We start from the raw sequence: 43,874 nt of genomic DNA on the forward strand, positions 1-43,874 counted from the left end.
GCAGGGCCGAGTGGGCCTGGCTGGGCTGGCTGCCGCATCTGCGCCCGGCGCACGGCCAGGACTGCCGGCTGCTGCTGGCGTACGACCGGGACCAGACGCCCAACGCGCCGACCTGCGCTGCGGGTTCGCCCCCGGCCCGCTCGACCCGCGCGTCCTGGTCCGCCCGCCGGCGCCCACGCACCAGGTGGCGAGGACCGGCACCGGGCACAGCGCCGGTGCGCCCTTGACGCTCGTCGCGCATCCGGTGGCGCGGGGCAGACGCCGACGAGACGGCCGGCGACCTCTGCCCGCTCTCGTCCAGGGGCCACGGCGACCCTGTTTCGGGGCCGGTGCTCCGGCGTGCACACTGTCCCTTCAACTCGGCATCGGCGCCGGCAGGCACCCCGTCGCCGATGAGGGGGCTGCCCTCGGCCGGGAAGCGCGTCACCTGACGTGCATGCCCAGGCAGTACGCCCGACGGCCTGCAGCCATCCACTTGGAGGCGCTCCACGTGCCTTCTTCGGCAGCAGTCCCTAGAGTCGAATTGGGGGCAGGAAACGCTGCTCGGCTTCGCGAGGGCTCTCCTCAGGGGCCGCATCGATCGCGCCCCAAGGAGAGACTGTGGCAGATGCAATCCGTATCCCAGTCGCTGACATTATTTCGCCTCAGGGCATGATCGTCCCTGTCGAAAGGTCCTCGCCCTGGCCGCTCCTCTATATTCATTCGGGAATCCTCGATTTCAACTACCCAGACGGCGCATTTCAAGGGGGCGACCAGTACCGCTCAGCTCTAGTCACCTCGTTCATCCCCTACGCCGACGGCACGTTGCAGACATGGTTCGCGGAGGTCGACCCGGAGAGAGTGGCGGTAGCGGCGTGCTCGGTCGCGGGGTTCAGGGTTTGCAAGGCCGATGGCAGCTACGAATTCGGCGGGGTGCGCGTCGACAGCGCCAGGGTGGTCTTCGAGAGGCAGACACACCTGCTCAATGACCCGGTCGTAGCCTTGTTGAAAGTCGGCATCTCTGTGCGAGGAGGGAACTTCTCCCGCGTTGCGTACCACGTGACGATTAAGAGCCCAACCCCTGACATGAACCCTTTCGACCCTGGTGGCGCCCAGCCAGTGGGGTAGCCGTCTACCCGGCAGCCGGGGCTCGTTCGTCGCCGACCCCCTCCCCGACCGCCCCTCGTGCGACCACGCCCGCACCGGCCCCGCCGTCCCGGTGCCCTTCATGCTCACCCGGGAGCACGCCGAGCTGTCCCGCCGCATCGAGGACCTCGCCGACCGCCAGGACATGCTGCTGCAGGCACTGCGGCAGGCTGGAGCCCTCGCCGCGCCCCTCCGCGTGCCAGGGAGCCGACGGCAGGGGCTGAACTCCGCGAACGCGGCTGCGGAACCGGCCGCGGGCAGGCGAGCGTGCCCGGCAACGCGGGCGTCAGACACGCTCAGTTCGCCGCCGACGCGGCGCTGACCTGGTGTCACCTCATGCTCGACATGCTGGGCCGTATCCTGCTGTGAGGCGCGGCGGCGAATCCGCTGGAAGAGAGGCCTTGGCCCGGGAAGAATGTCCTCGTGCATCCTTTGCTGACCGATATGACCGCTGTTCGGCTCGACGCGCTGATCAAGCATCCCTTCCACCGGGAGAACGTCGAGCGGCTGGTCGGTCTCATCCAGGACCTGCGCCAGTGCCACGAATCCGAGGACTTCGTGGCCTTCCAGCGCGACCTCCTGCACGCCGTGCTCGCGGCCAACCAGGCGCGGGCGAGCGCTCCCGGGTGATCAAGCGGCTCCGGAAGGGACACAGACTCCCTGTCGACGCCCCCGAGCCGGTCGCCGGCGACCCCCACGGCGTGGACCACTGGCGGCTGGAGTACGACGTCCTGGAGCGTGTGGGCCGGCAGCTGCGCTCGGTCGGGGACGCCTTGGCCAGGCGCGCCTTCCGGTACGACCGCCGCTACATACTGACCCTGCGCCGCAACGAGTCGCCGGGACCGATGACGCTCAGCAAGGAGGGCACGGTCCACGAGATCCGGTTCGCGCAGGAGCAGTGGAGCGAGCACCGGCGCTTCGCGCTGCTGCACGACCTCACCGACTGCCTGCGCATCGCTGACGTGACCGTGTTCCACGACTGGCACGCGGACCGCGAACGGGACCTCCGGTTCCACGAGCTGAAGTCCAACCCCCGGCGGCGTGAGGGTGTCCGGCTCGCGCGAACCCGGACGGCGGCCGAGGCCCTGTATGCGGGAGGCCCGCTGCCCGGGCCGGACAGGGCCCGCCTCGTCGAGACCGGCGTGCCGTACGCCACCCACCTGTCCGCCCTCGGCGACGCGTTCGCCCGAGCCCATCGCGCGGGACTGAAGACGATGCGCGTGCCCGGGCAGCGCGGCCTGCTCGCCCTCGACATCGCAGCGGCGGGCGACAGGTGGGGACTGCCGGAGGCCGTCCGCCAGTTCCGCTCGGCGTACGCGGCGCTGCTGCGCCGCACCCGGCTGAGCGGGGAGCGCGTCTGCTTCGGCAGCGGAGACAGCGCGGCGCGCAACACTCTCGCCCCGCCGTGGGGCATCTACCCGCTCCAGCCCGCGCAGTGCGCGGGCCTCATCGCCGACGTGCTGGTCTTCAGCGTGACGCTCTCCTCCGACAACTTCGTCGAAGAGCTCCGCAAGACCGGCCTGGACGCGCCTGGGTCCTGCCGGACGGATCCGACCTGAAGCCGGCTCAGCCCGTCGTCGCGATCCAGGGCCACGGCCGGCGCGTCCTGATGGCCACGGCGGAGCTCGAACGGATCCTGCTGGAGCTGACCGACCTGCAGGCCTGGGCGAGCGGCATGGACCAGCTGCTGCGCAAGGGCACGGCTGGCTGGCAGCCGTGGCCGTACTTCACGGACGAGCACAGGGTCTGGGCCTGACCGGCATGCGAGCCGGCGCGCGTGGGCGGCGCAGCCGACACCGCCGACGGGCGAACGGCAGCGTCTCCTCGCGGCCTCGGACTGCGCCGACACCAGCCCGCTCACCGCGGGCCGCCGCCGTCCCCTGGACAGCCTGGTAACATCTGTTACCATGTGAGGTATGGCTAAGACACAGCTGGGTGCCCGCGTGGACCAGGACGTCGCGGAACTCGCGCGGAAGCGGGCCGCGGACCTCGGACTGAGCATCGGGGACTACCTCGCCCGCCTCGTCCAGGACGACGCCAGCGGCCTGCGCGCCCGCTCCGTGGACGCGGCAGCCCGCTTCCTGGCCGAGCACCAGGCGGTCTTCGACGAGGCAGAGGACGTCCAGCCCGCCCCCCGGGGAGCGCGCGCCGCCTGATGGAACTGCACATCGACGTCCCCTGGATCCTGCAGGTCGCCGAGGCGGCCGGCGCGAACGATCCCGCCCCGGACGACTACGGCGTCCCCGTCTCGGCGGTGGCCCGCCACCGGGCCGAACTCTTCGAGCAGCCCGTCTACGACGGCCCCTACGCCAAAGCCGCAGCCCTCGTGCACACCCTGGGCCGCTGCCGCTGGCTGGAGCGCTCCAACCTCGCCGTCGCCGCCGCCACCGGCGTCATGTACCTCGAAGCCGCCGGCATCCCCGTCAAGCCCGCCCGCGACGACGCCATCGCCCTCAAGGACCTGCTCCTCGACCCCGCCTGCACCGCCGGGAAGATCGCCGCCCTGCTGCGGACCTGGCCCACCGCCACCTGACGCCCGCCGACACGGTCCGCTTCCAGAACGGCGGCCGTGCAGGGCCGTTGAGCGCTCGCCCGTACCGCCCGTGCCCGGTCGCATGCCGAGGCGAACCCCGGAGGAACCGTGCAGTTCACCGTCCTGCCCCCGCGCACACGGCCCGCCGCGCCGCGCCCGGGGGAAGCGTTCCTCGTCAGGGACGACTGGGACGACTATCACTTCAAGACGACCTTCGCCCTGCTCTGCGTCGATGAAAGCGGCCGGCTGCACGAGGTCGGCCTGGTGAAGATCGGCCGGTTCGGCATGACCGCACCAGCCCGAACCTCGGTGCCAGAGGACTTCGAGACCCTGGACGAGGCCTTCTTCTCGCTCGGACAGGACGACACCTATTACGAGAGCCTCCGCGATCTCGGTGACGACGTGCGAAGCGGGGTGCTGCGCGCACTGAACGACGTCGCCTTCAACCAGGACCTGTTCGGTCGCGCCATTGACGAGGCGGTGATGGAGACCTCGTTGCTTCGTACGGTCGCCGCCGACACCGTCTGGCGCCAGTTCAACCGGATCGCCCACGGCGGCGAGAGACTCAGGCCCTTCCACTTCTCCTATCTGGCGCCCCGGACGTCACGAGCCAGGGGAGAGCGCCTGGAACTCGCATTCGAAGTCGACCCCGCCTCGTCCCCGTCGACGAACATCCACGCACTGATCGGCAGCAATGCCGTGGGCAAGACCCGCCTGCTCAGGCTCCTCGCACGGGCCGTAGCAGAGGACTCCGCCCCCGCAGAGGACGTCGGTGAAGTAGTCGACTACACCGGTGAGGTCGGCCCGCCCTTCACCAACATGGTGTCCATTGCTTCCAGCGCCTTCGATCCCTCCTATCTCATCCGCCGGCCCAAGGGCATCACCCACGCGCACGTCACCCTGACTCAATGGGGCCCGCATGGCCATACACCAGAGGAGCGGTTCGAGACAGTGGTCGCCACTCTCAGCGGGGCGCGCCTGGAACGCTGGGAGGACGCGATTGCCACTCTGGCGGTGGCAGACCCCCTTTTCAGCGCGCTCGGCGTCTTGGATGCCGGTCCCTACCTGATGCCCGCCACCGACGACACACCAGGCGTGTCCGAGGGCCACGCCGGCGAAATCTTCAGCCGACGCAGCTCCGGCCACAAGATCGTTCTGCTGGCCATCACCCACCTTGCGGACCTGGTCACCGAGCGGACTCTGGTCCTCATCGACGAACCCGAGACCCACCTTCACCCGCCGCTCCTGGCCGCCTTCATGCGCGTGTTGTCCGACCTGCTCAGCGACCGCAACGGGGTGGCCATCGTCGCCACCCATTCGCCCGTGGTCCTGCAGGAGACACCGGCCCGGTGTGTCTACAAGCTCCGTCGCTCCGGAAATGCGGTCAGGGCCGATCGGCCCGCGATCGAGACGTTCGGCGAGAATGTCGGCATTCTCACCCACGAGGTGTTCGGACTCGAGGTCACACGATCAGGTTTCCATCGCGACGTCCAGACAGCCGTGGACAAGGGGATGACATACCAAGAAGTCCTGCGGCAGTTCGGAGGGCAGCTCGGCGGTGAAGCCAAGAGCCTCGCACGAGCCCTAATCGCCGTCCGCGACAGCCGTAATGACAGCTGATGCGCCCACTTCCCCTGCCCACGCCCACAGCCCGCGACGCCTACCGCAGCTGCATCAGCCGCATCCGCTCAGCCGAACTGAAGCAACGCCTCGAACGTCTGGCGGACGACGTCACCGCTGCGGCCGATGCCTTCAACCAGGCTGCCGGCACCGCGCAGCTCCACACCCTCGTTCCCGCGGCCTTCGCACCCCAGACTGCTCAAGACCATGAGGAGCTGCCCAACGTCTACAAGGAGCGCATGGCCCGCATTGGCGCGCCCGGTCGGCAGATCTACGACGAACTCAAGCTGGCAGCACAGCGTTGTCCCCTGTGTGATCACCGTGACGTCACGACTCTCGACCACCATCTGCCCAAGAGCATCTTCTCGTTGCTGTCCGTCGCTCCGACGAACCTGATCCCTGCCTGCAGCGAGTGCAACAAGATCAAGGCAGATACGACACCACGGCACGCCGAGGCGCAGACCCTGCACCCCTATTTCGACCACATCGTCAGTGAGCGGTGGCTGGGCGCCGAGGTCGTCGAAGGCACTCCACCCGCGCTCAGATTCTCCGTAGTGCCCTTCACGAGCTGGCCGTCCACCCTGACAGGGCGCCTCTGCCACCACTTCGACCTGTTTGGTCTGGCAGCGCTGTACGGGGCTCAGGGCGCCACTCTGTTGTCGGGCATCACACATCGTCTGAGGGGACTGTTCGCGGCGGAGGGCGAGGAGGGTATACGCACGTATCTGCAGGAAGAAGGCATCAGCCGGGAGATGGGACTCGGCCCCAATCACTGGCAGACAGCCGCCTACCGGGCTCTGGCTGCCAGCCCATGGTTCTGCTCGGCCGGATGGCTTACCGAACAGCCTTGAATCCGCACCCTGCACCTTTTATGTCCACACGCCTGCGGACTATGTCCACCGCATGCCGATGTTGGAGAGTTGTTCTGTCCGGTGGCTCACGCTGCCCGCGCTGGACCGCCTCGTCTCCTACGACAGCCCCCGCCCCTGCACCGCCCTGTGCACGCCGCCCCCGATCGCCTGGCGGCACCGCCCACTGCCCGCGCCTCTCACCGCGCACACCGCGCAGCGAGTCGCCCACCGGCTGCACGCGGCGACCGCGCATCCCGGCCTGGCCGCGGCCGTCGTCGCCGCGCTGTTCACCGGTGCCTCCCTCCATCAACTCGCCACCGCCCGCCCCCGCGACTACGACGACGCCGCGGCCACGCTCGCCCTGCACGACCGCGCCCGCTACACCGACGGCTGCGCCGCCTACCCCGTGCCGCCCTGGGCGGGCGTCTTTTTGCGGGCCGCGGCCTGCTTCACCTGGCTCGTACCTGGCGAGGACCAGGAGCTGCTCGTCGCGCCAGGCGACCGCGGATACCTGCTGCGTGTGGCGGAGACGGCCAGGCTGCGCCCGCCCCAGCCGCCCGCGGCCCGCCGCAAAGGCCCGGTCGGCCGTGTGGAGTGGGACTGGCGCGAGCGGCAGGAAGCCGAGCGGTACGAAGCGACGCCGGCCAGCCGCACGGGTCCTCACGGCGCTGAACCCCCTGACGCATCTTGCTCGAAGGGGCAGGATCAGCCGATCGCGAAGTCGGCGAACTCAACGTCGCTGAAGGCAATGTGTAGACCGTGCGCGCGGCGGCCCCATTCGCGAAAGTAGGCGTGTCCCAGCGCGCGGGCCAAGATCACCGTCTGCTGCTGCTCGCCCGCGCCGGCATCCCGAGCGGCGAACAGCTCCCGGGCTACCTCTCCCGGCAGGTCCTGGGTGATCCACCGCACGCGCGGATCGTCCGAGGAGCCTGCAGGAGCCGCGAACCCGAATCGCGCACGGGTATGGAAGACGACCCCCTCCGCCTCAGCCTGGGCACGCCGACGGGCCCGTATCCGGGGCTGCCACCGAGCCAGGACCGCTTCCTCGATCGCCCGGACCTGCATCGGACCCGGCGGGACGACGTGCTCCTGGCCTCTTCGTCACCCACCGCTGCGCGGTGCGCTGCGAAACCCCCCATCATGGTGGCCAGCCTCCGCGTGGAACCTTGGTGCGCCGCCAGCAGAAAACGCAGGCGGGCCCCGGTGCTTGATGGGACGGGCCGGGTGCGCAACGCGCGCTCCAAACCCTGCTCGATCTGTCCCATGTCCACCTCCCCGAGCAGCCCGCCGGCAGGGTCCAGCACCTGCAGTCCGTCGCGTCAGTTCTCCCACACCGCCCGCCCCTGCCTGCCAGTTCCTGCATTCTCGGGACAGAGGTGGCTGACGCAAGCTACGAGCCCTTGGGCAAGCACCGGCGACAAGTTGGGGGCGCAGGTCACGACGGACGTCACCGGCATCCCGGTGTTGTTCTTTTGGTATCGAGCCCCTCAAGGGCGAGGCGGGAGAGCCCCGCCAGATGGAGACCTGAAGTGCCCTTCGACTGCGCCTTGTCCGCGTCGCCGTCCGGCACGCCATGAGCCGAACGACCCGTACGCGGACAACGCCACCGCCTTCGCTGACGAAGGGAAGAGCCGACGGCCCAGCCGGTATCCTGCCCACAGGGCTGACGCCCTGGGCTTCGCCGACGCCCACACCACACCCGGACACCCACACTGCCCGGAACACCGGTGGAAGGTCTTCCGGGATCAACGGACCGCTTGACGAACACCTTGACGATCCATCGAGCCGGGTTGCCGTGTGGGGGCGAGGACCCGGCGCCGAGAGGACCCGTCCATGACCAAACGCACTACCGAGCAGCAGCGCGCCCGCGAACTCCAGCGCACCGCACTCGAGCAGGGCACACGCTTCAGCTACCACGAAGCCCTCAACTGGGTACGCGCCACCGCCGAGGCGCAGGCTGAGAACCCAGATGAGATCGTCGTCTTCGCACCGCACGCGGCCTGCATCATGATCTTCGACGCGGACGAGGACCCCGAGCACATCCGCGACTCGACTACACCGATTCCCGCAGCCGAAGTCGAGCTCGCCAACGAGCTGCTCCAGCGGAGAAACGCTCTGATGCGCGACCGCTCCAAGGCGCAGCTCGTGGCCATGATCCGCAGCAGGTGGGGTGTTCCGATCGCGGATCTCGTGCGCTCCACCAAGCAGGAGCTCGCCAATGATCTTGTGGACGGCGAGGACAGCCGCGAGCGCTACGAGGCTTACGGGCGGGTGGCGCTGATCAACGGCAGGCCGGCGCGCGACTCACGACCTCTTTGCGGGGGCGTCGGCTGCTTCGGCCACGACAGCGCGACGCCCTGGCCGGAAACCCGCGCGCGCTTCCGTGCCCAAGGGCCCTGCATCGTCGCCCAGTAGCTTCCACTGGTCGCCCGAGCTCGCTGCGCTCCGTACCTCCGCAGCCTGGTGCGGCGCTGGGTGGGGGAGCACGGCTTGGGGACGGCCGATCAGCTGCCGTGTGGCCGTCGCCGGCCTGCCGCGTGAGTCCTACTGGCCGCTCTGCGGGACTCCGTTCTTGTCCGCCCAGCCGGTGATGGCCGTCTGCAGGGGGCCGTTCCATGCTGCGCGGCGGATCTCGCCGGCGGGAGTGACGGGGGAGGCCTCGGCGATCCCGAAGGCGTGGAAGAGCTGGTCGGCGAGGAGCGAGCAGGCCTCGACCAGGCCGTGGCCGGCGTCCGCGAGGTCGTCGAGGAGCGCGGTGGCCTCTGCCTGGGCGTGGCGGCAGGCGAACTCGCCGGGCGGGCAGGGCCCGTGCTGCAGCAGCGCCAGCGGGTAGAGGCGTTCCGGCCGGGGCTGCCCGGGTCTCGCAACGGGCTCCGGCGGGGCGTAGGGATGGGAGTGCATGCGGTCGACCAGGTCGACCTCGACACGCACGGTGCCGGTCGTGCCGCACCGGTCCCTCGCGTGGCTGCCGAGGAACGCCAGCGCGGACAGCAGCCGGTGGACGAGCAGATCCGCGGCGAGGAGACGGACACGCTCGTCCGGGTCGTCGTCCTCGTCGAACGCGGCCGGCACAGGCTGCGCCCAGATGCCCGAGCCGTCGGTGCACAGGGGGGGCCGCCGCGCCAAGATGGGGGCACACCCCGGACATGGTGGTCGGTGGCATGAGACGGCGGTCAGTTTCGGGGAGGGTCGCCGTCATTGTGGGCGCGCCGCGACCGGTTCGGCCGCCGCATGTACCCACCTCCCGGGCGCGAGGCAAAGGCTCACCGACGACCGCAGCCTTGGCGGGGGGCGCGGTTAGGGGAGCCGGTACGGCGGGCAGTTGGACTCGCGGACTTGCCTCGGCGGCGTTCGAGGGGCCCCCGGCTCGTCCGGGCGGGGGGTGCGTCAGTGTCTCCTGCGGCCATGCTTCCTCCCGGAGGCGTCTTCCAGTCGCCCTGCCGCCTGGTCAAGGCGTGCAGCCTGCGAGCCGGCAGGGCGATTCGTATGGGCAGGGTGGTGCTTCGACTGCGGTTGTTCCTGCCAGCGGCCTCGTCGCCTTGCACGGGACCGGCTCTGTGGTGCCGCGGCGCGCACCTCAGCCAGGCTCGCCGCACTCGTGCAGCGTCAGCGCACCGAGGCTGGCCTCGGTGCGGTTCCCGCGCATGTCCTTCGCCCTCGCCGACAGCTGCAGCTGCACGGTCTCCAAATACTTCGGACCCGTCCGATACGCGGGGACGTCGAACCGGACGCTGCTGCCGTCCGGGATTCCGTCGGTCGAGAAGTAGGTCCCGTCGCTGGGGTGCTCGATTGTCAGCGACACGTACGCGACCCCGGACGGGTCCGACACGGCCACCCAGACGCTGTAGGTCGCAGGCGTCCCCGGCGGGCCGCAGGTCTGCATCAGCGAGCCGTGCTGGTCCACGACCTGCTGCCCGACTGCGGCAGTGCTGATCTGAGCGAGGCCGACGCTGGGTCCCGTGCGGTCCTCTTCAGGCGGCGTGTCTGTGTCGGTCTCGTCCGTGGTGGTGAGGTCCTCGTCGGACGGCGTGTCCGTGTCGCTCGTGTCCGTGTCGCTGTTGTCGGCGTCGTCCTTGCCGGTGCGGTCCTCGTCGGGCGGCGTCTCCCTGTCGCGGTCGTCGGTGTCGTCCTTGCCGGTGCGGTCTTCTTCAGGCGGCGTGTCCGTGTCGCTGTTGCCTGTGCCGCGGTCGTCCTTGCCGCTGCCGCCCTCTTGCGGTTTCGGATCGTTGCCCGGCAGGCTCTGCCCGCTCTCGCGCGGGCCGGCGGGGGCTCCCACTCCCGGCACAAGTCCCTGCCACGGCAGCCCGATGCCCGCCTCGCTCTCGTCGACGACCACACCGATGAGGAGGCCGGCGACGATTCCCGCGCCGATCGTCCTGGCCACACGCCGCGGCAAGCCACGCGAGGTCCTCCCCGAGCGCACCGGCGGGGAAGCCGCCTCGAGCACGTTCCCGGCGGGCGCCCCGGGACCGCTCAGGGGCGCGGCGGGCGTCCGCACCGTCAGGGGCGTCCGCGTCGTCGGCTCCCCGGTATCTGCCCTTCCTCCCCGCACTGGTTCTCCTGCCGCACCTCATCGCAGATGCTGCGCATCCGGTCGCGCAGCTCCCTAGACGGCAGAAGCACCCCGAGCGCGGGCAGCCTCCGGTTCTTGCGCAGTTCTTCATAGTGCTCTTTGCACGCGTCCTCACAGATCCGGAGATGCAGCAGAACCTCCTCCACCACATCCGGCGTGATCGACAACGCTGCGGTCTCCGGAACTCGGGCGCGCTTGTCACCGGCGGCACTGGCAGACGTCTTGGGATGGAAGGCGGCCTGCAGGCCCTGGCACGTCCTGCGCTCCGGCTGCGACATGTGCAGCACCAGCAGTGCGTTCTGCGCCCTGTGCCGCGCCCTCTGCTGCTTCTTGCGGTACGTGCCCGTGCTGACTCCCAGCGCCTGGGCCTGCTCCTCGGTGGACGTTCCCGTCCGCACCCCGGTCAGCGTCTGCCACATCACGTCCTGGTCCGCCGGCTTGAGTGCTTTCATGAGGTCGTCCCAGATGTTCACGGCGGCCAGATGCTCTTCGGCCTCTCGCGCGGACGCCAGTTGCCGGGGCCCTGGAATCAGGGCGATCAGCTCTGGCTTCGACCCTGTCTCCAGCAGGTTCCGGTGTTCCGTGGCTAACCGGCGGTATGCCGACACGGCCTTGTTCGCGACGACCTTCTCCAGCCAGGGCTCCAGGCGGTCGATTGGCTTGTCGTACCGCGCCAGCACGAAGAAGGCTTCGAAGACGATGCCTTCAGCCAAATCTGGCCACAGGCGGAGCTTGTGCCGGGCGTGGGACAGCAGCCGGGGAGCGTACTGGTCCAGCAGGCTCTGAGCGGCCTCCCAGTCACCCCTTTGAAAACGCTCGATGACTTCCTGCTCGTTCTCCGCCACAGCTTCCCGCCTCTCCCGTCGCCGACGGATCCGTGCACGCCGCTCCTTGAGGCGTGCTCTCGGCTACTACGTCGCGCGAGCCGCCCAAGTTGGGACACCCTCGCCGGTGATTTTTTGCGGGCGTCTCAGCGCCCGGTCGCTGCCCCCCGTCCCATCCTGTCGCTGCGGCGTCTCGGCGACCTTCAATCCGCGGCGCAGACGAACCTCGCTCAACGAGAAGTCGGGTCACGGAGTAGACGGAATGCGTCAGGGGCAGTCATCCCGGCCTGGGTTTCCAGGCCAGTCACCGCACATGAGGCGTGAGATCCATTGCCTGATCGAGGGTGCGCAGCCGTTCCGTCCAGCGCACGGCACTTGGACGACCTGCTGGCCGTGCGCGCGCCGACTCGTGCCCTCGCCGCCCACCGCTCGTGACCTTTGACGGCGCGCGCGGCGGTCAGGGGAGGGCGCGTTGTGGCTCCGGGCCTGCGTTGTGCCTCTCTTCCGTCGGGCGGTCGGTTGTGTCGTCGGCGATGAGGTGTGCGAGCAGGATGCTGGTCGCGCGGCTGCTGAGGGTGTGGGCGGCTGTGATGAGGCGTCGGTGCTGGTGTGCGGGCAGGGACAGGGCGATGCTGGAGGCTCGGCCGGGCAGGCCGAGGGAGTAGGCGACGCAGATCTCCGTTCGGGAGTACTCGAGGAGGTCGAATTGTGCGGCGTGGGGTCCGTGGCCGTCGAGTGCTTCGAGGAGGGCCCGTGGGTTGGTGATGGTGCGCTCGGTGAGCTGGATGGAGGGGTAGCGGGCCAGGTGGTCCATACGGGAGTTGAAGTCGAGCTGGGCCAGGAGGCTCTTGCCGACGGCGCTGGCGTGGCAGGTGTCGGTGAAGGGCGCCCACTCCTCGACCGGGGGAGCGGTGCGGCTGTGGGCGGCTTCGTGGATGCGGATCTCTCCGCTGGTGTAGCTGCTGAGGTAGACCGCGGCGTCGAGGTCGTCGCGCAGGTCGGCGAGGGCCTTCTTGAGCAGGCCGAGGTCCGCGTGCGTGGCCAGTCTCATCACCGGCCCGGGGTGATGGGCGCCGCCGACGGTGTCGATGAGACGCTGGTCGCGCAGCCAGTCCAGCAGCCTGATGGTGTCGTTCATCGACATCTGCCCTCGCTGCGCGAGAGTGCGGGTGTCGATGCCGTCCGTGCTGTTGACGAGGTGGAGCAGGTCCCTTGCCCGCTTGGCGACTTGCCACTCGTGCGGTGCGGGGGCGGGGGTCGGGTGGTTGCGCGCCATGTCGTTGAGGATCGCCGGCCGCAGTGCGTTCGCCGACCACCACGGCTCTCCGGCCGACGGCTTCTGGGCACGGTCTGACGCGAGCGCCGGGGGCGCGGAATCGGAGCGGACGTGGGGGAGCCGGATTGCCAGGGCGTGGCTCTGGGCGGCTGGGACGGCGGAGGGACGCAGCAGCTCGCCCGCCTGGACGGGCTCGTGTGAGGGCCCGGGACGGTACTCGGTCGGCACCGCGGGCGCGGGGACGAGGAACAGCTGCGGCGGACCGGCCTCGACGTCGTCCGCGCCGCCGGCTGGCGCCCCTGCGCGCGTCTTCGGCGCCGAGGACTCGTCCGGCGAGTCGTCCGGCGACAGCCTCTTCTCGGGGACGCCGAGGAGCTCGCGGACCTCTTCGAAGTACTCGGCGTCCTCGACCCGGGGCACGCCGGCACCCGGGGCGGGCCGGCGGTGTCCGAGAGCGTTCAGAAGCCGGGACGCGTCGCCGTGCCCGAGACGTGCGGCCTCGGCGACCAGGAACCTCGCCTCCTTGCCCCAGTCCTCGCCGGCTCGCAGCGCCACCACGACCAGGCGGAACAGCGCGCCTGGGTGCCCGCAGGACGCTGCCTCTCCCAGCCAGTCGGCTGCGTCGTGCAGTTCGTTCCGGCCGAGCGCCTGCGATCCCAGCCGGTACAGCGAGTTCGCCCTCTCCCTGCTCGCACGGTCCGGCTCCACGGTCTCGGCGAGCTTCCCGAAGTCGCCGCCCGGGCGGTCCCAGACGTCCGGCGGCCCGGCCAGCGCGCCCATGAGCTCCACGAGTCCGGCGGGCAGCACCGGCGTCTGGCGGTTGCCACCGTCCTTGTCGAAGCGGCTCACACCCGTCACCCGTCCTTCTTCAAGCGTCGTGTCTTGTTCCGGTGCCGGTTCCTGACGAACTTGACCAGTGCATGCCGCAGCTCGACCACTGCCTTGTGACGCTCCCGGTGGACCCGGTCCGCGCTTATGCCGAGCGACGCCGCGATCTCGACGTCCGTGAGCCCGAGGCTCTGCAGACGCACCACCTGCTGACGCTGGCTTCCCGGCATCGCCTCGATCGCCGGCCACACGAGTTCCTCCATGGGGTCGACGGCGTCGGCCTGCACCGCGTCGTCGGGCCCTCGTGCCGGCACGACGTCCTCGGCCAGCTCCAGGCGCCGCTCGGCGCGCAGCCGGTCCCGGGCGAGGTTCCACACGGCAGTCGTCAGATACGCCTGGACATTGACGTCCTCGTCCAGCCCGCCGCTCTGGAGCCGGCGCGCCACCTTGAGGAACGCCTCCTGGGCGACGTCCTGGCAGGCGTGGAGCGAGAGCCTGCCGTCCGTCCTCCTGCGCAGAGAAGCAGGCGCTGTCGCCATGAAGTCCTCATAGCAGTCCAATAGCCGTTCGCCCACGCTGCCGGCCACGTCGGCACGCTCCGTGCGAGCCTCGCCTCTCACCACGGGGCCTGCTCCTCAGCGGAGGAGCAGGCGATGCACGAGGCAGACCCGGTCAGCACACGAACGGTCACCGAGACGTCCCCGCCGCCGGCGACGTCCACCCGAACGACCGGGGCCGTGCGCTCCTTCGAGCCTGCCGCGGCCAGAGAACTCTGCCGGTCTCTCACAAGGGCGTGCTTCCTCCGCCCGCGGGGCCCCCGCCGTTCCAGACGGGCAGGAACCAGGGCGGCAAGCAAGGGAGCCACTGAGCTCACCAGGACCGAGGCGAGCCCGGCCCACTCGAAGGACGCCGTCATCTGAGTCGATCTCCATCTGTTCCGATGGGACGCGCAACGCGCCCTCTCCATCCAGACGACCTAGCAGCACCCCTTCTCCCTCAGAGATCACAAACGAATTGAAGTGACCGCTTCGAGTCTGAAAGCGACTGGTGTCGACGGCGCCGCTGGCGGGGCGCGAGCCTCGGTCGGCGATCGACCTGATGGCGCTGGTGTCGGGGTACGCCTGATCTGCCCGGTCAGGTGCATTCGAACGTGCCCAGCTCCAAGTAGTCCGACGGCGTTGCCCCGTGCGGGCCTGAAGGCTCCCAAGGCCGACGGGAATTGGGAATTATCAGGGATACTGCTCACCTACTGAGGTTGAACTCGTGATGTCGTGGGGGCTGGCCGAACCGGTGCCGGTTCCACGATGTCCGTCCTCCGTCTCCGTGACGTGGTGAGGTGAGCGTGGTGCCGTCTACCAGCGGTGCCATACCTCTTCGGGTGCGGCGTCACGCGTGACGGAGTGGTCATCTCCCGCGACAAAGAACAGGGCCCAGGACACGACGTTGTCGTCGGCGCGCTGGGCGCCGACTTCGAGTTGGAAGCCGTCGCAGAAGAGGTCGCCAGTCGGGCTGAACCGCAAGCTGGTGTCGTGCTTGATCGCGTGGGCTTCCATGTCCTGCGCGAGCTGCGACGGCACACGTCCGATGAGCCGGATCCCCTCACAGGTCACCTGAGGGCCGACGCGCCCGTCGACGAGGACATAGGCCAGCTCTCGGTCCGCATGGAAGTAGCACTCCACCGCCGCCCGGCTCGTGGGGGCGTCTTCCTTGGCGAAGCTCACGGCGTCCCGCCCCGGGCTGTATCCGTCAGGCCGAGTGGTGAAGCCGTGCGCGGCCAGGGCTGCGATGACCTCTTCCTGATTCATGTCCATGCGTAGCGGCCCCAGGGTCCGCCCGGGGAGGTAGTCCCACTGATCCCGTTCCATGTCCGGAAGCACCGGCCACATACCCGTATCCATCACACGATGATCGTTCACTCGGTTCACGCCCTGTGCTTCAGGGCCGATGAGACGGCCGGCCGGGACAGTGACAGCCGGTCGTTACCTTGTGTCGTTCCTCAGGTGGGTCTGATGGTCAGGCCGGTTTCGGCGAGGCAGCCGTGCGGAGCACATTCTCGAGCGCCCCAGACGGGCATCTGTTCCCTTGGGCGGGGGGGGGACTGCTGTACGACGAGGTCGAGACACACCACATGGCTCGGCAGTGCCGCGATCGGCTACCTCTGCGGTGCCTCCGCCGGCCAGCGGTCGGACACCGACTGGGACGGCATCCGGTACGACTTCAGCACCGGCTTCGTGGACCTGGCGCGCGGCCGCCCCGGTCGAGCCCCACGAGAACACCGTCGAGGTGGGTGCTTCGCAACCTGACGGGCGGGCGGTCCTGTGTCCCTTGACAACAGCAACACGCAGCCTTGTTTGAACAGGTATATGTCTGTTTGCCGGTAGTTTCGCAATCAACCGAGGCAGAAGCGGAGGAGCTGTTGAAGACGAACGCCGCGACTGTCTTGTTCACGCCAGCTCTGCGTACGCTCACGGCTGTCCTGGGTGTGGGGTCGTTCGGCTTGGGGGCCTTGGCGGTCTTCGCGACCCAGAACGGGCCCGGCTCTGCGGCGCTGATTGTATTCGGGGGCGTCCTGCTTCTCCTCGCTCTGCTCGGCAGCGGCATCGAGAGCCTTGAGTTCGGAGGGGCCACGTTGAGGATGCGGGCCGCCGCGGCGGAGAGGTTCGCATTGGCGGAGGAGTCCGAGCGTCAGGGGGACACCGCCGCAGCCGGCCAGCTGCGTGCAGAGGCGAGGGCCCTGCTGGACGCTGCGGGGCCTGTTGCCGCCGACTACAGGTCGGTACGCGGCTCGATGCGCGCCGGTGCCTCACGCACCCGGGCCATGGAAGAGGTGCTTGTTCGCGCGCGCCGCCTGGCACAGGAGCAGCCCTTCGAGCGGGCCGAGGTCTTGCGCTGGCTGCGGGAGGGCACCGACGAGGAGCGCATCACCGCCTTGGCAATGATGCAAGCCAGCCCCGAACTGCGGAACTTCGAAGCCACCCTTGCCGCCATCGCGCGCTCGCGCACCCCCTTCGAGCAGTACCACGCCATGCTGCTCGCGGTGCAAATGGTCGATGCACTCGACGCGGAGCAGGCCAGGAGGCTGGCTGAAGCAGTAGAGGCGAAGAGGGGTATTCGCTTCAGAGCGGACTCGGATCGCCGGGAGCTTGCCGAGGAGATCCTCCGCAAGGCGCGCAGTCGCTCCCAAGAGCCGTAGCAACGAGGCGGCAGAAGGACTCGCCATCGAGGCCACAAGGCCGGCGTCGACATGGCGACGGCTGGCCCAACATGCCCGGCTGCACCCAGGACTGCCGTTCGCCGGTCGGTCTCCGTAGCCGCTCGGCGAACGCGCGCCCCGCACGCCGGAAGCCGAGAGGGCCAGCCTGTGACCTGTCCTTTCGGGGTTCAGGAACGAGTTCCGAGTGCACCATGATGCTGCGCACTGAGTGCTTGAACAGCGAATCGCTCAGGGCCTCGAACGCAGGTGACTGGGGGCAGGTCTGCCGGCCTCGAGGAAGCCCGAATCGGCCTCGCCACGGCATGTGGCGACCGAGGCACAGCACATCTGAACTTGCCCACGTTCATCCTTACGCGCGTGGGGACGTTCGCGTGTACGCCGACAGAGGGTCTCGAAAGGTGGGCACGGTGGTCTTCCTCCGGGCAGCACGACGAGGCCCTCGACGGGTGCCGGGTGCTGATGTAGGCGGTGCTCGTTGGCGGTGCGCGTTCCTTGGCACTCGGTAGTGCTCCGTGGTGCTTGTTGGTGTCGTTCAGGTCGTGTGGTGTGGGCTGCCGGAGAGCGATGACATTCGCTTCCGGCCCGGGGACGGTTCCCGCCCGGCGGGCACCGGTGAAGAAAGTTCGGCCGCTGCTCCCGCCTGGCGGGATGTACCGCTGATCGGCCTTTTCTTACAGGTCAGAGCCGTGTGGCGTGGTCTCCATGACAGTGGATATCAGGGTCGTCCGGGCCGGCCAGATGTACCGCCGCCAGGTCGTCGTCGGCGACGGCCGCCGCCCGGCGCGCACACCCCTCCGCGAGGCTCAGGAGGAGGCCGGGGTCCCGGCCGGGCGATGGATGGCCACGGCCTGGCCGTGCTCGGTCTGTCGGCGGGGGAGGAGGTCACCGAGGCGCAGCTGCGGAACCTGTTCGGCGAGCGGGGCCGGCACCCGTACGCGGACCGGATCGAGGCCGACCTGCTCGCCAAGGGCGAGTCTCCGAAGAAGGCGTTCACGGCCGGCGCCCTCGGACGCCGGGTGACGGTCACCGGCGTCGACTTCGTCTTCCGGCCGCAGCCGACGATCTACCTCCTGTGGGCGCTGGGGGATGAGGAGACCCGGCGGGTGGTCGAGGCCGCGCACGAGCGGGCGATCGAGCGGGTGCTGGAGTGGATCGAGGACGAGGTGGCGGTGATCCGGTACGGCAAGGACGGCGTCTACCGGGTGCGGCCGCCCGGCGGTCTGGTCGCTGCGCGTTTCCGCCACTGCGAGGCGCGTTCCGGGATGCCGCTGCTCCATGACCATCTGCTGCTGTCGGTGAAGGGGCAGCGCCTGGACGGGAAGGGGGCTCGTGTAGGCCCGCATTTCCGATGTCCCGTTCTCATTGATGGTGGCCTTCTTCTGGCCCAAGGGACATGGGAGTGAGACGAACACCCGTCTGATCGTTTGCTCGTCGTGGTGCTGATCCTGGCTTTGATCTGCTACCAGTGCTCTCCTCCCTGATCGTGAAGAAGGCTCAGCTGATCGAGACCGGGGGCTTCGGTGCACGCTCTTGCTGCTCGGGGGTGGGGTATGCCGCGGGTGCTGGGCGAGGTCTCGATGAGTCTTCGCTGCGTGGCCGGGCAGATCGACGAGGATCGGCCGTGGCTGACGACGGGCGTCGACGTCTTCGAGCCGTCAGTGCCGTGGCGTACGTTCCGATGGCGGCATGGTCAGAAGCACTACTCGGGCACGTACTGGTCCTCCACGATGCGTGACCATGTCGTCTACGAGTCACGGCTTGAGCTGACACGCCTGCTCTACGCCGACTTCGACCAGGACGTGACAGCGGTCTTCGCCCAGCCGTTCCTCCCACCACGGTGGACGATCGACTGCGTCGCCACGTCCCGGACTTCCTCGTTCTGCGGGAGAAGGACGTGCCGCTGGTCGTGGACGTCAAGCCGCGACACCTGCTCACTCGACCGAAGGTGTCCTTCGCGCTTGGTTGGGCCCGCGAGGTGGTGCTTTCCCGGGGCTGGGACTTCGAGGTGTGGTGCGAGCCGCCGGAAGCCGAGCTGGCGAACTTGCGCTTCCTCGCCAGCTACCGCCACGACTGGCTCTTCGACAAAACCTTGCTGGCGGAGATCCGCGAGGCGGATCTGTTCGGGGCCTTGCTCGGCGAAGCCTTCCGCGCCTTTCCGCACCATCTGGAGTGGAGAGTGCGGGCGGCTGTTCTGACGCTGTTGTGGTGCCAGCACTTCGTGACGGATCTGGCCGTGCCTTTGTCCGAGCGCCACGAACTGCGGCAAGGGCCGACTGCGGTGGCCGGATCAGGGAGGCGCGATCTGCCACCCCCGGTGGAGGACGGTCAGAAGGACCCCGGCCCCGGCGGGGACGAAGCGACCCAAGGGCTGGTATCTCGTTTGGGAGGGCGTGTGAACGGTGCCGCAATACGTGTCGGGGTGGGCACGAGGTTGAGGTACGACGGTGAAGTCGTCACGGTGGAGGAGATGTTCGGCTCCGCCGCTGGCAACGAGGTCCTGGTACGTGATGGGCCTGGCCGTCGGTTCCGCTTGTCGCTGCGAGAGGTGCTCGCCTCTGGGCGGGCGTCTGTGATTCCGAGTGAGCCCGGCCCCGCATCCGACGATCCGCGTGAGACGGCCTCCGTCGTCCTGGCCCAGCTCACGGAGGAAGAGCTGGACGCGATGCGTGAGCGGGCGGCCCACATCAACGAGGTCCTCTACGGGTTTCGGTCGGGCAGCGCCGAGCTGCCGGCGCCGGGCGAGCCCCGACCGCAGTACGCGGCGACGGTGCCCAAGCTGCAGCGGTACGAGGCCAAGGCCGCCGAGCTGGGGGTGAGCGTGCGCACCATCAAGCGGTGGGTGCGGGCCTTCCTGCTCGACCGGGAAGTCGGTCTGGTGCATGGCGGGCCCGACCGTGGGGACGGCACCATGGGCGGTCTCGGGCGGGCTGATCCTCGGTGGGTGGAGATGGCCCTGGAGATCATGAACGAGCACGAGAAGGAGTCTCAGCCGACCCGGGCCAAGGTGATCCGTGCGATCGGTCCCCGGCTCGCAGCCCGCCACGGCGAGGGCGAGGTGAAGCTGCCGAAGCGGGCAACGGCCTATCGGTGGCTTGAGGAGCTGGAGCGGCGGCAGCCGACGTTCCGGCTGAGCATGAAGCGAAACCGGGACATCGCGGCCCGGCCGCCGGGGACGTACGGGAAGCTGCGGCCCACGCGGCCGGGCGAGTACCTGCTGATGGACACCACGCGCCTGGACGTCTTCGCGCTGGACCCGATCACGCTGAAGTGGGTACAGGCCGAGCTCACGGTGGCGATGGACTGGTACACCCGGTGTATCACCGGGCTCAGGGTGACCCCGGTGTCCACCCAGTCGATCGACGTTGCGGCGGTGCTGTTCCAGGCCTACCGTCCGCGCCCGGCGGGCAAGGACTGGCCCGCGCACGCGGTCTGGCCCGATCACGGCATCCCCCGCGGCGTGTTCGTGGAGCGCGAGTCCCTCGATGCGGACGAAGCCAAAAGCGGCGGCAAGGCAGGGGCCGCCGGTCCGGCCCTGGTGCCGGAGACCATCGTCGTCGACCACGGCAAGCCCTTCATCAGCGAGCACATCACCTCCGTCTGCCAGCGGCTCGGCCTGTCGATTCAGCCTGCTCGCCTGCGGACAGGGCGGGACAAGGGGCCGATCGAACGGTTCTTCCGGACCCTGCGTGAAGGGCTGCTGGAATCACTGCCCGGGTACAAGGGACCGGACCTGTTCTCGAGGGGGGAAAGGCCAGAGGACCAGGCGTTCTTCTTCCTCCACGAGCTGGAGGCGATCATCCGCGAGTGGGTGGCCTGCGTGTATCACGTGCGACCCCATGACGGGCTGGTCGATACCCAAGTGCCTGGACTGAGGCTGTCGCCGGCGGTGATGTTCGAACACGGCATGGCTCGCGCCGGATACATCGAAGTTCCCCGCGACCCGGCGCTTGGATTCGAGTTCTTGAAGACGCAGTGGAAGCCGATCCACCACTACGGCGTCGAGATCCGCAAGTGCCGCTACAACGGGCCCGGCCTGGACGGCTACCGCGGTGAGACAAGCCCCTACCCGGGGCCCAAGGCCAAAGGTCTGTGGCCGGTCCAGGTGGATCCCGACAACATCAACTACATCTACTTCCGCCGCTTGGACACCCGGCGCTGGCACACCCTGGAGTGGGAACACGCCCCGGCGGTGAAGTTCCCGATCAGCGAACAGGCCATCGAGCTCGCCCGGAAGGTGGCGGGAACGAAGCACCGCTTCCCCGACGACGAGACCGCCGTCTCCGAGCTGCTGGAACGCTGGCATCTTGGCCTCGGACTGACCATGACCGAGCGGCGGCTCGCCTTGCGGCAGGCTCGTGAACAGTCCGCCTTCGACCTTCCCGACCGCGAGGACACCGAGGTCCGCGCGCTTCCCTCGGTCGCCCGGATCCTCGCCTCCGGTGAGGAGGACGTCCCGGACGGGCGAGACGAGGACGAGGTGGAGCCGTACGCGGGCCTGGCCCCCGGAGACGATGACGAGGACGACGAACTGGACGGCCAGGACCCGGCCGATGACTTCTACACCGGCGCTCTGGAGGACGCATAATGCCGCCCCGCCCTGCCGACCAGCCCGAGGACGCACGCCTGCGGCTGGACAACCTCACGCTCTCCCGCAAGGAAGGACTGCGCGCCCTGGCCGACGCCGAGCCCCGCCGGCAGCCGGAGCTCCTGACACCCGCACAGATCTCCGACCTGAGCGATTCGGCACGGATCAAGTACGAGCATGGCCGGAGTGTCTGGCACGCCAACCTCGGACCACTCAAGACTCCTCAGCTCGAAGCCCTGCACGAGGACCTGTGGGACATCATCGCCAGCAACCAGCAGGACGGCGACAAGGCCAAGGGAGCTATCGCCGTGGACGCGTTTCCCGGACTGGGCAAGACCACCGCGGTGCTCGACTTCGCCTTGAAATACCACCGGCAGGAGATCACGCGGGCTGGCGCCTTCACCACCTCCGGCCACGAGCGGTGGCCCGTCTGCCGCGTCGGCCTGACCAGCAACATCGGCATGAAGGACTTCAACCGGTCCCTGCTGGAGTTCTACGCACACCCCGGCCGCACCACCGGCACGGCCGCCCTGTTCGTGCAGCGGGCACTCGACTGCTTCCTTCGATGCGAGACAAGACTGCTGATCATCGACGACCTTCACTTCCTCAAATGGCAGGACCGCAACGGAAAGGAGGTCAGCAACCACTTCAAGTACATCGCCAACGAGTTCCCCGTCACCCTGATCTTCATCGGGGTCGAACTAGGCAATCGCGGCCTCTACTCCGAGGCCGACTCCAGCGGCGACATCACCCTCGCCCAATCCGCGCGCCGCACCACGCCGCTGACCATGGACCCCTTCGTCGTCAACGACGACGAGCACCGAAGGGAATGGCGGAACCTCCTCCTCGCCCTGGAACAGCGGATCGTCCTGGCCAGGAAGTTCCCCGGCATGCTCGCCGACGAACTGTCCGACTACCTCTATATCCGGACCACCGGCCATATCGGTTCGCTGATGACGCTCATCAACCGGGGCTGCCTCGGCCAGGTCCTGCTGTGCACGCAGGGGTCGCGGTACTGCCCTGAATGCCTCAAGGAGAACGGTGGCCGGTGGCAGCTCTCCTGGCGGCTCGGCTGTGCCTCGACCCGGGCGTACGCCTGAACCTGGGCCACCCGCCTCCGGTGCCTGTTCCCGTTCGGCGATGTCGACTGGCCTGGGGGCGGCGATCCGGTATCGCAGCAGCGGGCCGTACTCGTCGACCGGGGCCGCCGCAGCGTGGACCGCTTCCGCAGTTGGAAGCACGGCACCGGGATGACTCCCAACCACAGAGCGCAAGGTCATGTACAACGCGGCTGGATGATCGGCGGCAAGGAGGGGGACTGAGATGGCCGCATCGCCCCGGGGAAGGGATGGCGGTCCTCAGCAACAACTACCACCTCCGCCGACTGAGGATCTTCCTACGTGTCGCTGGCTACCCGATGTTCGCCACCGCCTGCGACGAACACGGCCTCAGCCGGACCGCGGTCAACGAAGCCTTCAAGCAACTGGAGGCGGACCTCGGCGGCCAACTCGTCGAACGCGCGTCCAAAGGCCGGTCCATGCAGCTCACCGAATTCGGGCAGCGTGTGGCCCAGGCGGTCCTTCCTCTGGCCGATCAACTCGGAGTTCGCCCCGAAGAAACCGAACGCCTGCGCCGCGTTCTGTGAAGCGTCCCGGTAAGTGAACGCATCGTGAGGTGTAGGGACATGAAGGTGAGGCAGAAGGGCTGTGTTCCGCAACTGAGACTCGCCCGAAACGCCAGCTCAGCACTCCAGAACGGGGCTTCCGGATGTGGTACAGCTCGGAACCTCACATGCGGCAGTTTTCAAGCGGCGTGGCTACGCGGCAGCGCTCAGGGTTCGTCGAGTTCGACCCGTTGCTCTCTCGGGATCGCGTCAACGTCGCCGTCGGCATCAAGGGTTTCCTCTGTCCAGGTAATGGTTGCTTCTCTTATGCCGCGTTTCCGGCGGAGGTAGCTCTTGATCTGATCGGCGGCCACGTCAACCGTGATACCCACAGGGATCGTCAGCAGGAGAGACACCAGCTGGTCTCCCCCTCGCCGCCTGTTCTCGGGATGATCACGCAGGCCGATTCCGTTGTCGGAGACGGGTGCGTCTACCGCACCGGCTGCATTCGCATCCGCCTGGATGGCGGAGACGAGGGCCTCGGCGTTGTCGGTCTTTAGGTCGAGGAAGTAGTCCATCGGTGCTCTCCCAACCATGTCCGTTCAGGTGGTCCTGTGGCTCGTCGTCGCTCTGGGGTCGCCCACCACGAACCAGGGGGACCACCAGGATGCGTGCGTCGGTCGCGGGTGGTCGCAGCCAGCGATGAGGGCCTTGACGTGGTCGACGCGTAGTCTGCGGCGCATGGCCTGTCGTGCCCAGGCGACCGCCGGACCGACCGCGAGCGGTCGGTCGGGTGTTCGCCATGGCCGGTCCGGGCCTTTGCCGTTCAGAGCCGACACGAACAGGTCGGCGAACAGCACGCCGGCCGCGTCCGGAACAGGGGCCATGCTGACCACGGCGGCCTGGGCGCCGGTCACCACGATCAATTGGCGGACAACTCCGAGGAACTCGTTGTTCTCCTCCCTGGAGAAGTCGCCCGCGCTGCATCCGGTCAGCAGGAGGATGTCGGCGCCGAAGGTGCGTCCGGCGATGTTAAGAAGGTCGGTGGGCCTGGTCCAGGTGCCGTCGCGGGACAGCAACAGCCCGTGCGGCTCCGCGTGGCATGCAAGGTGCAGCAGCCCCGCACTGCACCCGCGCTCCAGGAACCCGCCGCAATCGGCACTCACGAGAAAGTCGGACCCGGGTTCATCGGCGAAGTGGTTCGATCTGGTGGCCTCCACTTCCTGGTCCACGAAGAGGAGGCCTTTACCCCCGCCGTCACAGGCCACGCCCAGGTAAGCAGTGTCCCGCCCGCCTCGTTCTGAGCTTGGACGATGGGCGCGCAGATGACGCAGAACGCCCGCTGCTGGAACGATGGTGATCGTGCAGCGCTCACCGAGCGTGAGGTTGGAGTTGGACGGGTCCGGACTCGGTACCTGGTGCCACGGAACGCCGAGGAGAAGCGAATCGGGAGAGATGATCAGTGTGTCGATCTCGTCCGGGACCGGCCCGAGCAGCTGATCCGCACTAGGGAAATCGTTGCTGGGTAGTACCTCGCCCAGGCGACCAGCTCTGACGGCCGCGGTGGTGAATTCCGAGGTGACACCCGTGGCAAGCCCGGCGGTGACACTTCTCCGGGTCACTACGGTGCGCAGGGGAGCGGGGTCGTTCCACCGGTAGCTGATGTACGCTTCGCCCGGCTCCAGACAGGTCTGCAGTTCCTTGGGGGTCACCGGAGAGGTGCTGAGCAGTTCGATCCGCTCTGGTGTGTCGTGATAGATGCGCTGGAACCGTCTGGCCACCTGCCGGTCGATGCCCTCCAGCTCGTGTTCCTTACGGCGGAGCCCTTCTTTCATCACCTGGACTTCGTCGTCGGAGCGTGTGATCAGTGTTGCTTTGATCATTTGCTGGAGGTCGGATTGTTCTCGGGCTAGACCCTTTCTGCGCGTCATCAGCTCCGACAGGGTGCCGTCGTCGGCGGCCAGTCGGCTCCAGGTTTCGTCCTGCAGGTGTTGGTCCTGAAACGAGCGTCCTTTGGGCGCCTCACTGAGCAGCCAGATGATCTCTTGCCACAGCGGGTGCTGACCCATGGTGGCCGCCGACCTGCTTACCTTGCTGGTCAGGATGCGAGTTCCGTTGGCGATGATGGTCCGATCGTTGATCTCTCGGTCCCTGGGTATTCGAAGGCTCGGCCGGGCCTGCTCATAGGTGTGTAGGGCATCGACCGCGGTGGTGATCCACTCCGCGCCGCCGGTCTGCGTCAGCGTGACGGCGGCCGTCATCCCGGCAGCCGCTGACTCCACCGGGCGGTCCGCGCGCGTGAAGGCTTCTGCCGCACGACGGAGGGCGGGTACGCTCCGAGGGTCCGGCGGGCCGCCGACCACGTCCGTCCGAAGGGCCTGCCCGGCCATGAATTCGGCCATTCCCCTTCCCCACCAGTCGTCGGCTGCGCCGAGGTATTCGGCGGCTATATCGCACGTGGAGTAGCACTTTTCGCGATACTCGGGTCGGAGCATTCCGAGCCAGTTGTACTCATAGGCGGCCTGGTACCAGCACCGTCCCGCATCCCCGACAAGTCCGACCGTGCGGAATAGTTCAGCCGCGTGCTCGTACTCCGCCGCACGTTCCTTCCGCAGGTCAAGAAGGGCCGAGGTATTGCCGGCCTGTACGAGGCTCTGTGTGGCTTGCCGGCCACGACCCAGACTCTGCGCCCGCTGATAGCGGCACTGCGCCTCCATGCGGGTGTTCCCGGAGGCTGCGTACTGATCCGCCAGCTGAAGGAACCGGTCCGCGGCCGTTCGTACGTCAGTCATCCAGCGTCGCCCCCAAGCCCTTCGCTGCCTCCTCTTCGAGGTCGGCAGCACCGGGTAGACCACGCACCAGGGCCAGCACCTGCTCGTATTCCTCGGCCGCCGAGTCAAAGTCCTTCAGGATCCGATGATTGTGCGCGAGGGCCAGCCGGAAGGTCGCCTCGGTGCGGCGGTCCCCCAGTCGGCCTGCGACGTCCGCGGCTTGCGCGGCCGAAGCGAGGGATCCCATGGGGTCTCCGGCCGCCAGCCGCGCCTGCGTCCGATACCGGAAGGCCACCAATCGGAACGTGAGCAAACGCAGACTGTCGGTGTGCTGGGTCGCGGCAATGATCTGGCTGCTCAGCTCGGTGTCGGACCACCGGTTCAGGTCGGCCAATGTTTCCAGCTTGGCCGCCGAGGCCTCAAGATGCCCGGCCTGGTCCTCCGCCTGGCCGAACTGGCCGATGGCTCGGTCGAACCACAGCAGACTCTCCTCGTGCCGGCCGTCGACTGTCAGAGCGTGCCCACTGCCTAGGAAAGCCTGGGCCGCCGGGGTCACGAGTCCATCCTGCTCGAAGATTTCCCCTGCCCTGCGAAGCTGTTCGAACGCTGCGCCGCCGCGTTCCAGTTGAAATAGGTATCTGCCGAGCTCGAATCGGGCTGCAGCTTCCTTCCCTCGGTCGCCCGACTGCAAGAATTTTTCAGCGGCGGCTGCAAGGGTGGAAAGTTGTTGATCGGTATACGTGCCACTGCCGCTCATTTCGATCATCTCCGAAAACGGCGAACTTGGACGCGGGCTGGGCCGCGGGTGGGATTCCCGCCGAACCCGTCCTGATGCCTTCTCTCTCTTCAGGCTATCCACATCGTGGGAGGGCTTGCAGCGTGAACCGGGGGCTGCTCCGTCGGTCAGGCTCCGCCCGGAAGGACGCTCGTGCCCGGGCAACTAGTCCCGGCCGGGAAGGGGGGCGTGTCCTCCGTCGTGGTGTAGCCGATCACGGTCCGTCACCTCCGCTTCGGAGCCGTCCGGTACGTGCCGCTGCGGGCCGTCGTGCGATCACCGTTGGTCCCTGCTCGGCGAGCCTCAACAGGGCCTCCGGCGAGGGCGATTCGGGCCGCGACCGGGGGATTGCGCCGGCTTGATCGGCTACACCACTCGGCGGGACACCACCGGAAGGGGCTGCCCCTTCCCGGACAGCCTGGCATCGTTCCCTAGGAAACGAACGTCTGCGTGAGGTCCTGTGAGCCGACAGCCCAGAGCGACGCGTTTACGACTGGTCTCCAACGGTCGACTCGGAAAAGGACATAGACGCGAGACAGATGTGCTGTAGCTCCGGAGTGAGAAAGCCGAGAAAGCCCAGTTCAGCACACAGGAATAGGACATTCTGAATGTGAACCTACACGACTGTAGGTTCACATTCCTTGTGTCCTGCACTTAATTCTCCATGGCCCGCGTCTGGCCCATGGGGCATGGAGATGAGACGTGTCGGTCGAGGTGACTTATTGAGGCCGCCAAGCGCTTATCCAACGGTAGTTGAAGGTTCTCGGCCATCAAGGCGCCGATTTTACCCGCCGCTTCAGCCATTCTCACGGCGAGGCTGGTCCTGCGGCGGTCGCGGCAGAGCGTCGACGAGCGGCTTCAGCGCTGCTTCCAGCAGGTCGGACTGCCGGGCGGGTCGGCTGGGATGCAACCGCATGACATGGAAGACGTGGTCGCGTACGGCGGCGTTGCGCAGGCTCCCGGACTGCTTGCTGCGCAGGATATCCAGCATGCTGGGGCCGGACTCCTCTTGGATGCCTTCGATCATTTCTAGCTCTTCGATGTCCACGATTTCCACCGGATCGATGTCCGGTGCCTGAAACAGTCCGCGCGCGCGGGCGCGCTCACGGATCACGGTGAGGGTGACCGGGTTGACGGGGAAGCCCTCGGGCAGTACGAGCAGCGGCAGGTAGCGCCGGTCGGCGATAGCCGCCGTGCCGGTGAGCGCGGCTTCGTCGCGGCGCAGAGCGGCGATGGTCGCGTCGATCTGATCGAGTTCCTCGATGAGCTTGTCGATGTCCTCGATCTGTGATTCGCCGGGAACGGCGGTGACGGCTTCACGGCGCAGTTGGGAGGTCGTGACCTCGATGACGATCCAGGTGCCGGGGTAGTCGATCGCGGCGTCGGCGATGCGCTGCCCTTGGGCGGCATAGGCCACCTGGAGTTCGGCGTCGTCGTAGACCCGGCGGGTGGTGCCTTCGTCGCTCGTGATCCTGTGCAGGACTTCGCTGACGTATACCTCGCTGAGGTGGCGCAGGGTCGATTCGGCCCGGGCCGCGAGCTTGCGGTGGCCGGCGGGCTTGGTGCGCTCCGGCGGCGGGGACTTGATGTCCCAGATCGGCAGCCATCCGAAGGCACGGTTGAGGAGGTGGCGGGGGTCGAGGATGAGTAGCTGGCCCTCGGGCAGGTGCAGCACCGGCCACTGCTGGAAGGGGTCGAAAGACCATTCGGTGCGCTGTTCGGGCTTTTGGCCACGTACCGCCTCCCGCATACCCGACAGGTCAGTGCTGATCAGCGCCAGCACCGCCTCGGCCTGCTCGGCGGGTATGTCCAGGCCAGCCAGTTCGCTCGGCTCGATGACACAGCGGCCGGATGTGGTGACCATCCACAGGTAGCCGGCAACGGCCGCCAGGTACTTGAACTGAATGCCCGTGCTGTCCCGGTAGGCCTGGCTGAGGTCGACGATGCCCGGCTCGCCCTGGTGTTCGGTCGGCAGTTGCAGCCAGCGGCGCGCATAGCGGGCCAGGAATCCCGCAACGGACCAGTTGTGGTTGAAGTGCTGGTTGGCGATGAGCTCCCGGCCCAGCGTGCCAGGCTGGTCCCCGATGACAGTCGGGCCGGAGTCGGGGAACACCCCCATCGTCTGGGTGAGGGCGAACAAGGCGCCCACGAGGTCGCCCTCTTCCTTGCCTTCGGGAGGCAGGGTGTCCGGCGAGGTCTCCATGGCTCTGCGGGCCACGAGCATGAAGGCCTGGGGTGCGAGGAGTCGGCGGGTCTTGTCTTGGAGCAGGTTAAGAACACGACTTCGGACTGGTTCATTGAACACCAGGTTGGCGAACCCATGGTCGACTGAGGCGACGGTCGCACCGGGAACGGCCAGGGCGTTGAGGCCCATGGCACAGAAGCGTAGAACGCCTTCCAGGGGAAGGCGCTGCAGCTGGCTTTCGGTGTAGCCGGAAGCCAGCTGGAACCCGAAGATCTCTCCCGGGGTGAGGAAGACCGCGGTCAGATCGATCGGCGCCGGTTCCTTGGACGAGGCTGGGACCCACAACCCACTGGGGCGTTCGTTCCAGCGCGGGACGAGTGCCGTCACGGTCGATCCCTGCAGCACCGGGTTGCCTGCCGACGGGTCGGCCAGATAGCTGGTCCGCAGGGAGGCGGGCTCAGCCTCGGCAAGTATCTGGCTCATGGCCTCAATCTGCTGAGCGAGGCGGTCTCCGGCGTCCATCGGCGCTCCCCTTGTACACATACCGCTGGCCATGGACTCGGCTGCCAGCATCACGATCTAGCCGTTATTAGGATCGATGGCGAGGAGGGGCGGAGCCAAGCGAATAGCCCCAAGGCATGCCTTCTCCAGGTCCAAAAGGGACAAGATCGTGAGACGTAACGTCGGCCCTTAGTGAGACGCATGAGAAAGCCCCAGGCCACCGCAGCGAGGCGGGACATTTCATTTGGGAACCTACACCAGGCCATCGAACGAGAGAACGACGTGGCCTGATCAGCTGCGATCAGGACGCCGGATCCTCGCCCGGCGGGATGAAGGCGTCGGCACCATCAGCGTCCTCGACATGCCCCTGGGCATCGACCGTGATGGCCGTCGCCCGCCCCTGCGACGTGATGAGCCAGGCCAGCACCTGTTCCGTCAGCGGCGTTCCCCCTGGTCCCTCGTCCTTCCAGTGCACCCGCCACCCTCCACCTGGCACGGCGGCCACGACCTGGTCGGCTCGCTCCAGGTGGGAGAAGTCCTCATAGTCCGTCACCGCACGCAGGGCGCCGCGCTTGGGATCGACGACCAGGGCCGTCCCGGTCGCCTGGTCCCAGCCCTCCACACGCACCATGCGGCCGACTCGGTGTCGGTGCCGTTGAAGATCGCGGTCCAGCCGGTCTGATTGAAATAGCGAAGAGACACCGCGCCATCATCTCGAACCACGACGCTCGCGCTTCACAGGGCTCCTTGCTCTGCACGTTCATCCGTACGCAGCTCTGCACATAGACGAGTACGCCGACAGCACCCCTTCAGGCCACCGTCCAGGAGTTGGTGCGGTCGCCGGGGCACGCTGGGCGATCGAAGAATGCTTCCAGGCCGCGAAGAACGAATGCGGCCTGGACCAGTACGAAGTCCGCCGCTACGTGGGCTGGTATCGGCACATCACTCTGGCCATGCTCGCGCACGCCTTCCTGGCCGCCACGGCACACCAGCCCTCGGAAAAAGGGGCGGAACAGGTGAGACACCCGGGGCGATCGGGCTCACAGTGGCGGAGGTTCGGCGACTCCTGGCAGCTTGTCGTGCCCTGCCCCCGCACCTGAGCGGACACCGAGGACTACACCACGCGCTGAGCTGGTCGAACTGGCGCCGCCGACGCCAAGCAGTTGCCCGCCGCTGTCACTATCTGCGGCGTTGTCGCACGATCGAGGGGTGGTCTCCGTGAGACCGCCCCCGCACGTTCGAAGTCCCACTACACTCCCGCCACCCGGCGAAAGACCAGGTCAGGCAGCGAAATCCTGCTGGAGTACTAGCCGACCTGCCTCGCGTCGCCGAGAACCGCGATCCCACCGTGAGAGCAGGGGACACCGGGACTGCCTCCGAGGTGATGCCAGTTCTCATCAATATCCCTGCCCAGCCCGGCCGACGCGGCAAGCCATCGCACCTGTGGGTCAGTTCTCAGGACCGCGAGCGGTACCTCGACGCCACCAACGATGCGGTGGCATTTCCCGAGCCCCGGGCCGTCGACGACAGCAACCCCGCCGAACCGGAGCCCCTCCAGCTGAGCCGCGAATGCTCCTCCCAGCGAAGGGCGGACGACGAGAAGAAGCGCGGCAGCGTCCCTCGGGACACCGTCGCTATCCTGCCTGCGGGCACCACGGTGGCAGGCCCGCACGTGCCCCCCGCTTCGCAGCAGCCCCCAGCAACGGAGGCTGCTCCACCCGCCGTGCCAAAGATCTCTCCCGGCCCGGCATACCGCCTTCCGCCGCAGATGCCTCCCACCCGCGGTCACGCCCCGCCCGGACCGCGGGACCACGGTACGGCAGTTGAACTGCCCGCCTGCGGCCATCGGGCCGTGCGCGTCCTGCCGCGAGCCCGCCCACCGGTACGGCGAGGGAGGAAACCCCCTTGTGCTCAGCATGCCGACATCGCTGACCTATGCCACCTCGTCGGTCACGTCCGGGCCGTGGCGTGCGACGCGGACACCGAACGTCCGGCCCGGGCGGCGGACGATCCCGGAACCCGGGCGTCAACGCCGGGGCAGCAGGTTCCCTTCTTTCGGTGATCACGTAGCGGCCAATGCGGTGACGGCGCCGGTCGCCAGACTCGCGGCCGTGGCAGATACGAACGACTCGGACTCTCCCCGTCCCGCCTCCGACAGCGCAGCCGCCGGGGCGGGCCGGGCGACTGCCGGCACCCGCCGGGTCCGGTTCCCGCTCGTGTGGTGGCTCCTCGCACCATGCCGGGGGTGCAACCCGTTGGCGGGTGGACGAGCTGCTTGCTCGCCGGCACTCTTGCGGCCTCCAGCGTCCGCCGTGCATCCTCGACGGTGAGGTGATCGTTGATCGATGCCCGCCGAGGCATTCGTATCGCCGTCTCGATCCCCGCTCCGCCGACGGTGCCCAGGGACGGCTGGATGGAGCGCCCAGTCTACGTTTTGCGGTAGATGGAGACGTGCTGCGTACTGGAGGACGTCAGCGGGGATCCGCGCCAGTCCTGTGCTCGGGAGAGGGGTGTGAGGCCAGCCAGGGCGGCCATCAGGTCCAGTTCCGCTGGCCAGATCCATCGGACGTGGCAGGGCAGCATCTGCACGCCGCCGCCGGTAATGCTGATCTCCTGGAATCTCACGGTCTGTTGGGCGGTGTCGACCACCGTGGCCGACACGGACAGGGCGTCGTCTGTGAGGTCTCGGATCTTAAGGTTCTTGCCGCGTAGGAACCCCGCGAAGATCTGCGGGTGGGTGGCCTCGGCGACGAAGGTCCCGCCGGGCGCCAGTGCCTGGGCCACGTTCTGCAGGCAGCGGAGTTGATCCGCCTGCGACTGCAGGAGGTGCAGTGCGCTGTAGGGGGCGTAGACGAGGGAGTAGGAGTGGCCGGTGTCGTGGTAGTCGGCCATGTCGCCGACCGTGACGGTGATGGGTAGGTCGGCGGTCTTCTCCTCGAGCCGTTTCGCCATGGTCGCGGAGAGCTCGATGCCGTGGACTCGGACACCGGCTTGGGCGAGGGGAACGGCGATTCTGCCGGTGCCGATCCCCAGTTCCAAGGCGCTTCCGTCGGTGGCGAGTTCGGCCAGGCGGGTGACGGCTCCGTCAGGGGCTGCGGTTTGGCCGAGGAAGCTCTGGTCGTAGTGCTGGGCCCAGGTGTCCCAGAGCTTTTGCTCGGTCCACTCCTGCCCGTTACCCGAACCGGACATACGGTTACTCCTTGAGGAAGAGGGGGCGGGAACGTCAGACGAGTTACTTGGCGCTGGTGGAGGCGAACATCTCGCCGCGTTGCCGCATCCGGTTCTCGGAGTAGGACCGGAGCTGGGGATCCGTCGCGAACTGGGCGTCGACCCTTTTCCGGACGGCCCGGGCACCCTCGGGGGTGGTGATGTCGAGGCTGTCGACCATCAGGTTGTCGTGCAGGTAGCGGTAGAGATAGACATCGGGCAGGTCGTGCGGGTTCAGGTCAGCGCGGATGCGCTCCGCGGCTGCAGCGGGGACCTCGGTGAAGCGGGTGTGGGCTCGGGGCAGCGGATCCTGGAGCGGGTAGGCGTCGAAGTTGGTGAACTCGACGCGGGTGCCGTTGAGATAGGCGACCTTGATGCGCTTGCGCAGGCAGAAGTTCACGGCTTCGGCGAGCTTCTCGATGATCGGCTCTCCCTTGTCGTTGAGGGAGGTGTTGCAGAGCATCGGAACCCCTGTCGCCTGATGGAAGGCGGAGATGAGGGTGTGCAAATGCGGGTTCTGGTCTCTGGTGAGGGTCTGGACCCGGGCGGAGTAGTCCAGGTGTGCGACGGCCGGGATCTGGGTGCGCCGGGACCCGCGGATGGTGAAGGTCTCCAGCATGTACGGCGACGGGCGGGCGTCTTCGAACCAGTCGTCGATGTGCTCCTCGAGCACGACGGGGGCTACTGGCCGCCACCATTCGCGCTGCTTGTGCTCGTTGAGGAGCTCTTTAGAGGTGTAGGTGGTGGGGTCGGCGATGAGACTGCGGTTGCCGAGTGCGCGAGGACCGATCTCGGAGCGGCCGTGGAACCACGCGACAGGGCCGGCCCGCAGGTCCTTCACAGCAGTGCTGGCTGTATATGGCGTGGTGCTGACGATGTAGGGCTGGTGGTTGGACAGCACATCGTCAAGGCTGTCGTCGCTGCTGCCGAGATAGGCGGTGGGGAAGCGGAAGGAGAACGGCTGGTCGCCACCCTTTTTCAGGAACCCGGCCAACGCCATGCCCACCGACTGGCCGTCGTCGCCCACGCACGGGGGCGCGAGGAGCTCCTTGAACCGGTACTTGTTCATAAGGTGGCTGTTGGTGGGGCAGTTGAGTGCATACCCGCCGGCGAGAGCGAGACGGGTGTCGGACGGGGTCAGCCGGTGCCGCTCCAGGGCCCGATCCACGTTGCGCTCCATGATGCGCACGGAGATCGCCTGGACTTCCTTCATCACCGCGCTCACCAGGGACTCCTCCGCAGAGAACTCCGGGTCGCTGATCAGGGTGGCAGTGACCTGGTCGACGATCTGCGCCAAGGCGGTGGCCGGGGTGGTCATCGAGGTGATGTCGTCGAAGACGTATGTGGCCAGGATCTCGTCCTGGTCGCAGACGCCGTGCGCCTTGGTCGCCGTGGCCAAGGCCATGAGGGTGCCTTCGCGTTGGTCGAAGCGGTCCTTGGCGGCACCGTAGAGCGGTGCCGGCGATTCCACCGGGAAGAGGCTGACTTGCCCGTCGCGGACGACACCGCCGGCGAACCACTTCGGCTTGATCGAGCGCTCGATGACGAACTCCGGCCCGCGGTCGACGGCGAAGCCGAGGGTGGTGCCGTGGAAGTACTTGTCGGTGTCGAGGAGCAACGCGCTGTAGAGGTGCGCGAGGGCGTGGTAGGCGAGATCGGGCTCATCGTTGCCCAGGTGGTAGTCGCTGACGGTGTCAATATCCGGGGTGCCCCAGATCGCCGTCATGTCCGCGAGGGTGAGATCGTGCTCGGCTAGGCGCTCTTGGAGGAAGTCTTCCAGGTGCGCGCGGTCGAGGAAGGGCGTGCGGTGCTGCTTCAGGCCGCTGATCCGCTCGATCTCCCAGTGGGCGAGCAGCGTGACCTGCTCCTGCTGCTTGCGCCACAAAGAAACGTTCGCGTCGTGCCGGTAGGAGGTGTTGAGGATGCGTTGCAGGCCAACCGGGTTGACGTATACCGAGAGGCAGTAGCCGTCCTTCATGGGATCTCCAACAGGTTGCGGGACACGCCGAAGCGGTCAGTCCTTGAGGGTGAGTACGACTCCGTACCCGCCCCCGGTGTCCTCGATCACGTGGTGTAGGCGCCAGGGCGTCGGTACCAGGAGTTCCCGCAGTTCGGGCAGGGAGAGGTAGAGGTAGTCGAAGTACGGCGTGGCCAGGGCACCGGAGCGGATGCGGATGCGGAGCTGTCCGGCCATGCGGCCGGCCTCACGGTTGGCTTGGTGATAGTCAGTGTTGATCTTGCCTTTAGATGTGTACGGGTCGCGGCTGGTAGCCAGAACCCGTGCACCGGGTGCGGCGACGCGGGCCCACTCGCGCAGGGTGACCAGTGACTGCTCCCGGCCACCCAGGAGGCCGAGGTTCGCGCCGAGCGCGAGGATCGTGTCAACGGACGCGTCGTCGCACGGCAGGTCGTGGGCGGTACCGAGTTGGGCCGGCACCGACTGCTTCTCGCACAGTTCGACGGCACCGGGGGAGGAGTCCACCCCCATGACGGACAGGCCGCGCTGCTGGAGGTGCAGGAGATGGCGGCCAGCGCCGCAGCCGATATCGAGGACCCGGCCGCGGGCCTCGGCGAGCAGCACCTGTTCGCGCTGAGGCCACTGCTTGTGGAGGGCGAAGTACTCCGCCGCGTCGCAGGCCCCGGTGAAGCCGTCGGAGCGCTCGATGATCTCGAAGACGCGTCCCGGTTTGCACTCGGCGTTCCAGACCCGGCTCAGGAGGTGCCCGAAGGCGTCGTCGGTGTCGGGCGGGAGGTGACGGATGGGTTCTTCCCCCATGAGCGGGCTCCTGGCGGTGTGATCTTGCGGCGGGCATCGCCTGCCGTAGTGCGGGTGGGTTCTGCTGGCCCGCAAGGGAAGCGGCGCAGCAGATCCCGGCCGGATGGTCAGGCGAGGGCGAGGGCGCCTTCTCTGACGAGGCGCTGGCAGAGCAGCAGGCTTGAGAGGGCGTCGAGTTCGGTGCTGACGCTGGCGCAGGTGAAGACATCGGCCGCTTCGGCAATCGCGGTGAGGTACTTCTCGGTCTGTGCGGGGCTCTGGAGGCTGCGTTGTCCGAAGACAGTGTGCACGGCGCCGTCGCGGGCGCTCACCTGGAATGGCACTGCGCGTTGCAGACGTGTCTCGGCGGTCACCGTGTCGGAGGCGGCGATGGCCGTGAGGCGGCCGGTGGCCAGGGTGCGCTGACGGGGGACGATGGAGCCGATGTGTGCGTCGACGAACTCTGCGAGGTTGAGGCCGCGCAACGTCTCGGCGAAGCCCTCGAAGTGGGGGGCGAGATGCTCAGTGATCTCCGGCCGGCCGTTGCGCAGGGCGGGCACCGGACCGGTGAGATCGGCGTCCTGGCAGTAATGCTCAAAGGCCCGCAGCAGGACCTTCGCAGCCAGCTTGTCGTAGCGGGGGACGCTGAACTGGATGGTCTGATGGATGGACAGACCAGCCTCGCTGGTGTGCACGACGTGCGGGGTGCCCTCCGGGATGTAGAGCATGTCGCCGGGCTTCATCACCAGGCGGCGTATCTGGGCGTCCGGGGCGTTCTTCTTCTCCCAGAGCGTCGGGTGGATCTCCCAGTGCTTGATGCCGTGTGTCTGCATCACGATGATGTCGTGGGGGTCGGCATGCAGGTTGAAGGCCTGCGCGCTGGGTGGGGTCACGAAGAGGATCACACCGGCCCGGACGTGCGTCTCGGCCTCGAACTGCTCACACATGGCACGCAGGTTCGGAATGTACTGGTCGACCTGATTGAGAGTCAGCGAGGCACCGTTGGCGACGTGCTGGGCGACCTTGACCGGATCGGGGCTCCCCTCCGCAGCCAGCGTCATGACGCGCCGCACATCGGCAGTGCTGCCGACACTCTTGGTGCGGGCCTGCTCGCCTACGCTCATGTAGGTGGACGGGGGCAGGTTGCGGCCCTCGTTGCAGACCCACAGCTGGGACACGCGCAGGGTGCGGGAGTCAAGGAGTTGGTCGATGTCCTCGGCGGTCAGCAGCGCGGTGGTATCGACAACTTGCTCGGCGTGCAGGGGCCGCTTGCCCCAGTTGTCACCGATGGTCTGGACCAGCTCGGCCGCCACCTCCGTGCCCGGTGTGTAGTGCGTCGGTCCCAGGATGCGCGCGTCTGACGGCGCGTCGCTCGTCGCGAAGTCTGTCTCTATCAGCGGCTGGCCCACCGTTCGGCCCTCTCTTCATGATTCGCAGTGCGGATGGTCCCGGGCGGGCCTGGTCGCAGGGGCCGCCGTAGCGGGTTTGAGCAAAGCGGGGGCGGCGGCACCGGCACGCTGGTGCGACCGCCCCCGTCCCTGAGTGCTGCGCGGCGGTCGCAACCGCCTCACAGCATCACGCGAGGTCGACTTACTCCTCGTCGGCCCACGACGCCGACTCGTGGGCGATGGAGGTGGGGACGACCTCGTCGAACAGGTCGTCAGAAGCCTCGATGGTGTTCTCGGTGCGCATAGCACTCTCCTACGTTAATTACAGGGCGTGTAGGTACCGCATGAGCCCCGTGAATGAAGCACCAACTCACCGCAGGAAGCGGTGCCCGGTGTTGCGGCGAGAAGAACGTAACAACGCCACAGAAAGTTTCCAATCACTTTCAAGCCACCCCCTTTTTATCGGCCACGCAGTTTCCATGATCAACTAGTTTCGCACTTTGCTTAACATTGTTGAAATATTTATCGCGCCTGCGAAATCCCCATCCCTCAGGAGTGTCAAACGTGGGGCACATCACACTCTCCCGGACCCTTCCGGAGTGCGGACGCGGGCGTATTAATTTGCGGCAAAAGAGATCTTTGCCCCTATTGCCCCTCCCCTTGGCCTCACCGCCTCATGGCGCTACTATCGGGCTACTGAGCTGCACTTATCGTGTTCTTGTGAATCCTTCAATTGCGCTGAGTAAGGATGCTCGTGAGTGTTCATGTATTTACTGGCCCGACGGCCGTGGAGGATGCCGCACGACAGGAAATCCCCGGCTGCTTCATTCACCCTCCGGCCCAACATGGAGACTTCTTCCGTCACGAATTAAGCCAAGGGGATGTCGCCGTTCTCGTCGACGGCCTCTACCACGGCAACCCGCCGATCCGACACAAGGAAATACTCGAGAAAATGTCCTGCGGAGTCGTCGTGATCGGCGTCGCAAGCATGGGAGCCCTACGGGCCGCCGAACTCCACCAATTCGGAATGATCGGCGTCGGCCGAATCTTCGAGGATTACCGAGACGGCCGAATAGAGGCCGACGACGAAGTAGCAGTCCTCCACGCCGAGGGACCCGACTGGAAGGTCCTCAGCGAAGCGCTCGTCAACATGCGCCACCAACTGGAGATCGCCGCGCAGGCAGGCGTGGTAAGCCCTGCGGAACAGGACACACTGCTGGAGACGGCACGCGCCCTGCACTACCCCCGCCGCTCGTGGCGCGCCGTCGCCCAGGCCCTCCGCAGCCACCCCGACCTGCACAAGTCCGCCCGCCGGATGACGGAGTTCGCTGCGGCGGCTGGCGAACGGGCGAACCTCAAACTGCTGGACGCCCATGCCGGACTGCGTCATGCCCGCACCCTCTGCGAGAGGGCCGAAACCGCGAACCTCGCCGCCCCGCCGGACACCAACTGGCCGGACGGCTGGCGCACCGCCTACCTGCGCAGATGGAAGTACGAGTTCACCGGCGAGGTCCGGGAGGGGCGCCTTGTCAGCAGGGCCGCCCAGCTCGACTACCAGCGTCTGTTCGGCCCCGACCAGCCACAGAGGTGGAGCCGCTACGTCCTGTCGGCCATGGCCGGCCTGCCCCCGGACAGCGCCCTGCAGGAGCTGGAGGACAGGGCCCTCGCAGCTGCCGCCGCAGTGGAATTGCGGGCCGACCGCATTCCGCAGCAGCAGGCCGCCCAGTGGCTGACCGGCAACGAGCACACGGCGCTGAGTTCACGGCAGCGGATGCTCACTGTTCTCATTCGTTCCTCACGCATCACGGCGGACCTCAACGACGTCAGAACGGCAGGTTGGCTACTTCCTCAAGAAAGCGACAACATCGAACTTATTGCATCAAGCTTCGACATCAACGAACAGGTTCAGAGCACGGCATTCAGCAAGCACATCGACCACCTCAAACTCACCGTCCTCCAACGGCATTTGGGCCAGATGTGGGAACTCGACGCCAGCGTGGATGAAGCGGAAATGAATGCCGCAGCCCGCGACCGAGGGTTCGCCACCGCCGCACACGCCGCAGAAGCACTCCGCCCGTTCTTCCTGAGGGACTACAACCGGCGGCGTCAGGTTGGAGCCTGAGATGACGACATCCCCCCTGGTCAGCGCCCCCTCCGGCCAGAAGGTACTCACCACCGGCACCCACCGGGTACGCAGCCCCGAAGACACCTGGCAACTCATCGCCGCCCGGCTCCCCGAGTTCGGCATCAGCCGCGTCGCCGACGTGACCGGCCTGGACGTCATCGGCATCCCGGTCGCCGTGGCCTACCGGCCCCTGTCACGCACCCTGTCGGTCTCCCAGGGCAAGGGGCACACCCTGCTGCTCGCCAAGATCTCTGCGGTGATGGAGTCCGTCGAGATGTGGCACGCCGAATTCGCCTGCCCCCCACCACTGCACCACCGCACTCCCGCCCACGCCCTCAACCTGCCCTACCGGCTTGCCGATCTGGACCAGCATCACGGCAGCCTTCTGCACGACGGCAGTCCCCTGGACTGGGTCGTCGCCGACGGCCTCGTCTCTCTCGAACCGATACCGGTGCCGCATGACTGCGTGCAGCTCAGCAGCACCGCGGACCGGTCCTGGCAACCGGGCGGCCTGCTCGTCGCGAGCAACGGCCTCGCCTCGGGCAACTCCTATGCCGAAGCTGCCCTGCACGCTCTCTACGAAGTCATGGAACGCGATGCCCTCAGCCAACTCAGCGCCGCTCAAGGCGACATACGACGCAACATGCTCATCGAGACGATCGACGATCCAGTCTGTGTGCCCCTGATCGAGCACATCCGCAGCAAAGGTGTCTTCCTCGACGTGGCGATGATCCCCAACCAGTGGGGCATCCCTTGCTTCGCCGCCTTCGTCTGGAGCGAGGAGTTCGCCCTGCTGACCGCCGGCTCGGGTGCCCATTCGTCCGCCAGCGTCGCCCTCTCCCGGGCCATCACCGAAGCGGTCCAGAGCCGCCTGACAGCCATCAACGGAAGCCGCGACGACGTGACCGCCGCCTACTCCCACGTACTGCGGGGCGCCACCCAATGCCCCGTCACCGACCCCCAAGCGGAGGATTACCAGGCGGCGATCGCCGGACACCAGACCGCCTTCAGCGACATCGAGGACGAACTCGCCTGGGCCTGCCGCATGGTCAGCGAGACCACCGGCCACGAGCCCATGGCAGTGGATCTCAGCACCAGCAAGGACTTCGCCGTCGTCAAGGTCATCTGCCCTGGCCTGAACAACACCACGCGGCACGTCGTGCTGCGGCCCGACTACACCCCCGCCCCTTGACCCGCCTAACCCCGTCGAAAGCTGCCCCACATGACACGCCAGAGCCCGCCCACCCCGCCCGACCGCGCCTGGCGCCGTCCCTACCTCCGCTACGTGGCCGGACGAGGCGTGTCCACCGCCGGCACCAACCTGGTGAACGTGGTCATGGCATTCGCGGTCCTCCAGGTGGGAGGCAACGGCCTCGCCGCCGGCCTGGTTCTGGGCTGCAGCGTGCTTACCCAGACCCTCGTCCTGCCCTTCGGGGGTATCCTCGCCGACCGCATGCCCCGCAAGGTCCTCGCCGTCGGCGGCAACCTCCTGATCGCCGCAGTCCAGGGCCTGCTGGGCACCCTGCTGATCACAGCCCCGGAACAGACGGATGTCTGGATGTTCGCCTGCGCCGCAGCTGTCACCGGAGCAGCCACCGCGACCGTTCAGCCAGCCTTCCAGGGCCTGATCGTCGAACTTGTGCCCCCGGCCGCCCTGCAGAAAGCCAACGCGTCCCTGCGCCTGGTCCTCAACCTGGCCCGCATCGCCGTACCCGGCGTCGGCTCTCTACTCGGAGCCGCCTTTGGCTTCGGACAAGTCCTCCTCGTCGCCGCCCTCTCCTTCGCCGTCTGCTCCGTGGTCCTCAGCGGCCTTCAGCTGCAAATGATCCCCCGAGCCACCACCTCCGTCTTCCACGGCGGACGGGAAGGATGGCAGGCGTTCTCGAGCCGCCCCTGGCTATGGGGCTACGTACTGGCCGGAACCCTCGCAGTGCCGCTGTGGCTCGCGGGCTACCAGTTGCTGGGCCCACTGATCCTCTCTGAGCAGCCCGCAGGAGCCTCCCACTGGGGCTGGGCGGTCTCCGCGTTCTCGGCTGGCATGGTTCTGGGCTCGCTCGTGGCCCTGCGCTGGCGGCCGCAGCGCCTCCTGCTGGCCTGTGTTCTGGTGCAGCTGCTGTGGCCGCTGCCCCTCGGAGTACTCGCCGCAGCGCCGGATCTCCCCTGGATCCTCGGCTCCATGCTGGTGAGCGGCATGAGCCTGGAACTCGCGGTGGTCTTCTTCGAGACCGCGAAACAACAGCAGGTGCCGGAGCATCTGATCGGACGCGTCACATCTCTGACCATGCTCGGCGAGAACGCTCTCGTCCCGCTGGGCTTCGTCCTGGCAGGCACCGTCGCCGACTGGATGGGAGCCCCCGAGGTCATGTGGCTGTGCGCCCTTGGCATCCTCCTGACGAACCTGGTCCTCCTGCTCCTTCCCAGCGTGCGCCACCTCACGGCGCAAGCCGAACAACCCGCACCGGTGGCGGCCGAAACGGCTGGCAGCAGTCCCAAGCCGTGAGCGCGCGTTGCCCGCCGACGTCGAGTTCGCGGGATGTGGCACGACTTGGCCGATACGAACTCGACACCGTGGTCGCGGATCAATCAGGCGGCGCGAATGCATCCACCAGCTGACCTCGCGCTTTCACGAAGCGGGTTGTCCGACGGGTGGTCATCGGCCGCTCCGACAGTGAGCAGTGGACGGCGAAGCTCAAGGACTCCAGCGGCCTGGTCGAGAACGCGAAGAAGGCCGTGGCAGCCGTTTCCAAGCACTGCGAGGCGATCCGGTCCCTGGTGGGGCCGGGCAGGGAGATGACCGCCGACGAGCGGGAGGACTGGCAGGACGAACTTGAGAAGGTGCAGCCCCACCCGGCGGAGGCCGGCAAGTACCTGCGGGAGCTGCGGTACTGGCCGACCGACACCGGCGCGAAGGCCAGCGGCATCGGCGACTTCACCTTCGGGACGGAGCAGGGCGAATGACCGGCTTCGCCCCGGAGGCGCGCACACGGCAGGCGGTCGCCGGGCCTATGCTCCGTCCGAAGTACATCCCTCTTCTCGTCCGCGCCCTGAGCGGCTTAGCCTCGATCCACCGATGTCTTTCGGAAATGATCTTGTTATGGGTTCTTGAGCCGGTTTGGGGTTAGTGGTTTCGGGTGGGCGGGTGGTAGCTGCTGGTCTGCCCAGATTTCACCGTCGACTGCCCGGAGCTCGATCCCTCCTGGGACTTCGACTTCGACGACCACGGCAGGATTGCGCCTCGGCTGCCCCGCATCGCCGCCCTCTGCTCGGACTGAACAGTCGCCCCTTGGCAGTTGACTGCAGGAATTCCTCGACCGGCCCGCCAGACGGGCCCGTCTCGTCGGAAGTCCCGAGGCGTGAGGAGCGGTGCGCGGGCGGCGTTGGAGGCTGGGCCCGCGGCAGTCCAGGAGCGGGCCAGAGTTCGAGCAGCAGGCTGTGGCGGCTGCCGAGGCGATGTGGCGGGCGAGGGCCGTGTGAGGCCTGTGGCCAGGGCCGGTCGGCTCTCCTGACGCGCCCCCACCACCTGGTCCGTCCGGTGCTCGCTGCCCCCGGTCAACGCCACGGCGGCGGGTCGTCATGGGTGAGGCCGTCACCGGAGGTGCGTTTGCTGCGCGCTCGTGGCGCCGAGGCGGTCGCCCCTGTCCTGGTTCTGGCCGGTCGTGCTGACGCGGCCGTGTCCGCCTGCCGGGGCCGGATAGAGTCGGCGGGCCAAGATCGCTAAGGCTGGGGAGGGTCCATTGGGCGGGGCGGCGGGGGATGTACGGGCGTACGAGCTGTATCTGCTCGCGGCTATGGCCGGGCGGGCGCCGGACGCACTCGTGGACGCGGCGCTCTACCGGCTGCGAGCAACGCGCAGCGAGATGCGGCGCGAGAACCGGCGCGTCAATGATCGGCTTCGGCTGAGGCCCGGCGGGGTGGACGCCTGGGTGGGGATCCTGAGCGGGGCTCGGATCGAGGGCAGCCGGACGACGGACGGGAGCCGGGTGAGCGAACGGCACCGCTTCGCGACGTGGCCGGACTTCGAGTACGAGATCGAGTACGACACCGGGGGCATGGGGTGGGGGCTGAATCGTGCCGAGTTCGTGCGGGCTGCCGGCTCGGTACTGCCCGACGGACCGCCGGCCCCCTGGACCTGGCTGAAGGCGGAGACTCTTGGCGAGTACGAGGTCCTCCGGGAGATCGACACCTGGGGCAGCTACGACTCCTACGCGGTCCGGGACCGCGACGGCGCGTATATCTTCCTCAGCTTCAGCCACGGCCTGTTCCAGGAGGTCGCACCGCTGGAGGTACTCGACGGACAGCCCGTCGCCCAGCTACGGAACGACGAATAGCGCGCCGCTTGTTGGGCCGGCGCGCCGACGCGGGACCCTTCAGGGTCGGTCCGTCGGCGGGAGCAGCGCGAATGCCGTCGGCGTCGTCGGAGGCGGGACAGGGCTCCCCAACCCAGCGGTGGACCGCAGGGGCTGCTGTCGGCCGCATCCACTACGCCGCCGGCCGTCTGCGAGCAGGGCAGGTCGGGTTCGGTGCGCTGCTGGTGGGCGCGGAACAGGTCGCCGATTTCAGCGAGTTCGTCACGCGGAGGGCAGAGGAGGACTTGAGGCCAGGTCATCGGGGGAACGCGTGGTCCAAGGCCGGGGTCGGGCCGGACTGTGTCTGAGGGGACGGATCGTTTCTTCGGTGAACTCGTTCACTCGCCAGGCTGAGCCGTAGGCGAAAGGGCATGTCGCGGTGGCGGGCGAGCCGGTATCCCTTGGCATCGTGATCAAGACTTTGGTGCGCGGTCTCGCCGCGCTCTCCCTCTCCCTCGTCCCGCTGATCGCCCCTGCTCCGGTTCAGGCCGCCGAAGTCGCCACGCTCGCCGACGCACTGGAGCAGATGCACATGGCGGAGGAGTCCCGCACGGGCTACGCACGCGACAAGTTCAAGCACTGGAACGCCGGCCTCGACGCTGCCGACGGCTGCAACACCCGCGCCGAGGTGCTGCTCGCCGAGGCGAACGAGGCGCCGGCGGTCGCCGCCGGCTGCAAGCTCTCCGGCGGCGAATGGACCTCCTACTACGACGACCAGGAGGTCACCGACCCCGCGAGGCTCGACATCGACCACATGGTCCCCCTCGCCGAGGCCTGGGACTCCGGCGC

The 43,874-nt window shown here is 67.8% G+C and carries 36 protein-coding genes and 2 pseudogenes; 23 read left to right on the forward strand and 15 right to left on the reverse strand.

The features are described 5' to 3' along the window. The 11 genes from AB0M39_RS31170 to AB0M39_RS31220 all read left to right on the forward strand — a co-directional run. The coding region (locus AB0M39_RS31170) for a hypothetical protein (protein ID WP_365369601.1) at nucleotides 1-227 on the forward strand (227 nt) is incomplete at its 5' end. A gap of 373 nt (nucleotides 228-600) precedes the next feature. Beyond that, on the forward strand, nucleotides 601-1,107 hold the full coding sequence (locus AB0M39_RS31175; RefSeq protein WP_365369603.1) for a hypothetical protein: 507 nt from the start codon (nucleotides 601-603) through the stop codon (nucleotides 1,105-1,107). A 462-nt stretch (nucleotides 1,108-1,569) separates the two neighbouring features. Then, nucleotides 1,570-1,755: a hypothetical protein gene (locus tag AB0M39_RS31180; protein ID WP_365369605.1), complete on the forward strand. Its 186-nt coding sequence runs from the start codon at nucleotides 1,570-1,572 to the stop codon at nucleotides 1,753-1,755. Next, the gene (locus AB0M39_RS31185) at nucleotides 1,752-2,684 is read left to right on the forward strand and encodes a hypothetical protein (RefSeq protein ID WP_365369606.1); all 933 of its coding nucleotides are present in this window, start codon (nucleotides 1,752-1,754) and stop codon (nucleotides 2,682-2,684) included. The genes AB0M39_RS31180 and AB0M39_RS31185 overlap by 4 nt, the downstream gene beginning before the upstream one ends. Nucleotides 2,685-2,734: 50 nt before the next feature. Next, a complete protein-coding gene (locus tag AB0M39_RS31190; protein WP_365369608.1) occupies nucleotides 2,735-2,881 on the forward strand; it encodes a hypothetical protein in 147 nt (48 codons plus the stop codon). A gap of 160 nt (nucleotides 2,882-3,041) precedes the next feature. Next, nucleotides 3,042-3,281, forward strand: coding sequence for a hypothetical protein (locus AB0M39_RS31195; RefSeq protein ID WP_365369610.1), 240 nt, complete (start codon nucleotides 3,042-3,044; stop codon nucleotides 3,279-3,281). Continuing rightward, nucleotides 3,281-3,658: a fic family toxin-antitoxin system, toxin component gene (locus AB0M39_RS31200; RefSeq protein WP_365369612.1), complete on the forward strand. Its 378-nt coding sequence runs from the start codon at nucleotides 3,281-3,283 to the stop codon at nucleotides 3,656-3,658. The genes AB0M39_RS31195 and AB0M39_RS31200 overlap by 1 nt, the downstream gene beginning before the upstream one ends. A gap of 108 nt (nucleotides 3,659-3,766) precedes the next feature. Then, nucleotides 3,767-5,278 (forward strand): AAA family ATPase, encoded by a 1,512-nt coding sequence (locus AB0M39_RS31205; RefSeq protein ID WP_365369614.1) that lies wholly within the window; start codon nucleotides 3,767-3,769, stop codon nucleotides 5,276-5,278. Further along, nucleotides 5,278-6,129, forward strand: a complete 852-nt coding sequence (locus tag AB0M39_RS31210; RefSeq protein ID WP_365369616.1) for a hypothetical protein — start codon at nucleotides 5,278-5,280, stop codon at nucleotides 6,127-6,129. The genes AB0M39_RS31205 and AB0M39_RS31210 overlap by 1 nt, the downstream gene beginning before the upstream one ends. A 52-nt stretch (nucleotides 6,130-6,181) precedes the next feature. Then, the gene (locus tag AB0M39_RS31215; RefSeq protein WP_365369618.1) at nucleotides 6,182-6,919 is read left to right on the forward strand and encodes a hypothetical protein; all 738 of its coding nucleotides are present in this window, start codon (nucleotides 6,182-6,184) and stop codon (nucleotides 6,917-6,919) included. Nucleotides 6,920-7,962: 1,043 nt separating this feature from the next. Further along, the gene (locus tag AB0M39_RS31220) at nucleotides 7,963-8,544 is read left to right on the forward strand and encodes a hypothetical protein (RefSeq protein ID WP_365369620.1); all 582 of its coding nucleotides are present in this window, start codon (nucleotides 7,963-7,965) and stop codon (nucleotides 8,542-8,544) included. A 129-nt stretch (nucleotides 8,545-8,673) separates the two neighbouring features. Here AB0M39_RS31220 and AB0M39_RS31225 read toward each other — a convergent pair whose 3' ends face one another. The 6 genes from AB0M39_RS31225 to AB0M39_RS31250 form a co-directional block, all read right to left on the reverse strand. After that, nucleotides 8,674-9,255 (reverse strand): hypothetical protein, encoded by a 582-nt coding sequence (locus AB0M39_RS31225; RefSeq protein WP_365369622.1) that lies wholly within the window; start codon nucleotides 9,253-9,255, stop codon nucleotides 8,674-8,676. Nucleotides 9,256-9,706: 451 nt separating this feature from the next. Further along, nucleotides 9,707-10,513 (reverse strand): hypothetical protein, encoded by an 807-nt coding sequence (locus tag AB0M39_RS31230; protein WP_365369624.1) that lies wholly within the window; start codon nucleotides 10,511-10,513, stop codon nucleotides 9,707-9,709. A 116-nt stretch (nucleotides 10,514-10,629) separates the two neighbouring features. Then, a complete protein-coding gene (locus AB0M39_RS31235; RefSeq protein WP_365369626.1) occupies nucleotides 10,630-11,547 on the reverse strand; it encodes a hypothetical protein in 918 nt (305 codons plus the stop codon). 436 nt (nucleotides 11,548-11,983) lie between these two features. After that, nucleotides 11,984-13,660 carry an IclR family transcriptional regulator C-terminal domain-containing protein gene (locus tag AB0M39_RS31240; protein ID WP_365369628.1) on the reverse strand — a complete coding sequence of 559 codons (1,677 nt, stop codon included), beginning with the start codon at nucleotides 13,658-13,660 and terminating at the stop codon, nucleotides 11,984-11,986. Further along, a complete protein-coding gene (locus AB0M39_RS31245; RefSeq protein ID WP_365369630.1) occupies nucleotides 13,657-14,169 on the reverse strand; it encodes a sigma-70 family RNA polymerase sigma factor in 513 nt (170 codons plus the stop codon). The genes AB0M39_RS31240 and AB0M39_RS31245 overlap by 4 nt, the downstream gene beginning before the upstream one ends. A gap of 813 nt (nucleotides 14,170-14,982) precedes the next feature. Next, nucleotides 14,983-15,546 carry a hypothetical protein gene (locus AB0M39_RS31250; RefSeq protein ID WP_365369632.1) on the reverse strand — a complete coding sequence of 188 codons (564 nt, stop codon included), beginning with the start codon at nucleotides 15,544-15,546 and terminating at the stop codon, nucleotides 14,983-14,985. 500 nt (nucleotides 15,547-16,046) lie between these two features. Between AB0M39_RS31250 and AB0M39_RS31255 the strand changes: the two genes are divergently transcribed. From AB0M39_RS31255 to AB0M39_RS31275, 5 genes are all read left to right on the forward strand, one after another. Then, the gene (locus AB0M39_RS31255) at nucleotides 16,047-16,823 is read left to right on the forward strand and encodes a hypothetical protein (RefSeq protein ID WP_365369634.1); all 777 of its coding nucleotides are present in this window, start codon (nucleotides 16,047-16,049) and stop codon (nucleotides 16,821-16,823) included. Nucleotides 16,824-17,677: 854 nt separating this feature from the next. Further along, nucleotides 17,678-18,247 (forward strand): MobF family relaxase, encoded by a 570-nt coding sequence (gene mobF / locus AB0M39_RS31260; RefSeq protein WP_365369636.1) that lies wholly within the window; start codon nucleotides 17,678-17,680, stop codon nucleotides 18,245-18,247. A gap of 434 nt (nucleotides 18,248-18,681) precedes the next feature. Further along, nucleotides 18,682-21,429, forward strand: a complete 2,748-nt coding sequence (locus AB0M39_RS31265; protein ID WP_365369638.1) for a TnsA-like heteromeric transposase endonuclease subunit — start codon at nucleotides 18,682-18,684, stop codon at nucleotides 21,427-21,429. Further along, nucleotides 21,429-22,529, forward strand: a complete 1,101-nt coding sequence (locus AB0M39_RS31270; RefSeq protein WP_365369640.1) for a TniB family NTP-binding protein — start codon at nucleotides 21,429-21,431, stop codon at nucleotides 22,527-22,529. Before AB0M39_RS31265 ends, AB0M39_RS31270 begins: the two co-directional genes overlap by 1 nt. Before the next feature lie 248 nt (nucleotides 22,530-22,777). Then, nucleotides 22,778-23,074, forward strand: a complete 297-nt coding sequence (locus tag AB0M39_RS31275) for a LysR family transcriptional regulator (RefSeq protein ID WP_365369642.1) — start codon at nucleotides 22,778-22,780, stop codon at nucleotides 23,072-23,074. Between the two features lie 185 nt (nucleotides 23,075-23,259). Here the strand turns inward: AB0M39_RS31275 and AB0M39_RS31280 are convergent, their stop codons facing one another. The 5 genes from AB0M39_RS31280 to AB0M39_RS31300 form a co-directional block, all read right to left on the reverse strand. Further along, the gene (locus AB0M39_RS31280; protein ID WP_365369644.1) at nucleotides 23,260-23,610 is read right to left on the reverse strand and encodes a hypothetical protein; all 351 of its coding nucleotides are present in this window, start codon (nucleotides 23,608-23,610) and stop codon (nucleotides 23,260-23,262) included. Between the two features lie 24 nt (nucleotides 23,611-23,634). Further along, nucleotides 23,635-25,824: a CHAT domain-containing protein gene (locus tag AB0M39_RS31285; RefSeq protein WP_365369646.1), complete on the reverse strand. Its 2,190-nt coding sequence runs from the start codon at nucleotides 25,822-25,824 to the stop codon at nucleotides 23,635-23,637. Continuing rightward, the gene (locus tag AB0M39_RS31290; protein WP_365369648.1) at nucleotides 25,817-26,569 is read right to left on the reverse strand and encodes a hypothetical protein; all 753 of its coding nucleotides are present in this window, start codon (nucleotides 26,567-26,569) and stop codon (nucleotides 25,817-25,819) included. Before AB0M39_RS31290 ends, AB0M39_RS31285 begins: the two co-directional genes overlap by 8 nt. A gap of 805 nt (nucleotides 26,570-27,374) precedes the next feature. Next, a complete protein-coding gene (locus AB0M39_RS31295; protein WP_365369650.1) occupies nucleotides 27,375-29,285 on the reverse strand; it encodes a hypothetical protein in 1,911 nt (636 codons plus the stop codon). Between the two features lie 280 nt (nucleotides 29,286-29,565). Further along, nucleotides 29,566-29,895 carry a hypothetical protein gene (locus AB0M39_RS31300; RefSeq protein ID WP_365369652.1) on the reverse strand — a complete coding sequence of 110 codons (330 nt, stop codon included), beginning with the start codon at nucleotides 29,893-29,895 and terminating at the stop codon, nucleotides 29,566-29,568. Between the two features lie 205 nt (nucleotides 29,896-30,100). Here AB0M39_RS31300 and AB0M39_RS31305 point away from each other — a divergent pair. Continuing rightward, a pseudogene (locus AB0M39_RS31305) lies at nucleotides 30,101-30,364 on the forward strand (IS701 family transposase); the annotation flags it as partial. A 1,327-nt stretch (nucleotides 30,365-31,691) separates the two neighbouring features. On the opposite strand, the gene AB0M39_RS31310 reads toward AB0M39_RS31305, so the two are convergent. From AB0M39_RS31310 to AB0M39_RS31325, 4 genes are all read right to left on the reverse strand, one after another. Further along, nucleotides 31,692-32,453, reverse strand: coding sequence for a class I SAM-dependent methyltransferase (locus tag AB0M39_RS31310; protein ID WP_365369654.1), 762 nt, complete (start codon nucleotides 32,451-32,453; stop codon nucleotides 31,692-31,694). A gap of 43 nt (nucleotides 32,454-32,496) precedes the next feature. After that, nucleotides 32,497-34,449: a carbamoyltransferase C-terminal domain-containing protein gene (locus AB0M39_RS31315; RefSeq protein ID WP_365369656.1), complete on the reverse strand. Its 1,953-nt coding sequence runs from the start codon at nucleotides 34,447-34,449 to the stop codon at nucleotides 32,497-32,499. 36 nt (nucleotides 34,450-34,485) lie between these two features. Continuing rightward, on the reverse strand, nucleotides 34,486-35,247 hold the full coding sequence (locus AB0M39_RS31320; protein WP_365369658.1) for a methyltransferase domain-containing protein: 762 nt from the start codon (nucleotides 35,245-35,247) through the stop codon (nucleotides 34,486-34,488). A 107-nt stretch (nucleotides 35,248-35,354) separates the two neighbouring features. Beyond that, nucleotides 35,355-36,635: a cupin domain-containing protein gene (locus tag AB0M39_RS31325; protein ID WP_365369660.1), complete on the reverse strand. Its 1,281-nt coding sequence runs from the start codon at nucleotides 36,633-36,635 to the stop codon at nucleotides 35,355-35,357. Nucleotides 36,636-37,368: 733 nt separating this feature from the next. Here AB0M39_RS31325 and AB0M39_RS31330 point away from each other — a divergent pair. From AB0M39_RS31330 to AB0M39_RS31355, 6 genes and pseudogenes are all read left to right on the forward strand, one after another. Further along, nucleotides 37,369-38,736 carry a TfuA-like protein gene (locus AB0M39_RS31330; protein WP_365369662.1) on the forward strand — a complete coding sequence of 456 codons (1,368 nt, stop codon included), beginning with the start codon at nucleotides 37,369-37,371 and terminating at the stop codon, nucleotides 38,734-38,736. Nucleotide 38,737: 1 nt separating this feature from the next. After that, nucleotides 38,738-39,931 (forward strand): YcaO-like family protein, encoded by a 1,194-nt coding sequence (locus AB0M39_RS31335; RefSeq protein ID WP_365369664.1) that lies wholly within the window; start codon nucleotides 38,738-38,740, stop codon nucleotides 39,929-39,931. A 30-nt stretch (nucleotides 39,932-39,961) separates the two neighbouring features. After that, nucleotides 39,962-41,239 (forward strand): MFS transporter, encoded by a 1,278-nt coding sequence (locus tag AB0M39_RS31340; protein WP_365369666.1) that lies wholly within the window; start codon nucleotides 39,962-39,964, stop codon nucleotides 41,237-41,239. A 146-nt stretch (nucleotides 41,240-41,385) separates the two neighbouring features. Then, the gene (locus AB0M39_RS31345; RefSeq protein WP_365369668.1) at nucleotides 41,386-41,697 is read left to right on the forward strand and encodes a hypothetical protein; all 312 of its coding nucleotides are present in this window, start codon (nucleotides 41,386-41,388) and stop codon (nucleotides 41,695-41,697) included. 776 nt (nucleotides 41,698-42,473) lie between these two features. Beyond that, entirely contained in the window at nucleotides 42,474-43,067 is a 594-nt protein-coding gene (locus AB0M39_RS31350; protein WP_365369670.1) for a hypothetical protein, read from the forward strand. Nucleotides 43,068-43,494: 427 nt separating this feature from the next. After that, nucleotides 43,495-43,874, forward strand: a pseudogene (locus tag AB0M39_RS31355) (HNH endonuclease); the annotation flags it as partial.

Origin of the sequence: Streptomyces sp. NPDC051907, from assembly GCF_040681075.1 — a bacterium.
Classification (GTDB): domain Bacteria; phylum Actinomycetota; class Actinomycetes; order Streptomycetales; family Streptomycetaceae; genus Streptomyces.

What these genes read in the sequence shown, in the direction of transcription:
- AB0M39_RS31290 (WP_365369648.1), bottom strand. Translation starts at nt 26,569, where the DNA reads ATGATCGAAATGAGCGGCAGTGGCACGTATACCGATCAACAACTTTCC.
- AB0M39_RS31295 (WP_365369650.1), bottom strand. Translation starts at nt 29,285, where the DNA reads ATGGACGCCGGAGACCGCCTCGCTCAGCAGATTGAGGCCATGAGCCAG.
- AB0M39_RS31275 (WP_365369642.1), top strand. Translation starts at nt 22,778, where the DNA reads ATGGCGGTCCTCAGCAACAACTACCACCTCCGCCGACTGAGGATCTTC.
- AB0M39_RS31220 (WP_365369620.1), top strand. Translation starts at nt 7,963, where the DNA reads ATGACCAAACGCACTACCGAGCAGCAGCGCGCCCGCGAACTCCAGCGC.
- AB0M39_RS31200 (WP_365369612.1), top strand. Translation starts at nt 3,281, where the DNA reads ATGGAACTGCACATCGACGTCCCCTGGATCCTGCAGGTCGCCGAGGCG.
- AB0M39_RS31315 (WP_365369656.1), bottom strand. Translation starts at nt 34,449, where the DNA reads ATGAAGGACGGCTACTGCCTCTCGGTATACGTCAACCCGGTTGGCCTG.
- AB0M39_RS31215 (WP_365369618.1), top strand. Translation starts at nt 6,182, where the DNA reads ATGCCGATGTTGGAGAGTTGTTCTGTCCGGTGGCTCACGCTGCCCGCG.
- AB0M39_RS31245 (WP_365369630.1), bottom strand. Translation starts at nt 14,169, where the DNA reads ATGGCGACAGCGCCTGCTTCTCTGCGCAGGAGGACGGACGGCAGGCTC.
- AB0M39_RS31180 (WP_365369605.1), top strand. Translation starts at nt 1,570, where the DNA reads ATGACCGCTGTTCGGCTCGACGCGCTGATCAAGCATCCCTTCCACCGG.
- AB0M39_RS31190 (WP_365369608.1), top strand. Translation starts at nt 2,735, where the DNA reads ATGGCCACGGCGGAGCTCGAACGGATCCTGCTGGAGCTGACCGACCTG.
- AB0M39_RS31285 (WP_365369646.1), bottom strand. Translation starts at nt 25,824, where the DNA reads ATGACTGACGTACGAACGGCCGCGGACCGGTTCCTTCAGCTGGCGGAT.
- AB0M39_RS31195 (WP_365369610.1), top strand. Translation starts at nt 3,042, where the DNA reads ATGGCTAAGACACAGCTGGGTGCCCGCGTGGACCAGGACGTCGCGGAA.
- AB0M39_RS31210 (WP_365369616.1), top strand. Translation starts at nt 5,278, where the DNA reads ATGCGCCCACTTCCCCTGCCCACGCCCACAGCCCGCGACGCCTACCGC.
- AB0M39_RS31270 (WP_365369640.1), top strand. Translation starts at nt 21,429, where the DNA reads ATGCCGCCCCGCCCTGCCGACCAGCCCGAGGACGCACGCCTGCGGCTG.
- AB0M39_RS31340 (WP_365369666.1), top strand. Translation starts at nt 39,962, where the DNA reads ATGACACGCCAGAGCCCGCCCACCCCGCCCGACCGCGCCTGGCGCCGT.
- AB0M39_RS31310 (WP_365369654.1), bottom strand. Translation starts at nt 32,453, where the DNA reads ATGTCCGGTTCGGGTAACGGGCAGGAGTGGACCGAGCAAAAGCTCTGG.
- AB0M39_RS31280 (WP_365369644.1), bottom strand. Translation starts at nt 23,610, where the DNA reads ATGGACTACTTCCTCGACCTAAAGACCGACAACGCCGAGGCCCTCGTC.
- AB0M39_RS31335 (WP_365369664.1), top strand. Translation starts at nt 38,738, where the DNA reads ATGACGACATCCCCCCTGGTCAGCGCCCCCTCCGGCCAGAAGGTACTC.
- mobF (WP_365369636.1), top strand. Translation starts at nt 17,678, where the DNA reads ATGGATGGCCACGGCCTGGCCGTGCTCGGTCTGTCGGCGGGGGAGGAG.
- AB0M39_RS31320 (WP_365369658.1), bottom strand. Translation starts at nt 35,247, where the DNA reads ATGGGGGAAGAACCCATCCGTCACCTCCCGCCCGACACCGACGACGCC.
- AB0M39_RS31300 (WP_365369652.1), bottom strand. Translation starts at nt 29,895, where the DNA reads ATGGTGCGTGTGGAGGGCTGGGACCAGGCGACCGGGACGGCCCTGGTC.